33 protein-coding genes are annotated in these 42,490 nt (G+C 41.7%); 11 read left to right on the top strand and 22 right to left on the bottom strand.

Going from position 1 to position 42,490, the window contains the following annotated elements; translation table 11 throughout:
• The first annotated feature begins 602 nt into the window (after nucleotides 1–602).
• The 3 genes from AC5JL8_RS26760 (at nucleotide 603) to AC5JL8_RS26750 (ending at nucleotide 3,492) form a co-directional block, all read left to right on the top strand.
• Nucleotides 603–992, top strand: coding sequence for a VOC family protein (locus tag AC5JL8_RS26760; protein WP_495882717.1), 390 nt, complete (start codon nucleotides 603–605; stop codon nucleotides 990–992).
• An 83-nt stretch (nucleotides 993–1,075) separates the two neighbouring features.
• Nucleotides 1,076–2,272 carry a class I SAM-dependent methyltransferase gene (locus AC5JL8_RS26755; RefSeq protein ID WP_495882716.1) on the top strand — a complete coding sequence of 399 codons (1,197 nt, stop codon included), beginning with the start codon at nucleotides 1,076–1,078 and terminating at the stop codon, nucleotides 2,270–2,272.
• Between the two features lie 341 nt (nucleotides 2,273–2,613).
• Complete coding sequence (locus AC5JL8_RS26750) at nucleotides 2,614–3,492, top strand: NAD(P)-dependent oxidoreductase (RefSeq protein WP_495882715.1); 879 nt, start codon at nucleotides 2,614–2,616, stop codon at nucleotides 3,490–3,492.
• 23 nt (nucleotides 3,493–3,515) lie between these two features.
• On the opposite strand, the gene AC5JL8_RS26745 is transcribed toward AC5JL8_RS26750, so the two are convergent.
• Nucleotides 3,516–5,045, bottom strand: coding sequence for an NACHT domain-containing protein (locus AC5JL8_RS26745; RefSeq protein WP_495882714.1), 1,530 nt, complete (start codon nucleotides 5,043–5,045; stop codon nucleotides 3,516–3,518).
• Nucleotides 5,046–5,253: 208 nt separating this feature from the next.
• On the opposite strand from AC5JL8_RS26745, the gene AC5JL8_RS26740 reads away from it, so the two are divergent.
• The 3 genes from AC5JL8_RS26740 to AC5JL8_RS26730 all read left to right on the top strand — a co-directional run bounded on the left by AC5JL8_RS26740 (nucleotide 5,254) and on the right by AC5JL8_RS26730 (nucleotide 7,753).
• Nucleotides 5,254–5,871: a hypothetical protein gene (locus tag AC5JL8_RS26740; RefSeq protein ID WP_495882713.1), complete on the top strand. Its 618-nt coding sequence runs from the start codon at nucleotides 5,254–5,256 to the stop codon at nucleotides 5,869–5,871.
• 209 nt (nucleotides 5,872–6,080) lie between these two features.
• The gene (locus AC5JL8_RS26735) at nucleotides 6,081–6,743 is read left to right on the top strand and encodes an RES domain-containing protein (protein ID WP_495882712.1); all 663 of its coding nucleotides are present in this window, start codon (nucleotides 6,081–6,083) and stop codon (nucleotides 6,741–6,743) included.
• Nucleotides 6,744–6,835: 92 nt separating this feature from the next.
• Complete coding sequence (locus AC5JL8_RS26730; RefSeq protein ID WP_495882711.1) at nucleotides 6,836–7,753, top strand: hypothetical protein; 918 nt, start codon at nucleotides 6,836–6,838, stop codon at nucleotides 7,751–7,753.
• A gap of 44 nt (nucleotides 7,754–7,797) precedes the next feature.
• On the opposite strand, the gene AC5JL8_RS26725 is transcribed toward AC5JL8_RS26730, so the two are convergent.
• From AC5JL8_RS26725 to AC5JL8_RS26705, 5 genes are all read right to left on the bottom strand, one after another.
• The gene (locus AC5JL8_RS26725; RefSeq protein ID WP_495882710.1) at nucleotides 7,798–9,993 is read right to left on the bottom strand and encodes a tetratricopeptide repeat protein; all 2,196 of its coding nucleotides are present in this window, start codon (nucleotides 9,991–9,993) and stop codon (nucleotides 7,798–7,800) included.
• 266 nt (nucleotides 9,994–10,259) lie between these two features.
• Nucleotides 10,260–10,430 (bottom strand): photosystem II assembly protein Psb34, encoded by a 171-nt coding sequence (gene psb34 / locus AC5JL8_RS26720; protein ID WP_495882709.1) that lies wholly within the window; start codon nucleotides 10,428–10,430, stop codon nucleotides 10,260–10,262.
• 152 nt (nucleotides 10,431–10,582) lie between these two features.
• Complete coding sequence (thiO, locus tag AC5JL8_RS26715; protein ID WP_495882708.1) at nucleotides 10,583–12,586, bottom strand: glycine oxidase ThiO; 2,004 nt, start codon at nucleotides 12,584–12,586, stop codon at nucleotides 10,583–10,585.
• Between the two features lie 332 nt (nucleotides 12,587–12,918).
• On the bottom strand, nucleotides 12,919–13,284 hold the full coding sequence (locus AC5JL8_RS26710) for a hypothetical protein (RefSeq protein ID WP_495882707.1): 366 nt from the start codon (nucleotides 13,282–13,284) through the stop codon (nucleotides 12,919–12,921).
• A 91-nt stretch (nucleotides 13,285–13,375) separates the two neighbouring features.
• On the bottom strand, nucleotides 13,376–13,624 hold the full coding sequence (locus AC5JL8_RS26705) for a hypothetical protein (RefSeq protein ID WP_495882706.1): 249 nt from the start codon (nucleotides 13,622–13,624) through the stop codon (nucleotides 13,376–13,378).
• A gap of 199 nt (nucleotides 13,625–13,823) precedes the next feature.
• On the opposite strand from AC5JL8_RS26705, the gene cimA reads away from it, so the two are divergent.
• A complete protein-coding gene (cimA, locus tag AC5JL8_RS26700; RefSeq protein ID WP_495882705.1) occupies nucleotides 13,824–15,545 on the top strand; it encodes a citramalate synthase in 1,722 nt (573 codons plus the stop codon).
• A gap of 374 nt (nucleotides 15,546–15,919) precedes the next feature.
• Here the strand turns inward: cimA and AC5JL8_RS26695 are convergent, their stop codons facing one another.
• Complete coding sequence (locus AC5JL8_RS26695) at nucleotides 15,920–16,153, bottom strand: hypothetical protein (RefSeq protein WP_495882704.1); 234 nt, start codon at nucleotides 16,151–16,153, stop codon at nucleotides 15,920–15,922.
• Between the two features lie 160 nt (nucleotides 16,154–16,313).
• On the opposite strand from AC5JL8_RS26695, the gene AC5JL8_RS26690 reads away from it, so the two are divergent.
• Nucleotides 16,314–18,422, top strand: coding sequence for an NAD(P)/FAD-dependent oxidoreductase (locus AC5JL8_RS26690; protein ID WP_495882703.1), 2,109 nt, complete (start codon nucleotides 16,314–16,316; stop codon nucleotides 18,420–18,422).
• Between the two features lie 122 nt (nucleotides 18,423–18,544).
• On the opposite strand, the gene AC5JL8_RS26685 is transcribed toward AC5JL8_RS26690, so the two are convergent.
• From AC5JL8_RS26685 to AC5JL8_RS26670, 4 genes are all read right to left on the bottom strand, one after another.
• On the bottom strand, nucleotides 18,545–20,200 hold the full coding sequence (locus tag AC5JL8_RS26685; RefSeq protein ID WP_495882702.1) for a hypothetical protein: 1,656 nt from the start codon (nucleotides 20,198–20,200) through the stop codon (nucleotides 18,545–18,547).
• Between the two features lie 740 nt (nucleotides 20,201–20,940).
• A complete protein-coding gene (locus AC5JL8_RS26680) occupies nucleotides 20,941–22,440 on the bottom strand; it encodes an Ig-like domain-containing domain (RefSeq protein WP_495882701.1) in 1,500 nt (499 codons plus the stop codon).
• A gap of 46 nt (nucleotides 22,441–22,486) precedes the next feature.
• On the bottom strand, nucleotides 22,487–23,260 hold the full coding sequence (locus AC5JL8_RS26675; protein WP_495882700.1) for a TIGR03943 family putative permease subunit: 774 nt from the start codon (nucleotides 23,258–23,260) through the stop codon (nucleotides 22,487–22,489).
• A 70-nt stretch (nucleotides 23,261–23,330) separates the two neighbouring features.
• Nucleotides 23,331–24,386: a permease gene (locus tag AC5JL8_RS26670; protein ID WP_495882699.1), complete on the bottom strand. Its 1,056-nt coding sequence runs from the start codon at nucleotides 24,384–24,386 to the stop codon at nucleotides 23,331–23,333.
• Between the two features lie 709 nt (nucleotides 24,387–25,095).
• Here AC5JL8_RS26670 and AC5JL8_RS26665 point away from each other — a divergent pair.
• Nucleotides 25,096–26,454 carry a sensor histidine kinase gene (locus tag AC5JL8_RS26665; RefSeq protein ID WP_495882698.1) on the top strand — a complete coding sequence of 453 codons (1,359 nt, stop codon included), beginning with the start codon at nucleotides 25,096–25,098 and terminating at the stop codon, nucleotides 26,452–26,454.
• 372 nt (nucleotides 26,455–26,826) lie between these two features.
• Here the strand turns inward: AC5JL8_RS26665 and AC5JL8_RS26660 are convergent, their stop codons facing one another.
• The 6 genes from AC5JL8_RS26660 to AC5JL8_RS26635 all read right to left on the bottom strand — a co-directional run bounded on the left by AC5JL8_RS26660 (nucleotide 26,827) and on the right by AC5JL8_RS26635 (nucleotide 33,130).
• On the bottom strand, nucleotides 26,827–27,006 hold the full coding sequence (locus tag AC5JL8_RS26660) for a high light inducible protein (RefSeq protein ID WP_495882697.1): 180 nt from the start codon (nucleotides 27,004–27,006) through the stop codon (nucleotides 26,827–26,829).
• A gap of 100 nt (nucleotides 27,007–27,106) precedes the next feature.
• Nucleotides 27,107–27,592 carry an allophycocyanin subunit alpha gene (gene apcA / locus AC5JL8_RS26655; protein WP_495882696.1) on the bottom strand — a complete coding sequence of 162 codons (486 nt, stop codon included), beginning with the start codon at nucleotides 27,590–27,592 and terminating at the stop codon, nucleotides 27,107–27,109.
• 112 nt (nucleotides 27,593–27,704) lie between these two features.
• Nucleotides 27,705–27,890: a pentapeptide repeat-containing protein gene (locus AC5JL8_RS26650; protein ID WP_495882695.1), complete on the bottom strand. Its 186-nt coding sequence runs from the start codon at nucleotides 27,888–27,890 to the stop codon at nucleotides 27,705–27,707.
• Nucleotides 27,891–28,056: 166 nt separating this feature from the next.
• Nucleotides 28,057–29,568: a glycosyl hydrolase family 57 gene (locus AC5JL8_RS26645; RefSeq protein ID WP_495882694.1), complete on the bottom strand. Its 1,512-nt coding sequence runs from the start codon at nucleotides 29,566–29,568 to the stop codon at nucleotides 28,057–28,059.
• Nucleotides 29,569–29,843: 275 nt separating this feature from the next.
• Complete coding sequence (locus AC5JL8_RS26640; RefSeq protein WP_495882693.1) at nucleotides 29,844–30,746, bottom strand: SDR family NAD(P)-dependent oxidoreductase; 903 nt, start codon at nucleotides 30,744–30,746, stop codon at nucleotides 29,844–29,846.
• Between the two features lie 671 nt (nucleotides 30,747–31,417).
• Complete coding sequence (locus AC5JL8_RS26635; RefSeq protein WP_495882692.1) at nucleotides 31,418–33,130, bottom strand: alpha/beta hydrolase; 1,713 nt, start codon at nucleotides 33,128–33,130, stop codon at nucleotides 31,418–31,420.
• A 426-nt stretch (nucleotides 33,131–33,556) separates the two neighbouring features.
• On the opposite strand from AC5JL8_RS26635, the gene AC5JL8_RS26630 reads away from it, so the two are divergent.
• Nucleotides 33,557–33,748 (top strand): hypothetical protein, encoded by a 192-nt coding sequence (locus AC5JL8_RS26630; RefSeq protein WP_495882691.1) that lies wholly within the window; start codon nucleotides 33,557–33,559, stop codon nucleotides 33,746–33,748.
• Nucleotides 33,749–33,759: 11 nt separating this feature from the next.
• Here the strand turns inward: AC5JL8_RS26630 and AC5JL8_RS26625 are convergent, their stop codons facing one another.
• Nucleotides 33,760–34,683 carry an ion channel gene (locus AC5JL8_RS26625; protein ID WP_495882718.1) on the bottom strand — a complete coding sequence of 308 codons (924 nt, stop codon included), beginning with the start codon at nucleotides 34,681–34,683 and terminating at the stop codon, nucleotides 33,760–33,762.
• A gap of 98 nt (nucleotides 34,684–34,781) precedes the next feature.
• On the opposite strand from AC5JL8_RS26625, the gene AC5JL8_RS26620 reads away from it, so the two are divergent.
• A complete protein-coding gene (locus AC5JL8_RS26620) occupies nucleotides 34,782–35,978 on the top strand; it encodes an MFS transporter (RefSeq protein WP_495882690.1) in 1,197 nt (398 codons plus the stop codon).
• Nucleotides 35,979–36,106: 128 nt separating this feature from the next.
• Here AC5JL8_RS26620 and AC5JL8_RS26615 read toward each other — a convergent pair whose 3' ends face one another.
• The 4 genes from AC5JL8_RS26615 to AC5JL8_RS26600 all read right to left on the bottom strand — a co-directional run bounded on the left by AC5JL8_RS26615 (nucleotide 36,107) and on the right by AC5JL8_RS26600 (nucleotide 41,662).
• A complete protein-coding gene (locus AC5JL8_RS26615; RefSeq protein WP_495882689.1) occupies nucleotides 36,107–36,979 on the bottom strand; it encodes a YsnF/AvaK domain-containing protein in 873 nt (290 codons plus the stop codon).
• A 225-nt stretch (nucleotides 36,980–37,204) separates the two neighbouring features.
• Nucleotides 37,205–38,125 carry a DUF2382 domain-containing protein gene (locus AC5JL8_RS26610; protein ID WP_495882688.1) on the bottom strand — a complete coding sequence of 307 codons (921 nt, stop codon included), beginning with the start codon at nucleotides 38,123–38,125 and terminating at the stop codon, nucleotides 37,205–37,207.
• A 391-nt stretch (nucleotides 38,126–38,516) separates the two neighbouring features.
• A complete protein-coding gene (locus AC5JL8_RS26605) occupies nucleotides 38,517–39,359 on the bottom strand; it encodes a DUF2382 domain-containing protein (RefSeq protein WP_495882687.1) in 843 nt (280 codons plus the stop codon).
• 407 nt (nucleotides 39,360–39,766) lie between these two features.
• Complete coding sequence (locus tag AC5JL8_RS26600; protein ID WP_495882686.1) at nucleotides 39,767–41,662, bottom strand: transketolase; 1,896 nt, start codon at nucleotides 41,660–41,662, stop codon at nucleotides 39,767–39,769.
• Between the last annotated feature and the right edge of the window lie 828 nt (nucleotides 41,663–42,490).

Below are 42,490 nucleotides of genomic sequence, written 5' to 3'. Positions count from 1 at the left end.
ATACGTTGGCGCTAGCGCGCTGCTGTAAGGTTGCTGTCATTGTTTTATGATTGCTGGGTATTTTTTATGATGTTCCAGGTAAGTTGATTTACCTGTTAATTAAGATAGTAAACAGTTTGTTGCATTTTGTAAAGTATTTCATCAAAAATTTTGATAATCCTGAGAAACACTAGTTTTAATAGAGGATGTTTAAAAGCTTCAAACCAAACGCTAGAAGCGTTTATGGAGATTATGAGCTACTGGTTTACAATGCTTCATAGTGTTAATGCTCGTAGTAGTGCATACCAATTTTTGCGCCAATCAACAGTGCTGTAGCTGTTTGGAGAGTTTATGGGCGCGGCGCGCTTCCGCGCGCCCTGTTGCCCAACCGCACTCCGTGCAGTTCCCTCAAATCTCCGCTTTGAGGGAGCCTGTTCAGGAAGAACAGGCTTGGTAACATACGGGCGATCGCAAAATTAAACTTAAGCTGCTTTTTGTTGTGAACTATTCACTGAACGGTATTGAGATAGTCTGGAAGTAAGTGCAGTGTAGCAGCCCCGTAGGTATTCAAGCACTAGCACTGGCAAACGGATATCTGTTATGGGTGACAAGGAGCAACAGCTATGAAATTCGGTTACACGATCATCTGGGTGGATGATGTGATTAAAACTGTTGAGTTTTACGAAAAAGCGTTTGGGCTTGTTCGTCGGAATCTCCGAGAAACGGACAAATTTGTTTGGGCAGAAATGGAAACCGGAAACACCACCCTTGCTTTCTCCTCGATCAACGAAGCTCAGATGTTGTTTTCTGGAGGCTTCCATCCTAACGATCCTATACAGCCACCGTCATTAATTCAGATATCGTTTATCGCTGCTGATGTTGCTACCGCTTATATGAGAGCATTAGGAGCGGGAGCAAAATCATTAGAAGCCCCAAAGCGCCAGCCCTGGGGACAGATAATTGCTCGCGTCCGCGATCTAAATGGCGTGCTGGTGTCGTTGGTAAGTGGGTAGGCTAAATCAAAAAAATTAGGGTTGGCTTGAGAATGTTAATTACATTTTCCATGCCAAATATAAAAATTTAAGTCTGAAATTTTATGGATTCTAATCCAGCGCTGTGTACAGCCATAGCCCGTCGTATTAACACCAGCCCTCGACGGCGAATTACTTTTGCTGAATACATGGACATGGTGTTATATCATCCTGAACATGGTTACTATTCCAGCAATGCAGTCAAACTTGGGTTTCAAGGTGGTGATTTTTTTACCTCTGTTCACCTCGGTGCAGACTTTGGCGAGTTACTGGCAGAACAATTTGTCCAGATGTGGAATATTTTAGGGCGACCTGTAAGCTTTTCTCTAGTAGAAATGGGAGCAGGTCAAGGACTACTAGCCTCGCATATTCTTAAGTACTGTCAGCAGCAGTACCCTGGGTTTTTTGCCGTTTTGGAATATCTCATTGTTGAGAAGTCCCCAGTCTTTAGGCAAGAACAACAGCAACGTTTGCAAGAGTTCTCAGTGAATTGGTGCAATCTAGAGGAGATACCACCCAACTCAATTACTGGTTGCTTTTTTTCTAATGAATTAGTAGATGCCTTACCAGTGCATCAGTTGATCCTAGAGGCAGGGCAACTGCGAGAAATTTATGTGACAACACGGGAAGCTTGTACTGCTGTTCCCTTACCCTCTGGTTCTGTGCCATCATTTGTAGAAGTAATCGGCGAACTTTCTACCGATCATCTGGCTGAATATTTCGATTTAGTAGAAATTGAAATTAGTAAAAGTGTTTATGGGGATGGTTACCGCAGTGAAATTAATTTAGCAGCTCTAGACTGGTTGAGTATAGTAGCGAACCGCTTGCGGTGTGGCTATGTGTTAACTATTGATTATGGCTATCCTGCAAGTCGTTACTACAACCCCAGGCGATCGCAAGGAACTCTACAGTGCTACTCTCACCATCGCTACCATGATAATCCCTATATCAACATCGGGCAGCAGGATATTACAGCCCATGTTGACTTTACTGCTTTAGAAAGATGGGGCGATCGCTGCGGTTTAGATAAAGTTGGCTTTACGCAGCAGGGATTATTTTTGATGGCATTGGGATTAGGCGATCGCATTGCTGCTCTTTCTCATCAAGAACAACCTCTTTCTCAGTTATTACAGCGGCGAGAGTCACTACACGAACTGATGAACCCTTTGGGACTGGGCGGTTTTGGTGTCCTAGTTCAAAGCAAGGGATTAAAGCAAACAGAAATCTCTCAACCGCTCAAGGGATTAACTATACCAGAGTAAAGATAAAAGTGAAAAGTTAAAACTCTATTAATACGGCATTAGTCTAAATGGACTAGGATAACACTGATGACAATGACAACAAATACATTAGGAAACTAATAATTATGAGTACCCATGACTTGTTAATGCTAGTAACGCTACTGGCTCCAGGCCTGTTACTGTCAATTGTGATTATGGCAAGTTTTGCTGCAGGTGGCTAACTACAAAATATGGAAGTAATGGGTGAAAGGCTCAATATTCACTAGTCCTTACTCACTACTTCCTAGAGGCTGACAATCAAACGATAGAAACGCGATGTCTATGACGGGCTTCGCCTACGCTGTACCAAAGGAACATAAACAATGAAGGTGGCATTTCTGGGAACTGGACTGATGGGTCTACCGATGGCTCAAAGGTTATTAGCAGCCAATATACAGTTAGTTGCTTACAACCGCACCCCAGAAAAATTAGCACCATTACAAGCTGCTGGTGCAGAAATTGCGACACATCCCCGCCATGCAATTCACGCTGCTGATTGCATAATTCTCATGCTCACGAATGCTGCTGCCATATATAGTGTGTTGCTTTCTGATACTTCGTGGCGCACTCTCTCCGGGCGCACCGTCATCCAAATGGGGACTATTACTCCTACAGAAAGCCAAGAAATTAGAGATGCAGTAGTCGCAGCTGGTGGTGAGTATATAGAAGCGCCAGTATTAGGTAGTATCCCAGAAGCCAAAGCTGGCAAACTGATTGTCATGGTGGGCGCACAGGAAGAACAATTTCAGCGCTACCTAGAATTATTAAAACATTTTGGCCCAGAACCTAAATTGGTAGGGTCTGTAGGAGCTGCGGCATCCATCAAGTTAGCACTAAATCAATTAATTGCTTCTCTAACAACTAGCTTTGCTTTGAGTCTAGCATTTGTCCAACATCAGGGAATTGATGTGGAAACATTTATGCAAATTCTTAGAGAAAGTTCGCTTTACGCCCCTACCTTTGATAAAAAACTCCAAAGGATGTTGGAAGGTAATTATGCTAATCCTAATTTTCCAACTAAACATTTGTTGAAAGATACTGACTTATTTATCAATGAAGCTAAATCCGTTGATTTAGATATCAGCAGTATTAAAGGTGTTAAGCAAATTCTGCAAACAGCAATGAAAATGTCGTTTGCTAATGATGATTACTCATCAGTATTTTATGCAATTAAAGCGTGGGAAGAGGGCAGATGGGAATAGAAAGAACGGTGCTGTCTAAAAGCTCAATGCATAGATTGTTTTGTGTGTTTGCCAGCCAAGTATTCTTGAAAAGTAATATGAGAAAAAGAATAAATACCCCGTGCCCGCTCCACTAGCAAACCATATTGAGCTTCAATAGATTTTAGAATAGCTTTGCTATCTAATTGCAATAATTCTAAGGCGGTGTTGGCATGAGCCAAGTCGCAGATATAGCCGCTAATCTCCTGCTCAATAACTTCCTGCTTGAAGAAGTACTTGTTTTGCTCTTTGGTAGTATAAGCAATTTGGCTGAGTAATTCTTCTTGTTTTGGGGAAATTTGTTTGTAAATCTGAAATCGTTCAATATGGCGCTGGGCGTCCCATTTCTTAAGAAATATATGTAGTGCTTCTTGATAAATTTCTGATTGCTGCGCTGGAAAATCGCCTCTTTGCTCAAAAATTAAGCAAAGAAGGGTGAGTAGTAAAGGATTATTTGCAAGTTCTTGGAGTGGCTGATTTTCTTGCAGTTTGTGCAGAAAGCGTTCTGCCGTCATCAGTTCATTCACCTGAAACCACTTGGTTGCAAAGTCAGCAATCTGTTGGTAAGCAAAATCAGCAATTTCTACTTCGGTAAACTGCTCAAAAATATAATTGATTGCTGCAACTCGGCAGGTGATGACAATGAAACAAGAGTAAAATCGCGTTGCAACCTTGCGAATATCTTGCAAAACTCTATCAAATTCAGCTTCTTGAACTTCATCTAACCCATCTAATAAAATTATTGCTTGCCCCCGCATTAAAATAGTTTCTGCGGCATTGGGTACATCAAACCCACAATCTTCAAATTGCTGTGTGATGTACTCTAATAAACTTGGTTGTCCTCTAGTCTCTGCAAAATCCTTGAGACTAATAAAAATTGGAACGCGATTGCGCGGAGCGCAGCGCCAAAGGCGATCGCCTTGAAACTCGCTTAAGTTACACTCAATTGCTAGCCATTTTAAAAATGTAGTCTTGCCTGTTCCTGGCTTGCCTAAAATTATCAGTTTGTCGTAGCGTTCTACAATTTCTAATGCTGGTAAGCGCTTTTGTTGGAGAATACCCAAGTCAAAAGGGTTGGAGTGTTCTGCGTCAAAATTACGTGACATCTCCTCAATATCTAACCGCCTGTTTCTAGCCACTCGCTCTAGGAAGTTGACATCGGTGTAAATAGCATCCAGTCTCATCGGTTGTTCCATATCTAGCACTCGCATTACACCACAACGTCTTTGAATGCTTTCGTGGATTTTTTCGCGGGCAATTTGCACCAGACTCTTAATTTCGCAAACTTTTGCTGCCTCTTCTACATGAGGAAAGGATGACGCAGTGATAATTTCTTCCCAGTTGAGGTTAAGCTTTTCGCAAATTGTGACAAAGATATAACGATCAACGGGTTTACCTTGAAAAAACTTGGTAACTGGCTGACGGCTAATGCCTAGTTCTCCTGCTAAACCCTGCTGCGTTAAGGAATTCCGAATCAGTGCAGCTTCTGCTTTACTAACTCCCTCTGCCGATGCTTGGAGCGATCGCCTAGTCATTCCACTCCATCAAAAATTATTGTGTTGATTATATTTAGCTACTTTAAACATAATCTATACAAAAGTCATTCAAAAGTCATACATAAGTCAATCACACAGTTGACTGTAAATCACACAGAAAAGTGCGAATCTATAGATCTAGCTCATTTGACATCTCTTACAATAGTTGAGTTAATATTTATGTTACGTTGTCGCCCAAGGTGGGGTCATGATTATGATTAATGTCAATATAAATGCCCCTTCTGCACAGGCAGGAACCCAACAAGCGCTCGAAAGAATAGCAGAGGCAATGCAGGTAGTTCTAACTTCGCTTCAGCCTGATGAAATTAAAGATTTAGCCGACCAATTGGAAACGACTGATAGTAAGCCAAAATATTCCAAGGCTGAAATCAACTTTGCTGCCAAGCTTGGTGCTAATAAAATCAGTGATGAAGAGCGATGTAGGTTAGAATTGTCTGCTCTGACGAAACATTTTAAGTGGAGACAAGATTTACTTAAATCTTCATTAACTGCACCACAAGTGGCTGAACTGTTGAATACAACTCGTCAAACGCCACATGATCGCTTAAAAAAGAATAGCTTAATTGCTGTTCAAGATAACGGAGTCTGGAAGTTTCCCACGTGGCAATTCGATCCTGAGGGGCCAGATGGCGTGATTGCTGGGTTACCAGATGTTTTAAAAGCTCTCAATGTTCCTTCTTTATCTAAAATTAGTTGGCTGACTCGACCAAATAAAGCTTTGAATGGTCTAACTCCTGTAGAAGCCTTGAAGTTTGGTCAGATAGATGACGTGATTGCTGAAGCCAGGACTTTGGGAGTTTTCTAGTCACAAATTGTGTTAAACGATCAACTGATTGACTGACGATTGTATTGGGAATTACTCTTAGGAAGTAAAAATTTCCGGAAATACCTAGTTGACTTTTGAAGTGTGCATGTAGTTAGGGCTTTAAATTCCTAATTTAATAGAGACATTGCAAGAGCCTGAAAGGTTAAGTATTCCCATTTTGTCAGTCAACCAGATGAGGAGTGATAAAGGTGGTAAAACTAATTGCTCCACCACCTTGCTTCGGCAAGCCGAAACCGAAATTCTATAACTTAAAGAAGGGTACGGAACTTCTGAGAATTTTTCGTCCAGAATTTAGTCCTACTGCCCTAACTTTTCGTTTTTGGGGCCCACTTTATCGCTTTGATCATCATCGGGGAGACTGTCCCAGTTTTTACTATGAGCCAGGAGATTATCAACAATGCATTGATCAAGAACGTGGTATATATTACGTTGCGCCAAAGCTTTCTAGTTGTCTAGTAGAAATTTTTGGAGATGTAGGTTGTATAGAAATTACTGACCATCAGATTGCGATCGTCACTCCTATTAGGAATTTAAAGTTACTGGATGTACGCGGTTCTGGTGCGATGCGGGCTGGTGCTAATGAGGCTACCCTAGCAAAAACAGAAAAGCGTGGTCTTAGTCAAGCTTGGTCGCGCTACTTTTATGAGCAGCAAGTAATCTACTCGGAAATTCACGGTTTGATTTATTGCAATGCTCATAATAATGAAGAAGCGATCGCCATTTATGAACGTGCTGAATATCTTCTCGTCTGTCAAAAAGAAAATGTTTTGCCTCTGAAACATGAATTGTTACGCGGATCAATTTTAAAAGCAGCTGGTGAGAATAATTTAGGAGTAATTCCCTATTGGTAATTCTGAGTTAAAAACGCTGAATGCTGAGTAAGTTATTTACTTCTTTGTTCAGGATTCAGGGCTAATAATTCAGTACTAAATTTAGTGAAAGTATGGTTAGTAAATTAGATAAAGAGGCAGGTAAAAACCAGATTTCTAGGGAAACAGTAGATTGGTTGCTCAGACGAATTATCCACATCCCAAAAAATTGGTTAATTATTAGTAGTATTTTTATCCTTCTCAGCACCTTTCAAATTAACGGTGGTGAAAAATTAACTTTTAAATTTGAAGTTACCAACACAACAGCAATTTTTTTAGCCTTGCTCTGGTTACCATCAGTGCTGAAAATTTTTGTTTTGACTGGGGGAGCATTAAAAACACCAGTAGGGGAAATTAGTAGCTCTAATATGATGCCTATGCTACAGTCATTAACTGGCGATACGCTAGGATTTTTGATTGAGCAGACTAAGTTAGCAGAAGATGTTGCAGCACCACAACAGCAGATGGAAATGCGGCAAATTCGTCAGGAATGGCAAAAAGTCTACGCTTCAAGAATTCCTTTGTCGGAAGCTAGGCAACAAATTGAAAGTTTAAGTCAACGCTACAAAGAACTGAGAAGTTCTATGCCGTCAGGAGCAAAACGCACATTTGAGATGGAGTCTATTGCTGGACGGATGCGGGCGCTGGCTCCAGAAGTCAATTTTTCTGAAGAAGAAGTTAATCACCTTCTCAAATCCAAAGACCAAGGTAAGCGATTACTAGGACTTTCTGTAGCAGAATGGTCTGGCAATCCCAATTATTTTTATGCAATTTTATATATTATTAGTGATTCTGAAACGGCATTTGAGCAGACTTGTGCATTACGAGCTATGGAAAAAATGGTAACTCATCTTAATACTCAACAAAAGCAAGATTTGCTTTCTGTGCTGATACATCAACGTAATTTTAATGAATCAGAAAAGTGTTGGATTAGACCTAATTCTAATCGTTGGGCACTTAGCGATCGCTTATTAACAGCCTTAGAGGGATAGCGATCGCTATTCTTACATATTAGTTTTGTTTGATATGAACTAAACTATAATTTGGGCAAAATTTCCGGTAGCAATTGAGCAGGAACCTTCGATAAAGCCAGATTTTGTCCTTGTATGCCTAATTCATTGTGGAAAGCGCGAATTGTTTTGACTACATAAGTAAAGGTTGTTTGATAAGCCTCTGGTTGTTTGCTTAATCCATGTAAGGCTTGTAAATGATTATTTAATGCTGCTTCTAAGTGATGAGAACGAGTTTTTTTGTCATTATTTGAATAGTTTTCTGTCGCCAACTGATAATGAGCTAGTGCTAAATTATTATGAGTAGCAAGTAAATCAAAACTTAAAGAATTACTATTAAGTGAATGAGCAAGGCCAAGAGCTTCTTCATAAGCAGTAATACACAGTTGCAAATACTTGTACCTTGCTTCCTTACTTGTCTGAGATAGATTTGCTAAATGCCAATAGGCAGTACCAAGGTTATTTTGTGTAGCAGCACAGCCACTGGGAACAAGAGCAGGAGTACGATATTGGAGAGCTTCACGGTAAACTTCAATTGCTAATTGGAGATGTTGTGCTGGCTGTTCGTATTGAGCAAGATTCCAGTAAGCAGTGCCAATGTTGTTTTGAATCATGCCATATTTCAGCGGTTCCTGTTCAGGACTGTAGTAAGCAAGTGCTAGATTATAAGCTGCGATCGCTTTCTTCAAATGCACAACAGGTTGATTGTATTGCCCCAAATGCCAGTAAGCAGTACCTAAATTATTTTGACAAGCGGCATATCTTAATGAATCCATTTCAGCTGTACGATAGCGGAGTGCTTCGTTATAAGCTAAAACTGCTTGCTGCCAGCTATCAGCTGGATTAGAAAAACGAGCTAAATCACCATAAGCTGTCCCTAAATTATTTTGCACGCGAGCGTAAGTTTCTGGGTGCGTTTGTGGTGAAATCAGCTTTAAAGCCAACTGATAAAATTCAATACCTTGTTCTATATAAGTTTGCCCATCTTGAGAATTAGATGGAATGCGATGTAGCATCCAGTAGAGTGTGCCCAAGTCATTCAAGATGTCTGGCATTTGCGGTGAAGTTTCATCGTAAGAAATCGATTCCTGGTAGGCAATAATTGCCACCATCAAGTTTTCTAAAGTTGACTGTCCTTGTTCAATACGAAGGCGATATAAGTTTCCTAAGTGATGATAAGCAGCTGCTATTGCCTCCCCGGAAGCTTGCTGTGTATGCAATTGCTCAATTTCAAACAGAATTTGCTGTGGTTGCCAACCATCCTCTCCATCTTGAGTAATTTTGGTGTTTATTGTTGCTAGTACTAACTCGGTTAACTCTTGACTGATATGAGCCAGAGATGACAGTGATGGAGTATTATTTCCACTAGATCGAGTCGGGGATTGCTGTTGCGGTGGCTCAATTTTGATTAAATTCGATATTGGAGCAGAAGTTTCTTGGGGTTTCTGTTCATGATGTACTGGTGCATCTATCTGGAAATCGAAATCTTCTCCAAACTTCAATTCATCTGCGGTTGCGGCTTCGAGTTCTACTTGGGTAACTGATTCTTCTAAAATAGATGGCTCAAGATTACCTATATCCAAATTTCTAGAATTGGAAAAACGTTCTGAAGAGCCTGAATTCTGGGTTGTTGGTGTAGGTTCTCCTGCAAATACAAACACACCAGTACGGCAACGCCAAAACTGTGGTGCTGACTGCTGAATTGCAGATAACCAAGGACGCGATAACCATAACAGCAGGCTAGATTCTTCAATAGATAAATAATGCTCGCTTAAACGAAGATAATGTAAAAATAATCGCTGTATTGCTACTGGTTGTTTAGTTAGCAGTTCAACACCCACAATCTGAAATGCAGGTATCGGTAAAGGTCGCCCAGGAGCATCTTTTGATACCTCAACAATTGGCGGTGGATAATTCTTCAGCCATTGTTTGATCTGCGCTATAGGATTAGGATCACTTAAATTTAACCTTAAGGTGGCTAAACGCGGGTAGGCTGGTGTGCTGCTTTCTTGACTATCTTCTTGCTGATATAGCACTTGCCCAACTGGATAAGCCAAGGTAGAGTGCAAACGGGCTGCTACTTGATTTCTTAAGTTTAAATCGTCACATACTGCTAAAAATATTTGTCTGCGTAAGCCTAGACTAAGAGCAAGTTTCAGGCGTTGATACACTTGCCGATTCCAAGCAAAATTATCTGTATGTGCAGTATCATTCACGCTCATGGTGGCTACAGAGCCAAAACACAGTTTACATTGCCTTAAGAGGCTATCTAAACAGTCAAAAATCGAACCTTGATTATGGTTTTCTAGTAGATGTTTTGCTGCTCAGGATAAATCCAGGCTTTAACGACTGGAATAATAAAGTATATTATTATACTTTATCACTATTTTAATTGTAACAAAAAATAAAAAATCAGGTTCCTACTCGATCAGGAACCTGAAAGACGATAAAAATTAAATTTTATTAAAATAATTTCTGAACAGCCGATTTAAGAAACAGAGAAGGCAACTACTATTAAGCCACCAACCAAAACTGTAGCGGCTATCCCCAAGAAAATATAGTTTCGCTTTTGCCCTGCACTTGGGGGTTCTGCTGCGTAAATCTTTGGTTCACGGGCAAAATTATTCAGACGGCCGCCTTCTTCAGTTGTATAGGGCATGAATGAATTCCTTCTAATCGTTTGTTTAATGTTACATAAACGTTATATTCTGCTTTCCTGATAAGATAAAAATCGTTACATTAATTTAGGGGAACTGGGGATGAGCAAGAACCAGTGCCTGAATCCTCGGAGTTCCCAATTACCGTAAACCTTTAACTAGTAATCGTGCCAGTGACTGGTGAACTAGCGCTGGCGTAATCTTTGATAGGCATCCTGCCAGCAACGTACGCTAGACGGCCGGCGACTGTTGCTAAATTCATTGCACGAGCCATTGCTGCTGGGTTTTGAGCCAGGGCGATCGCACTATTAATTAATAAAGCATCTGCACCCAATTCCATCGCTTGCGCTGCTTCTGATGGCGATCCAATGCCGGCATCCACTACCACGGGTACACTAGCATTTTCGATGATGATCTGAATATTGGCAGTTGTTTTCAGCCCCTGCCCGGAACCAATAGGCGATGCCAAAGGCATGACTGTGGCACAACCGGCTTCTTCTAAGCGTTTGGCTAATATAGGGTCAGCATTGATGTAGGGTAATACAGCAAAACCTTCTTTCACCAATTGCTCTGCTGCTTGTAGTGTCCCAATTGGATCGGGAAGCAAATATTTAGAATCGGGTATTACTTCTAACTTAACGAAATTATTATCTTCCTGACCCAACAGTTTCGCCATTTCTCGCCCCAAACGAGCTACCCGAATTGCTTCTTCTGCGGTTTGACAACCTGCCGTATTGGGTAACATCCAAATTTTTTGCCAATCCAAGGCTTCAGCTAAACCTTCGTGTCCTGGTGCTTTGGTTTGTACCCGTCGGACTGCCACAGTCACAATTTGACACTCACTCGCGGCAATACTGTGCTGCATTTCTTCGATGCTGCGGTACTTACCAGTGCCTGTCATTAAGCGAGATTGAAAGGTTTTGCCAGCAATTGTCAGTCCTGAGTCCTGAATTGTGAGTGCTGAGTTCTCTAAGGATACAACAGGACGATGCCCGTTAGAGAAATTGGCAGAGTGAGTGAGCATGGGTGTGGAGATAGATGAATTGGCGAGGAAGCGCGAATAGTGAAAATGAGATAGCAAGGGATCTGACTTTTGTGCCCAGATCAAATCGGCAATTAATGCTGCGGTTACAGGGGCTAACAGAATGCCATTACGGTAATGACCAATAGCAAAAGTTAAATTTTGACAATGACTACTACCTAAAATCGGTAATTCATCGGGGGTAGCTGGACGAAAACCCCACCAAAATTCTTGGATCGGATAATGCTGTAATTGCGGATACAGGCGGATTGCTTGTTGAAGTAGAGTTTGAATGCCTGTGGGGGTGTTATGGGGTGTAAAACCGACATCTTCGCTAGTTGCCCCAATAATGATAGAACGATTCCGCCTGGGGACGATATAAATATCCTGCCCATACAAAACCCGCGTCAAAGGTAATTCTGGCGTTAATTCCGGCATCCGCACACTTAGCATTTGTCCTTTGCGAGGACGCACGGGTAGCGGTAATAATTCATTTGACCAAGCACCTGTGGCTAAAACATAATGGGCAGCGCTAATTACTCCAGCGCTGGTATGCACACCCACTACTTTTCCCTGCTGCTGTAAAAATGCTTCTACTGTGATGCCGTCTTTGAGTTCAACACCAACAGACTCAGCGGCTGTCCAAAGTACACGTACTAAGGCGCGATTGTCAACTTGTGCATCTTCTGGATACCACCAGCCACCAGCGACTTCTGCTCCTAATCCGGGCTGATATTGATGAATGGCTGCTTGATCTAACCAATAAGCAGGTGATTCACGGGCAGAGGGGCAAGGGGGCACAGACGCAGCGGCGAGATTAGATTTAGCTTTTCCCCTGCTATCTTCATAAACGGGTGCTAAGATACCACAGGGCCAGTAACCAGTGTTTAATCCAGTCAAATCTTCGAGTTTGTGCGTCCAGTCTGGATATAAAGAATGCGATCGCCTGCATAAAGAAAGCATTGCTTCATTTGGGATGTTTTCCGCATCTGGTGCTAACATCCCAGCAGCAGCGTGGCTAGCAGCAGACTGGAAATCACGGCAAAGCACGGTGACATTTGCCCCGCGCAGTTTGAGTTCAACGGCGATCGCCAAGCCAATAACGCCGCCGCCAATAATTAAAATGTCACTAGTCATTAGTTATTAGTCATTAATCATTAGCCATTTATCATTAGTACATAACTAATAACGCATAACTAATAACTCATCACTTTTAACTTATAACTTGTAACCTACGATTAGCAGAGCCTGGCGGAAGTACTATTCAATTGCAAAAGCTTAAAAAACTGTACCAGCAATACTCCTTCTGACTTGAGAGTAATGAAGTGCTGAGTGCTGAGGAGCCAGTGCGTTGCGCGGCGAACCGCTCTTGTTGCAACTGGGCAACGCCAGTTGCTACCTCCTCTGCTTCCCAGTCCCCAGTCCCTTTTTCATTGGGACTGCCTTCTGCCTTCTGCCTTCTGCCTTCATTACCACAATGCTCGGATAGGTTGATTATTTTGATTTACATCGCTTGATGGCGTGTCCGTGGATTGAGTATCTGTGGATTGAGCTTCTGTAGTAGTTGAATCTGGAATATTTTCTGTATCTGATGTTGAGTCATCAATCGGGGTGTTATTCTGAGCAACGTTGCTCCTGCTTTCGGTTGTAGAAGCATTATTTCTGCTAGCAGCTGTGCTATTAACATTAATATTAGCCGGAAGAACTTTTGACGTTCTACTGCCGACGGGAACACTGGCGTTTTGCCCACCCATAGGAAAGTTAATGCCAAGTAATGTACCTAGCAAAATCGCCAAGCCTCCAGCCATCAGAATTAGCGGTGTCCATCTACCCATATTGTTTTGCTCCTTAGTTAACCTTTAGGTGTCTACTCTATTTGAGAACGTTTAAAAATCAGTCAAATTTTGTCAATCTTACATTAATTCCTTAAAACCTCTGAACGCTTACGGCTAAATGCATGTTTGTTGTAGGAGAATGGGGAGGAAGCGAATACTGCGTTTTGTCCCGCCGATTCGCTGTTGATACTTCGCCTTCTACCTTAACTGTACAGCTACCATATCTGCCAAGTAATGGATAGTTTATTACCTTAACACCGCCATTGTAGAGGTCAATACCATTTTGCAGCAAAGTTTTTCGGAAGTTGGCTTTGCCATGTTTCGGATTTTGCCAGAGCATTTCTCAAACACATGCTTGTCTTGTTCCACAAAGACGATCTCACTGCACTCTGTGCCTTTGGGCAACAGGAACCACTCTTGTAATCACACTCAATTGTTTTATCTTGAGCTAGTAGTTTGGTCATTTTTAAATTACCAAGCTGGCTTTATGTTGTATATTGGCACATTGCCTTAAAAGTTGTCTCGAAGGTCTCAGTCTTATGACCACAAATCCCTCACCCCAACTTTGGCTTTATGACACTACGCTACGGGATGGCACTCAGCGTGAAGGGCTATCAGTATCTATAGAAGATAAGTTACGGATTGCTCACAGGCTCGATCAACTAGGGGTTCCTTTCATTGAAGGTGGTTGGCCTGGGGCCAATCCTAAGGATGTACAATTTTTCTGGCAACTACAAGAAAATCCGCTCAAACAAGCAGAAATTGTTGCTTTTTGCTCGACACGACGCCCCAACACCAATGCTGCCACTGAACCGATGCTACAGGCGATTCTGGCTGCGGGCACTCGTTGGGTGACAATTTTTGGTAAATCTTGGGATTTACACGTCACAGCAAGTCTGAAGACAACTTTAGAAGAAAATTTGGCGATGATCCGCGATACGATTGAGTATCTTTGTTCTCAAGGACGTCGCGTTATCTACGATGCAGAACATTGGTTTGATGGCTATAAGCAAAATTCAGTTTATGCTTTACAAACATTAGAGGTTGCGATCGCAGCTGGTGCAGAATGGCTTGTTTTATGTGACACCAATGGCGGCACTTTACCCCATGAAGTTAGCCAAATTGTTCAAGATGTGGTAAAGGTGGCCGGGGACTGGGGGCTGGGGGCTGGGAAATCGGGTGCTGAAGAAGAATCTACCCAATCACCAATCACCAATCCCTCTTACCCCTTATCCCCAGAGGGTGTCCCACCTTCCCTAATCCCCCAAATTGGAATCCATACTCATAATGACTCGGATATGGCGGTTGCCAATGCCTTAGCCGCTGTTATGGCAGGGGCTAGGATGGTACAAGGCACAATCAACGGTTACGGTGAACGCTGTGGTAATGCCAACCTCTGTTCGTTAATTCCTAATTTACAACTGAAGTTGGGTTATAGCTGTATCGGTGAAGACGAGCTCACGCAACTTACAGAAGCTAGCCGCTTTGTCAGCGAGGTCGTGAATCTCGCTCCTGATGAACACGCTCCTTTTGTGGGACGGTCTGCTTTTGCTCACAAAGGTGGTATTCATGTCTCAGCAGTAGAACGCAATCCTTTAACTTATGAACACATTCAGCCGGAACAAGTAGGAAACCGTCGTCGCATTGTGATTTCTGAACAGTCTGGACTCAGCAATGTGTTAGCCAAAGCGCGCACTTTTGGTATTGAATTAGATCAGCATCAACCAGAAGCACGACAAATTCTCCAGCGGATGAAAGACTTGGAGAGTGAGGGCTATCAATTTGAGGCAGCAGAGGCGAGTTTTGCACTGTTGATGCACGAAGCTTTGGGCGATCGCCAGCAGTTTTTTGAAGTTAAAGGGTTTCAAGTCCACTGTGACTTGATTGAGGGGAAAGAAACAAGCAACGCCCTAGCGACAATTAAAGTAGCTGTCAATGGTAAAAATATTTTGGAAGCAGCGGAAGGTAATGGCCCTGTAGCGGCTTTAGATGCTGCTTTACGTAAAGCTTTGGTAAACTTTTACCCCCAAATTGCGACTTTTGAGCTGACAGATTACAAAGTACGTATTCTCAACGGACATACGGGTACAGCAGCGAAAACTCGTGTGTTGGTAGAATCGGGCAACGGTTCTGAACGTTGGACGACTGTTGGGGTTTCACCTAATATTTTGGAGGCTTCCTATCAAGCAGTGGTTGAGGGGTTGGAATATGGTTTGTTATTGCACTCGCAAGCGGAAGCATCCTTGAGAGTGTCACGTTGACACCAACTACCAACATATTCAGGATTGACACAGTCAAACAAGAATCCCACTCTTTTTAGGGAGTGGGAGCGTCAATAACCCCAAGCCTTAATCTTTTAAAAGTGGTGGTTGCTCAGACTTAAATACCAATTTGAAAAAAGAATGTGACAGATACAAACCTAAAAACCCAGATTAAATCAGGCTTTCTGAATGAGTGAATTGGTATAACTCTCAAAACAATAGCCTGATTACGAATCTCAGACAGATAATAATTTTTACTTGCTCACTAGCAACAACAATTAGTAAATTGGGCAAAGACTTAGAGAACTATCCGCTAGCAGTAGTTAGACATTTACCTTCTGAAATATAAGGTAAAAATCACTGCTGGCACTTCTCTATGAAAAACTTTCCCAAGCTTGAGCAACCAATTTACTGAGCCAGCGTCGCTGCTGCTTATCTAGCATCGGATCATCAGCTAGCACCTGGGCAGTCAACTCTTCTAAAGATTGACCCTGAGCGCGCACGATTTTAACAACGCCGGCGATCGCAGATGCAACTAATTCTTCATCAACAGGCCTTTGTTGCAGGGCAACAATGTCTTGGGGGCTGTCAGGGATGGGATAATTCATGGCGTGGGTTTACAGAAATTTAGAATGAAAAATATATTAGACAAATTATTAAAATTTCTTCACCAAATCTTTATCGGAGTGATGAGGCGGAGTTTAGCGTACTTTATGCGTTCTTCAAATCTGTCTAAGTGAGTAGATTTATCGGAGATGTCAGGAAAAGATGAAAGAAATACTTTATTTAGAAGTTCCAACTCCAGATACGGCAACTGTACGCAGTTGGTTGCAAGTAGATTTTGATCCAGGATATGGAGAAAAACGGCTGACTCCTGAAGGCTTTCGCCTCAGAGTTTCTGCTGAGACTACAACTGCTGGGGCGGCGATTTCCGAAAATTTACCTACGGAACTTTCTGTATTTGTCTGGTCAGTACAGCGAACTACCTATTTGAAAGCGTTCCGATGGGCAGATCGGCCTTTTCCGCAAGAAGGGCAAATCCTACACCGCCTGACTATTGGAATTAAAAGCCGCTTTCCCCATCACTATCCAGAACCACCAGCGATTGATTTAACTCAACAAACGATATTTGAAGCTCTAGAGCCTTATTACCCTCTCACTGTCAAGTATTTTCAGAAAATGCCCAATGGGGAATACGACTTGAAACGTGCCTACTGGTGGGAACAGCGATGGCGTGAAGGAGTACGTAATCCGCAGCAGCCCAGACAGGTCGTTTTTGGGAAAGACATAAACGAAGAGAAAGCCTTAGCGCCCTCTTCTCCCACCTACGACATCATTTATCTTGGCGGCGCTTTAGGTGCGATCCATGCGGCAGTAATGGCGAAATTGGGATATAAAGTGCTGCTAGTAGAACGAATGCCCTTTGGACGGATGAATCGGGAATGGAATATTTCTCGTGATGAGCTTCAAAGCTTAGTCAATTTGGGTTTGGTGACTACTTCTGAGTTGGAAACTGTCATTGCGCGGGAGTATAAAGACGGGTTTAATAAATTTTTTGATGCGAATAATCCACCAAAATTGCGATCGCCTGTCTTGCACACACCCACAGTGCTGAATTTAGCCCTTGACTCCGATAAATGGCTAAAGATGTGTGGGCAAAAAGTGCGCGCCGCAGGTGGCGAAATTTGGGATGAAACAGAGTTTCTGCGTGCAGATATTGACGAATCACAAGTTGTAATTACAGTCAAGCATTTACCCAGTCAAAATGAAAAGCAAGTAACCGGAAGATTGCTGGTGGATGCGATGGGAACTGCGTCGCCAATTGCTTGGCAATTAAATGGTGGTCGGGCTTTTGATAGTGTTTGCCCAACGGTAGGAGCAGTTATTGATCGGGGATTTGAGCCAGAAGTTTGGGATTCCCAGTATGGAGACGTTCTTTATAGCCACGGGGATATTTCCCGCGGCAGACAATTGATTTGGGAATTATTTCCCGGAGCCGGAGAAGAACTGACAATTTATTTATTTCATTACCACGAAGTCAACCCCGAAAATCCTGGTTCTTTATTGGAGATGTACGAGGACTTTTTCACGATTTTGCCAGAGTATCGGCGGTGCGACGTGGACAAGCTGGTATGGAAAAAACCGACTTTTGGTTATATACCAGGGCATTTTAGTGTTGGGAGTAGCGATCGCAAAGTTGCTTTTGACCGCTTGATTGCGATCGGTGACGCTGCATCACTCCAATCTCCTTTGGTGTTTACTGGCTTTGGTTCTTTAGTTCGCAACCTAGAACGCTTAACAAAGCTGTTGGATACTGCTCTCAAACATGACTTACTAAGTTTCCGTCACCTGAACAAAATTCGTGCTTACCAAAGTAATGTTTCTGTGACTTGGCTATTTTCCAAAGGCATGATGGTTCCAACGGGTAAATTCTTACCACCCCAACGAATTAACGCCATGCTGAATACCTTCTTTGGTTTGTTGGCAGACGAACCGCCAGAGGTGGCAGATAATTTCATCAAAGATAGGTGCGATTGGTTAACCTTTAATCGGTTAGCAATTAAGGCAGCACGCAAAAACCCTGCCTTGCTATTGTGGATTTGGGAACTTGCCGGGCCAAGAGATTTGGGGCGTTGGCTGGGTAATTATGTGAACTTTGGCCGTCATGCCCTAGTCAGTGCTGTGCTGAGTGGATGGTTTCCCCACTTTCTCAGAAAAACAGCTCCTTGGTTGGAAACCCGGTATCCGGCATTGTGGTTGCGTTTGCTGACGATTAGTTACGCTATCACCATCGGCAAACCGCGATCGCCTAATCAGGTAGCAAATGTTAATCCAGAAGCAATCATTCAGAAGTCAAAAGCGAGGATTCTGAATTAGTTCAGTAATTAAGAGTGCTGAGTTCCCAGTAACGAGTAATGAAGTGAAAGATTCATCACTCTATTCACTTCATTACTCACAACTCAGCACTCAGCATTAAGTTGGGTCAACTGAACACTTGACTATTGACTATTCGGGCGGAAATTAGGTAATTCCACAGATGCTAATGATTTGCGCCCCTTAGGTGGACGCTGGGGATAAACTACGGGTGAGGGTGATTTAGTATCGATAGTGCCGTCCTCGGAGGATTCTTTGGTTATATTCTTTAAAGGCAATTCTGATGGAGTTAATTGTGAGATTTCTAACCAATAGTCCTCATTTTCTGCTGTCGCAGTAGTTTCATTCATAGGTGAAGTTGAGGGCACTGGCAAGTTGCTAGTTAAAGAAAATGTATAGTCTTCTACAATCTCAACAGAAGTATTCTCGGTGGGTTTGATTTCTCCTTCCAACTGCCGTTCTGGTAGAGTGTCTGACTCCTCATCATCAGCGATGGTGGTTGCCAAAGTTTCCCAGAAAGGTAGACCATTAGCTTGATTAATGCCTACATCATCTTTTTCAAGATTAGGTGCTGGTGATGTAGATGCAGGTTGGGAGGCAAAAAACATCTGAATGAGATTCTCTATTTGCTCATCAATGTTGGATGACCCTGAAGGTAAAACTGCTTCCGATGTAGTGGAGAAAGCGTCACTAATATTTGATGATTCTATAGGTGAAACTGCTTCGGGCGTAGTGACAGGATCATCAATTTCTGATGAGACAGCTGGTTGTGCTGGAGCTGGTGTCTGTTGCTTAATTGACCAGTCCCAAGGAGAGGATAAAGATGAAGTAGGAATAGGGTCAGTTCTGTTAGCAGATGTATACGAGGGTGGTGTTGCAGATTGCTGCCAGGAATTGTCTAAACTATTAGTTAAAGATTCTGGCTCCGCAGACCAAGGCTTAATTGGCTGTGCATTGGGAAACAAAGAGCGAGCTTTTTTAGCAAATCTTGATTGCCTAGTAACTGTGTTGTGCGAATGATTGACAGTATCGTCTTGAGAATCATCACCTGGAACTGGTGTCTCTAAACACTTTTCTAACGCCGCTTTAAACTGTAAGGTCTGGCGTTGTTGCCGCATCAACCTAGTACGTAACTCTCGACATGAAGTTTCAGATTGCGATAGCTGCTGAGACTGTTCAGTATAGTTAGTTTGCAGCAGCGAGCATTCCCGCTCTAACTGGGCAAGGCGTTGTTGGCTAATTTGTAACTGGGCTTTATATGTTTCGATGAAAACTTCTTGGCGTTGAACTGTTTGGACAGCAGTTTCTAATTGTTGGAACAAGGATTTTATTTGTTCTTGGGCAGCAGTAAGTTCCTGAGCTTGTTGATTGAGCATCGACTCAGTGACGCTAAAGCGTTTTTTCTGCCACTGTAAAGCCTTTTCCGACTCAGATAAGTCAACTTGATACTGCTCTACTTGCTTATATAAATCATTGTTAGCAGCACGCAATTCTTCATTTAATGTCAGCAGTTTCTGAAATTCAGAATTGATACTTGCTTGTTTTTCAATATCCGGTTCGGCAATCCAGTCCTGCTTGGTTGCATCTGTTGATAACTCTTCAACTTTCGTCTCGTGCCGTTCGTCTTTTGCTGGCTGAAGGAGAGGCAATTTTGTAATTGCCATATTTTCAGAAGGCACAACTGAGTAAAATGGACAACTCGCCTGCTCCAGTTGTGGCAAATTAGCAGAATTTAGGGATTCAATAAAAGCCCCATTCTTTGATGTGTCAGCTTCATTCATCACTCTTGACCCACCCGCTTAAAAGTGTTCAGCAGTGCTGGCATTAGCATTGCTTATCGATTGTGCCCGATCAGGGTTGACGCAAGTAGCTCAGGAAAACCTGAGAAGCCCCTGACGGTAGCTGTAGGGAGTTTTACTTTAGAAGCCAAGCGTAACTCTCCTCCAGCATGAGTAATTAATCATTAAATTTAGTGTTCCCCATTTTGCATCTAGAACTGATGAAGTTATAACATTACGAAGTTCCTCCCCGCCAATCTTGAGAATAACGGGAGATTCTAGTTTAGATGCTGATTACAGGTTTGCTTGCGCTTGATTGGAATCAACAGTTATTTGGGAATAAATTGTCGGCAAGAATTTATGCACTTAGAAAAGTCGTAGCACTGGATCTAATTTACCAAACAGCTTTGCCTTAATAGCAACTAATCTGAGATTCTGGGGAATGGGGCATGGGGAATGGGGAATGGGGAATAGAGACTAGGGGCTGGGGGCAAGAGGGCAAGGGGACAAGGGGACAAGGTGAGACAGCGCTGCGGGAGGGTTTCCCTCCGCAGGCGACTGCGAACCCGAAGGGGGACAAAGAGAAAGAACCATGATTAACTCTTGCTCCTTGTCCCCCATCCCCCATGCTCCTTGTCTTCTTTATCCAATGCCCAATGCCCAATGCCCAAAGTCGGCGCGGTTCATCCCATCCCCAGAAGGAGTGGGCTTTTCTTGCGCCGACTTTGTGTAATTTTGAGTTGTTATGGTAGCCAATAAGGGTCAAATCCGGCTAGAGGAAGCTTCTCTGGTTTGATTTCAGCAGTAGTAGTGTCGGCAATAGGTAATAAGGGCATTAACCACAGACTACTGGTAGCGATCGCCTCTCCATCATCGGTTTTTAAAGTGTTTGTCGATAATGGAGCTTGAGAATTTGTCTGTGATACTACTTGGTCAAATAATAAGCCTAAACCATCAGGTGATAGGCTCATACGGACATTTCGTTGCTCGATGGGTAGCACCAGCAGTGGTTTCTGTTCTCCTGTTTTGATATCAATTGCTACTAAATAAGGCTGTTCTATGTATTCTTCTTTCGATACTAACTGAGTCAGTAAGCAATAGAGGGTGGGCGAAGCAGGATCAAATTGGCAATTAAGAATTGAGCCTGTTGTTTTTAACAAAGGTTTCTGTGTACCTTGGTTGGTGACTAAAAATAAATCTCGTGTGTAATCTGTATTAAACTTGACCATCGCTGCTTGCGACCCGTCTTTAGAAAAAGCCTGGACTAACCCAAATTGCGGTAGAAAATCTAGAGGTTTGCTGGCATCGCCTTGTAGGGATATAATCGCTGCTCCCTGTCCTTGAGCAACTGCCACGGCTTTACTATCTGGTGTAATCATAAAGTCACCCCCTGGTTGGCTTTGCAGGCGTTTAGCAGTGGGTTTTTCTCCAGATTTATCGCTGGTTGTAGGCAGAAACCACAAGCCAAAGTCTCCGGGATTAGATTTGTTTCCTCGCTGGATAACAATTGTTTGTCCATCTGGCGATAAGTCAAATTTGAGGTTTTGATAATCTTTATTATCTAAAATGAGGTCAACTTTACCTGATGCTTCGGTTCGGTTGCCAGTCTTGCTAAAAATACCTGTTGTTACTGTATACAACTGAGCCGAAAGTAAGTCTGGGTTGTTTGCGGTGTGAGCAGAAAATAAAACTTTTCCTCCGTCTGGAAATGGCTCGAAGTCCATTACCACTAAGTCTTTGGGGGTAAGTACCTTTTTTTGCTCTTGAGTCAAGTTATAGAAAATTAATTGCCCTTGTTCTTCTGGATTAACTCCTATATAAAGAATGGCGCGATCACGTGTGCGAAAGCTACCTGTAAAGGGCTGAAGCACTCTATTTTGACCTTGTTTTTGAGAAAACTTATCTTTAGCTTGCTGCAACTGCACTTGATAATTTGTGCCATAGGGTGCTGGTGTCAAAAGCGTATAAACCATTCGCCGTCCAGCCCAACTGATCTTACCTGCTAGCGGCGGATCTATTTTCAAGTTCTCTTCTACGCTTTTCGTGTCCATGGGGCGGCTAAAGGTAAGGCTAAAGGAGATGTCGTCTGCCCCTATTTGTTGGTTCTGCCAAGTGAAATTCCGCACGCTGGGCTTTACTGCATCACCTTGCCAGATTACCAACCCAATCAGCAGACTTAACAGGAGCATCAATGCGATCGCCACGCGATCCAGTGGTTGGATAAATGCTTTAGATTTAGTCATTAGTTCAGTTGTCAGTTGTTTTCAGCCAATGACGATTAACTACTGATTAATAAATGTAAGGATTCTTAGGTTGGGGAATCTTTTTCAAGGAAGTAGCAGCGATGGTGAGTTGGCGTTTGTCTGAGATAGTTTCTGTCACCATTTGCCCTTCGATTTCTAACCAGGTATCAGGTGGATACTGATCGCGAGTATCTGTCAATTTTACGGGTAATCCTGCTGGATAGGCATCTGCGGCACAGCAGGTGATCACAAATCTTGCCAAGAACAAATATTCTTTACTAAATTCTGGCGGGTGAATGGCAAATCCCTGTACCTTAACTTTTTGCCCTGTATAGGCATCTGGTTCTGGATAAACGTTGAGGGTGCGTACCCAGTCTATGAGCGATCGCTCTTCTGGGCGAATGGTAGCGCGAAATGCTTGCGGTTGAGCACGTGTTGCTGCCACTGAATCGGTTACACCGCGATCCAACGCGGTTTGGCTAGCAAAGACGCGGGGTGTAATCATTAAACCTAAAATCGCTGCTGTTAACAGCAAACCGCTACCCCAACCAGGGGGAAATAACGTTAAATGCTGGGCGTTCGGTACATTCTCTCGACGCCGCCACCGCCAAAGTTGCCCTGCTTTGAAAAAACCGATAATTAGCAAACCAATAGCACCCGCAATTGCTAACCAAAAGTAATCGGGGTGAATCAACAAATTCAGTTTGCCAGTGAACCAGTATTTCAAGATTAAAATTCCCCAAGCTGTAATTGCCAGCACATCCAGCCAAGGCATTAACAGATTACGGATTTTAGATTTGGGACTTGGAATTGAAGCCATAAGTTAAAAAGTCATTAGTCAGTAATCAGTAGCAATCAAAAAACAACTGAAATCTTACATCTGACAAAAATTACATGACGTGCAAATTTAAAGTTACAGTGAACAGAAATGTCAATAATCCTGCTAAAGCAAATAGATAAAATAACGCCTTAGCTTTAAAAATGGATAACATCAAACCTATGCCTTTGATGTCAACCATCGGGCCAAATACCAGAAAAGCTAACAAAGAACCGCTGGTAAAGGTTGAGGCAAAAGAGAGGGCAAAGAATGAATCGACAGTTGAACAAATTGACACTGCTGCTGCTAATATTAGCATCGCCACAATTGAGCTAATAGGGCCAGCACCGAGTCCGAGTATCAGTTCACGCGGTGCTAGCACTTGAATAGCAGCGGCGATCGCACTGCCTAAAACCATCACTCCCCCTAATTCTCGCAATTCTTGAACGATATTATCTACTAATAAACGCAGTTTATCTGGCAGGGGTTTACTGAGGCTAGGTGATGATGTATTTCCCTCTATTAAACTATTATCTATTCGCGTAGTTAAGCCTGCTTTTCCTCCTAGCAAATAACTTCCAGACTTCAACAAGCTAGAACCTGTTGTTTCCTGTTGTGTTTGGTAACGTCTCCCCCGACGTTTCAGTTCTGGCTGCGTGGAGGGATTAAACTTGAGATAACGAGCGAGTTCTGGTTGAACAACAGGACTCAAGTCTTTTTGAAAGCTGAAAACAACAGCGATAGTTGTAGCGATCGCTAAGGAAAACACGACGCGTAAAACTACTATTTCTGGCTGATCTCGAAACGCTGTCCAAGTTGCCCAAATTACTATGGGATTAATAGTCGGTGCTGCTAGTAAAAAACCAATTGCTACTGGTGTGGGTACTCCCTGCATCAGCAACCGCCGCGCCACTGGCACATTACCGCACTCACATACCGGGAACAAAAAGCCTATCGTGCTGCCGAATAAAGCACCCAACACTGGATTTCGAGGCATTTTTTCTACCAATTTGCGCTCATCTACAAAAAACAGCAGCAAGCTGGAGAATACAACTCCCAGTAGCAAAAAGGGTATCGCCTCGACTAGCAAACTTAAAAATAGGGTGAAACCATTGTTCAGTTGATTCATGGGCGTCGCAGTCAAAAGCGGTTTGGAGTTTTTAGAGTATGCCTAGTCATTCTATCGAAATGGGGATCAAATGCAGGACGGGACAATAATAGATCATTTGAGCCAAAAAATTGGTATGCGATTTATACTACTTCTTCAGCGTTATTCAGCGATTGCTACTTGTAGATGTTTACATATATCTGAGTGTATTTACTAAGGATGACTATTCTTAAGAATATCTGACTCTAGAAATGGTTCCAATTATCTGGGGTAAACACTTAGCTGCACTATGTTTAATACCTATGTTTATACTTACTCTAATTTGGTTGGGAAATGTCTGCTCTTCCGCGCATTTTCATCAAGAGTTCACAGTTTTTAAACATTTGAGCTTTGCTGTTGGTAGTTAACCATCCTCGATTTTGGTTATTGCTGGTAAACCTTTATCCTAGCTTTGGTTGAATTTTTACTATAAAAACTCTCAAACTGCAAGACTAAGGTTGAAGATTTGCGGTAAATACTGACATGGTATCGTGCAACTTTGTGTTGAAAGTGCTGAGTTCTGAGTTTTGAGTTTTAAGTAATAATTTCTTCCCGTGCCCCCGTGCCCCCTTCTCCCTGTGTTCTCTTTGTCGCTTCTATCGCTTAATTCTTCCGCTAATGTGGTAGAGGCTGGCAGAGGCTAGAATGTTAGCTTATTGTATGTTTGTCTTTATACAAATTAGAGTTTACAGTGTCACAAGAATTCAGTTCCCTAATATCACCACCATTTTTATCGCAAGGTAGCGATCGCGATCTCGGTTTAGACTCAACACTCCAGGAACTCTCAATGTACAACTTCCAAGTGGAAGTTAGCTGTAGTGCAATAGAAGTTGCGCGATTTTTTGAACGATATCCTTTGCTACCAGGAGCAATCTTACTAGAACAGGGAAAGTTCATCGGTATGATTTCCCGGCGGCGACTCCTAGAATTTTGGATTCGTCCCTACGGACAAGAGTTGTTTTTACATCAACCGTTGACTATTCTCTACAGCTATGCGCGTACAGAGATTTTGCAGCTTGCCGATACAACACCAGTTTTGACAGCGATGCAACTGAGTTTGAGGCGATCGCCTGAACTTTCGTCAGAACCTCTGGTGGTGCAAACGGCATCTGATAGTTACAGTTTATTAGATATGCATGAATTAAATCTTGCTTCTTGGCAAATTCGAGGCATAGAAACTCAGGTGCGCTATGAACGTAGCCAAGCCCAAATGATTCAAAATGATAAAATGGCGAGTTTGGGACGTTTGGTGGACGGGGTAGCACACGAAATTTTAGACCCCGTAGGTTTTATCTGGGGTAACTTAACTTATGTCTCTAACTATAGTCAGGATTTACTCAAGCTTATAGGAGCTTACGAACAAGAATTATCTCCTGCTTCTGAGAACATTACCTATCTTAAAGATGAAATCGAATTTGATTTTTTAGAACAAGATTTATCAAAGGCAATGTCTAGTATCCGTACCGGGGCGGAAAGGCTAAAAAAACTTGTCACTAGCTTGCAAAATTTCTGTCATATCGACGAAGTATATCCAAGACCTACTGATTTGCACGCTTGTATCGATAGTATTGTATTGTTAATTAATAGTCGTATTAAAGGAGAAATTGAAATAGTCAAACATTATGGTCACTTGCCACCAGTGTATTGCTTTATGGGGCAACTGAGCCAAGTATTTATGAATATTTTAAGCGAGGCTATAGATACATTGCTTAATGAAACAGTGCGGCAGCAATTTCATCCAGAGACTACTAATAATAGTGACAAACCACAAATTGAAATTACTACAAAAATTATTTCTAAGCCAGCAACTAAACAAGATGCACCAGATTCACGTTGGGTTTCAATTTGTATAGCTGACAACGGCCCTGGCATGTCTGAGGAATTAAAACAGCAAATTATTGAGTCCTTGTCTGTGGAAAAACGATCTGATAAAACAACTAGTTTATCTGTCAGCTATCGAATTATCACGGCAAGGCATGGAGGCAAATTAAATTTGCGTTCACAACTTGGTACAGGTACTGAATACGAAATATTATTACCTTTGCTTTAATACAATTGATATAAAATACTCGTGAATCAAGGTAGGATTTAGCGATCGCTTCCTAGAATTGCTATGAATTAATCATCTCACACTTGGTTATACACTATCTGCGATCGCTTGAGTCTAATCTACTCACCTTTTTTCCAACCGTTGATGCAAGATGCTAAAAGTCGCTATAGTTAACGGCTTAAACCATCATATCTATTTGGGTCTTTTTTCTCCTTTTTTTTCTGGGGATCTTTTTTGGGCTTTTTGGTTTCTCTGTTACCCTTCTTTTCCTTAGACATTATTTCTTTCCGATATAGTGACCATTAAAGTGGCGACAACGCCCATCAAATTTTACCAAGGTAATGTTTCGTTGGTAAAAAACTCGTCTTCAACCTATAAAATCTCCCAAAAGTGAAGAAAGCCATTACCGGAAAACACTTCAATCAAAATTACGGTTACAAAGCCTATCATTGCTAGGCGACCATTCCAATTTTCAGACTGAGGAGTAAAGCCCCAAAACCAAGCATTGCGTTTATTTGAAATCGACTGTTTAACTTTTGTAGCGTCTGACATAAATAGTACTCCAAATTTTTCTTTCAATTTTTTGTAGGCTATAGCTTGCAAAATCGTTGATTTATCGAAGATTGGCAACACAAAGCTATAGCCTATTACCCTACTGCATAGCAGTGATTACAAAGTTGAAGTAAGAATTAACTTCACTAGCATCTTCACTAGACAGCATTGAGGTAACAACATTCTTCATCGCACGGATACTTTCAGCAACGGCTTCAATCGGAGTACCAAGGGATCTGTACATTTCGCGGACACCAACAACTCCAATTTCTTGAATCGGTGTGGAATCACCAGCTACGATACTGTAAGTGATCAAGCGTAGGTAGTAATCCATGTCTCGCAGACAAGTTGCAGTCATCTCCTGACCGTAGGCGTTACCACCAGGCGAGACAATATCTGGGCGCTTTTGAAATAACTGGTTTCCAGATTGCTTAATAATGCGCTCCCGGTTCTCTGTTAAAAGCTGAACCAGGCGCAGGCGACGCGCACCATTCATACTAAAACTTTTAATCTGGTCTATCTCCCCAGGGCTAAGATAGCGAGCTTCAGCATCTGCGTTTAAAATCGACTTCATGATCAGACTCATCAACAGACTCCTTCAAAAAATCAAATTATGTTGGCACTATAAAATAGCGCTTGTGGTCGTCAAGAAAATGATCCGCATCTCAACCGACAAGCGCATTTTTTAACTAAAGTAATTAACAGAATTTCCGAAAGTAACTTGCAGAATTTAAATTATCATTTTGCATATTACTGCCAGGCATTTTTGCCACTTTTAAATTCGCTCTGGTTATATTTATTCCTCTCAGGTTGATCCAATTTAGATTGGCACTTTTTGGTTCTGAGTTGTTTAAATTTGGCTCAATTGAGTTGATTACTCTCAAATCTGCCCGCCTAAAATTTCTTTTTGCGATCGCATATAGGTTCAAAAATTTATTGCCATCGATATTGGCTGCCTCGCAAGTGTAGCGTTATCGCTTTTTCTCCACCTTAATTGTAGAGCATAATCTTCAGTTGTGCCCAAATTGCAAATCAGTAGAATCTGACTGCTTATAGTGTCGTTAGCAGCAAATGTTCACCTCGCTGGTAAATTTCGCGTGCATAGTCAGTCCAATTTCCTTGCCCCCAATAACGAAAACAGCTAGTTTGTAACAATAAGTTATATAAAAGAATATTTCGATAACTAGATTGTTTAGTAATAGGTTCTGCTGATTGATCTGCTAATAATCCATCCACTTTTTGATGAAATGAACTGCTTAATTGGTACATGGGAGATATAACATTTTCATATCCCTTTACCCAACTAATATGATTAGTCCATGAGGCTCCATCCATATGGAAATTAGAGTTAGTTTGCTTTAATTCTTGAATAGCATTTTCTACAGCCTCAGGTTGACAATTATCAGGTGAAACTCGTTGCCAAATATGATGTTGTCCCACTGGCTGACAATTGGGAAAATCCTCAGATTTACAACCAGCATCTGCGAGTAATTCTAAGTATTCTGTACCACACATCCCGACAACGCCTGATTTTCCTCCACCATGATTCACCATATCCCACCACGCTTGTTTAAAAGCACTGGGAAATTCATTCATCATGACGCCGCCATTTTCGCCATCTCCTATTTGTGTGACAATTGGTGGTACAAGCACACTCCCCAATTGTTGTTTAGATAAAGTTTTAGCTTCATAGTATGGCTGCATTTGACCAACCAATTTAGTATCTGAACCTTGGGTTTTAATTAAGGCTGTAATACTAATTGTTTCGCCTTGAGAATTGCGGGCAATCAAATTGTGTGGTAGATGTTTGTGGATAATCGAATGACCACTAATTGTTTCTACAGAATCTTCTTGGACAAGTAACCAACGATATCCACATTCTTTGAGTGCTTTGACAAATTCAAATAAAGTATCAGGATGATTTGGCAGGTGCATTTCTGGAGGTGAAAAACCTTTGACTCGCGCTAGTGCTTCCCAGCCAAAAATTGCCGCAAAATAATGTTGCCACGCTAAGATGTGCAGCTTAATATCTGCAATTGGTGTGGAAGGAATGACAGCATGGCTCCACATCGTACCCAACCACTCTACATAGGGTTGATAGGTGGGAGCAGCTTCGCTAACGCAAGTGATGCGCTTGAGGTTGTCTAGGATATCGTTGCGTCCCATTTGCCTGAGTCCCCATAAAAGATTTCCAGAATAATCCAACATTACACGGGGATTACAGCCTTGATTGACGAGTTCGGGGATAAAGTCTCCCATGCGGCTGTAACAATATGCAAAAGGCCCGGCGTTGTGGTTATCCCCTTCATTGGGATGTTCAAACATATATTGCAGATTGCTGATCAGCGAACCGTTATGTCCAGCTGGAATAGTAGGCTGGTGCATATGTAAGGCGATCGCAAACCCAGCATTAATATCTTCTAAACGGAGATTCGTTTTCGGCAAGAATACTGGCGCATCATGGTTTACTACCGAGAGAACCTCTGTTTCCCAACCAGAAATATTCGGTAAGCCATCAATGATTTCGGGCAAGGTGGGGAGAGTATGAGGCAATGTCAGCATTTCTGGTTGCTCCGAAACAAGGTATATCTTATTATCTAGCCGCAGTACCTATTTAGTTGAGATCTTTGGGAAACTCACAATCCCACCATGCTTTTGAAATTAGGCAAGAACACGGTGGGGTGTTTACAAAACTTTGTACTGAGAACTAAGTGCTGAGTTCTGAGTGCTGAGTACTTATGTACTTGGTAAAAGCAATGCAAATTGTGGGTGGTCTTTTAACTCAGCACTCTTCATGCTATGAGCAACGAGACAGACTTGATATCAAAGGCTAGCGATCAAGTCTTGCGCGCAGATACCAAAGAAACGGTGTTTCTGGATAAAAACAAATCACTGACACGATGAAATTTTGTTAACCAACTCAGTTTTTGAGTAAGTTCTCTGAGTAGTTCGTGAGGCTGTTGTTTTGTTGGTGCTGATGGAGTTGCAATGTTTAAAACCTGCTCTAGCAACCAAGGAGCAAAGCGTTGACACCAAACAGCTAGATGACTTTGCCATCCAACTAAAATTTCTGGTGAATCTCTTTGCAGCCCAGCGACGAAAGTTTGAGCTACTTTTTCAGGAGTCGTAGGTATTACCCAGCGAAATAATTTGAAGTCCCGCACCATGTCCGTATCTGTGAGGGAAGGCAGTAATGCTTTCACCTGAATATTGTATTCGGCTAGTTCACGGCGCAAGGCTTGGGTAAACCCTAAGATTGCAAACTTGGTAGCTGAATAAGTCGCCATCGTCGGTGCTGCTACTTTCCCCATCAAGCTAGACACATTGACAATTGTGCCTTGCCTTTGGCTAGCCATACGTCGAGCTATTAGGCTAGTTAGGTTGTACATTCCCAATAAATTCACGGAGATTTCCTCTTGAACCTGGGGAAGTTTAGATTCCAAAAACGAATTTTGGTATGCCACGCCAGCACAATTAACCAGTAGATGAATCGGGCCATAATTACGCCAAAGTTGGGCTACGGCAATATTCACCTCAATTGTCTGAGTCAAATCTACTGCCAAAATCGAGACTTCTGTTCCCATCGCCTCGATTTCTGTGGCTACCTCGGCTAACTTTTGGCGATCGCGCGCCATCAAAATTATCCGCTTAATACCTTGTTGCGCCAATTCTAGGGCGATCGCACGTCCAATACCACGAGAAGCCCCAGTAATTAGGGCTACCTTACCTTGAATCTTCATGAGTTTTTATCTCCAAAATCTCGGTCTTACTGCGTTCTTAATCGCATCCGCAGGTAAGACAAATCTGCAATTGTAAGAAATCAAAATTGAAGTAAGCCTTTAAGAAGGAGATATTTCTGGGTTAATCTGCAATTGCTCATCTTTAGCCTCTACACAGCAGAAATTTCTCGCTTTCTATCTAAAAATCATCACTTTGCACAATTGGTTGCATGGATATAGCTCATAGATTTTGATATTTCCTCAATCCAAGCCTTCACCAGAACGTTGTCATACACACGTTAACAATTAAATCAAGTTGTGGCAACAATTTTTAATAAGTATTTCTTAATACTTGTTTACAAGCAGTATATATATAGGAAATAATTTTGGGAATAAGTTTTTATGAATACTAGCGGACAAATATGAAAATCTTCTGACAATCAAGCCAAGTTGCTAGTATTAATTCAACAAAAACAGTACTCTGGTTAAATTGTGACAACTTTGGTTATCACTGAGATAGCAGGACAACATATATTTTTGGAAACATTGCAGCAGGGTTTGTCGTCAGCATTTTCACTAGTTTGAGTGCTGAGTCGTGAGTGATGAGTACTGAGTCGTGAGTGCTGAGTTGCTACCTCCCCTGCCCTGCTCCCTGTCCCTCTGCTTCCCAGTCCCCAGTCCCTACTCTTTTTTCATGGTGAAGCAGGGGTTGGTTGTGGTGATGGTGGTGGTACGGTTGGCTGGGGTACAGTTGGCTGGGGATTTAAACCATCCAAAGCTTGATTTAATTGCTCTGTTGTCAACGACTGTAAGAAACTGAGATTGAGGGGAGCTTGACTGATGTATTGGGCATAGGATGGCTGCAAATAAGAGCGGTATTCAGGACGGTTTAAAAGATGGGTTTGCAAGAAAGCCAGACTCAAGGCTTTGATGTAAGAATAAGCAGGCGCACGGTTCGGCCCTAGTAAAGCTTCTGGCACAGGTAAGACATTATTCTCAGCAGTGGGTTCAGCGATCGCACTGAAGTGAGTAGCATTTTCGATTAAGGCTAAGTATTTATTGGGGTTGGTAAGCCAAGTGAAGGGGTAGATCTGCTCAGGGACTGGTGGAGCAAAAATATCTTGACTACCTGCCATTAGCATTGCCGGAATTTGAATTTGGCTCACCCCAGCTTGACCAAATACGGAACTATCAATAGGATTAATCGCAATCACAGCCTTAATGCGATCGTCTTGGAGCGAATAATTTGTTGGCGGTAACTCAGCTGCACGACACTGCAAAAGGGTCGACACATTCAAGGATCTATTGGGAAAACAATCTTCACGGAGTTGTTCAAAGTTAATTTTACCTCCAGCCAAAGCCAAGGCTGTATAGCCTCCGAATGAATGACCGATCGCTCCGACTTGCTGGAAATTTAGTTTACCTTGGAGGCTGGGATCGGACTTTTCCAACCGCTGGAGTGCATCAAGTACATATTTGACATCCAATGGTCGGTTAATAAATTCTTGTGCTTCTGGCGGCCCAGCCAAGCCCGAAAAGTATAGCTGAAAGCGTTCGGCATTACTACCAGGGTGTTCTAGCACAGCAACTGCGAAACCGTGGGATGCTAAATGTTGAGCTAGATAGACAAAGGCATAGCGGTCTGAAGCGAGTCCATGAGAAATCACAACTAGAGGAAAGGGAGGAGTGGGGGCATTTGCTGTGGTTTGAGGTGATGCTTCAGGTACATAAACATCCACTGGTAAACTGCGATTACGAGAATCGTCGTTGAGTTTTAGGCTGGTTATTTGCCAACGAAATTTTCCAGGCGATCGCAAATCTGGCTGTTGGGAAAAGTTAACGGTTGCATTGGCAGTTTGGGCGAGTGTCTGTTGTTGGATGAAAGCTACTATTTGATCCCTGGCTGCGAGTAACTCTGACAAGCTATTAACTATCTGTAGTCCCTCGGAAAAATTCAATCTTAAACTTGTGCTGGGGAACCTACGCAACACGTTCACAACTGTTAAGCCTTCCGGATCAGCAGCAGATAAAATCAAAGCAGCACGTATGGCATAGAAGCCGTTCTGTCGAGAGTCGGTGAGCACCAATTCTCCTAGACGTTGCACCACCGCTTCGCCTATAGGTGAGTAGGTAAACTGAGAAACCAAAGTAGGAGTCAAATTAAAACGCTGCTGCAACAGTTCCCGCAATTGAGCGAGTTGTTCGGGAGTAACACGTCTGGCATAAAATGCCAACTCACTGTTAATTTTGCCTTCTTTGGCAAAAATTTCTAGGGAATCAGCGGATAAAGAAAATTCTCCAAAGGGAGGGTAAAAAAAACTGATGCGCTCAGCCCCTAGTCCAGGCGTTGCAGTCACAATTGTAGATAGCAGCCCTAAACTTAGGTATTTCAGAAACTTTTTCATCAGAAAAACCCGCTGTCTAACCCGTCCACACAAGTTTGGCCGGTGAGAAAAGCGGGGCGGGATCTATGCCGCTTTCCTGTTTACTTACTTTACATATATCAAATAGGTTAGTAACCCTGCGCGAAATTTAAAATAAAGTGGTGCGATCGCACCAGGGGCAGTGCAAAGGCGATCGCAGCAAGTATTGTGCCTATAAGGTATAGAAAAAATAAATACCTTAACGCCCAATACAATTTAGTTAAGGCTTGATCCCCCTAAGGTTTATTAACATTACTAACTGAACTGTATTACGTTAAAACTATCAACTCATAATTTGTATTCTTCTATTTACGCAATCCTGTAGCCAAAGAATGTGTAACAATAGCAAACTTTTAGCCGAAAGCTCTCAGTAGCGTCATAATTAATATAGATATCAAATTCTTTCTTATGTCTTCAATTTCCTGTCCCTGTTGTGTCGTTGTCTTCAATCGTCAACAGGAACAAAACATTAACCACCAAAAGCACTGCCAAGATGCCCCAGAGCCAAATAAAAAAAGTGTAGTAAAATGTACTGTGGTTGAAAATGGTCGAGTTGTGGTTAAACCATTACAACCATTGCCTAGTGAAGCTGTTGATTAAGTTGTAGGCAATTAACTTATTTCATCTAAAGATAAGACATCGTGAAAATGCTGGTAATCAATGTAGCGATGTCCATCCGCAGTACGGTGTATGATGTCAACAAATCGATAGTTCCATAGAATATTAGCAGCACTGTAAGTATGACGTGCATGGACAACCTGTGCAACTGTTTCATCAATCCCGCTCAAGGAAATCACAAGCGTAGTATTTGTCTGCATCAGTGATTCCGCTGTCATTCCATAGAGAGGACTAAACTCATCAATGGTATGCAAGGCTACCCAAGTTAAAGTGAAACTGGGCGACTGATTTCGCATCAACTTGAGATCGTATATCCGACGTATGTGCTGCCCCTCTAAGGTTACTTCATCCCGCATTAAGTACACCCGCATCTGCGCTTCCAGAATCAGGTTGCGGCGCTGGTTAGCAGTACGAAACATGAGAGTTGGCATTCCCTCATACGGTGTAATCACAGCAACACGACTAAAAATTACACGCGCAGTCGGACGAGAGAACCGGGCAAACGCTAACCCTGTCATCACAGCAATTCCCATCAGACCTGCCATCGCTTCAATAGTGACAATGATATTAGCGTAAGTTGTTTTAGGATACATCGCACCGTAGCCGATGGATGCCAGCGTTTGCACACTAAAAAAGAAGACGTCTGAAAAAGAGCCAGGTCGGGCATTTGCAACGCAGTCTCCTCCTGCCAAATAAGCGAAGGCAAACAAGGCGTTAATAGCCAGATAAAAGACAGCAATTAGCAGTAAAAAGCCATGCCAGGGAATTGTTAACAGAAGATGGTAAGGATCACGCCAGTAGGAATGCCAAGCACCCAAACCTTCAATATGGAACTGTCCATCCTGGATTTTGATATGAATCCGCGCAAGCCAATGCTGCTGTTTCTTTTTAGATAGTTCCTTGAGTCGAAATTTCATTGGGAGTAGCCAAAAGAACTGCTGTTCGATAATATGACTAGGTTTGAAGGTTGCTGCCGGAACTGCAAAGGTAGCGACAAGTAACAACCGAGTCTCTTATGAATCGACATTTCTGGATTACTGCTTTAATTGCTTTTATTAATTCCCTTAGTTTTACGATTTTAATTCCTATTATCTATCTTTATGGCAAACAATTTGGACTGAATGATTTCCAGACGAGTTTATTATTTTCGATTTACTCTATATCTCAGTTTTTCGCAACTCCAGTCATCGGTAAACTCTCCGATCGCTTCGGTAGAAAGCCTTTACTGATTATAAGTTTAGCTGGGACTGTCACCGCTAACTTAATTGCTGGAACAGCAACAACAGCAATTGTTCTCTTTTTCGCGCGGCTTCTGGATGGCATTACTGGAGGCAATGCTTCTGTTGCTCAGGCGATTATTTCAGATATCACGACTCCAGAAAATCGTGCTAAGGGTTTTGGCTTTTATGGTGCAGCATTAGGGTTAGGTTTTGTATTAGGGCCAGCCATAAGTTTATTCGCACAGCAGATTTCCTTGGGTGCTGCTTTTTTAGTTTCGGGTGCGGTAGCCTTCTTCGCCCTCTTAATTACAATTTTTTTATTACCAGAAACTATCAAAAATCGGGCTAATAAAGCACATAACATTTTTGATATAGGTTTAGGGAATTTAATTAAAGGTCTGGCTATTCCTAAAATAGGAATTCTTCTAATTATCAATTTTTTTATTGGAACGACTTTTACTATATTTACCTATGCCTTTCAACCATACTTTCTGAATGTGTTGGGGCAAAATAGCCAAACTTTGACACTGATGTTTCTATTATTTGGGGTACTAGGCGTCATTATGCAGACTTGGGGAGTCTCAATTCTCAGCCGAAAATTTAATTTAGTTAAAATACTATTTTTAGCATTATTTATCCGCAGTTTATCATTCGTATTAATGCCCATTTGGCCAAGTATTGTTTATTTTGTGGTAGTCAGCATTCTTTTTTCACTGTTTAACTCTCTAGTTCAGCCGATGATCAATGCGCTAATTTCTCTTAATGCTGAAGTTCAAGACCAAGGGACTGCAATGGGGCTTAATGCATCTTATTTAAGCATTGCCAATGGTATTGGCCCTATAATTGCAGCAATGCTAATTAATCAATCGCATCCTATAACTTATGGCTATCCTTTATATTTAGCTGGAGCGCTGACGTTTTTAGTTTTATTTTTGGCAATAATTACTCGAACGAGATATACGCCAACAGTTATACAAATTACTAATTCGTAATTTAAAAAGTCAAATTTTATAATAGACTTTAGAAAAAGTTTATATTTATAACCTAATTTTATTTTAAAAATTACTATAAAAGTAGGGTAAGCAATGCCTACCCTACTACTAATTAATTTGATAAAATTTCATTTTTCTGAATTTGGTCTTTTGTCTAGAGAACAACGGTCAAACCATTCTTGGTATTTTTGTTGTTGTTCTTCATTTTCCACAACAATTGACACTCGTACCTGCTTACATCCATGATTTCGCTCTAGGGCGATCGCATTCAAAACTAGACTAGCAATTTTAGGAGAGCTAAAAGATCCACTGACAGTTGAACCGTTGTCAAAAGTTGTAACTTCAGGTATCTCTCCTTCACTTAACACAATACCAGAAATTTCCCCTTGTCCTAAATCAATTTCTGCTAGTTGCTTGTGTTCTGGACTAACTTGCTCCACAATCAGTTTCTCACGTCGGACGGGAACTTGTACCATCCGGGTTTCGATTTCTTTGCGAACAATCACATCACCAACTTTACGTTGGCTACTATTAATGATTAATCTTTCTTCCAGTAACCTAACAATACTTTCTTCTTCAACCTCTGGCAAATTTGCAGTTGCTAGGTCGCCATTTATATTTTGACCATTAGCGATTTGTCCGTCTGGTCTATTTGCTTCTAAATTTTCATGCATATTCTCTATTTCTGATTTTTCTATATCTATGAAAATAGATTTAGTAGGGTTGTCAATTTTTTGTATTCTTTGGCTCCGCAAGAGAAATGAGCCATACCTATCTTCAAGCTTTCTATTTTTTTGATTTTTTTGTTTAGATATAACTAAGTTTAACCGATGGTTAGCATCCAAAACTAAATCTTGGACTTCGCCTAACAGTTGACCTTGCCTATCTATCACAGAAAACTTTCTCACTTTGCTGCCTAAATTATCCAGCAAAGTACTAATGCGTTTATTAATGTTTACTTTGGTTGCTTGTTCACAGTTTAGTGCAACGTGTCCATTCATAACGCAAATTTCTTAACTGCTTTTTGACAAGTCAACTATTCTACAGCATTTCTAATTTAAGATAGGAACAAGTTTTAGATTGAAAAGCTTGTTCACTAGTTTAATGAGACTGCTGTATTGATGATTTTTAGTGATTCGCAATACAGGCAAAGCTAGAAAATAGCTCTACCTGTGATATATTTAATTAGCTATTAGTTATGAACTAATAACTAATAGCCATGTTGATTAACGTTCCTCAATTGGAAGACCTGAAGCATCTATATCTAACTCTTCACGACGCACAGTAGCTTGAGCTTCAGCTGTTTCTTGTTCCACAACTTTTGTGACTCTGACTTCTTCGCGCAACACTGCTTCTTTGCGGATGTCAGGAGTTTCTTCATAAATTTCCACACGCGCAACTTCGCCTTCACGGAAATTAGCTTCGCCACTAGAAACAGCTTGACCAGCATCGGTTGGCGTTACACGTTCAATAACGACTCGTTCTCTTTCTACTGGTACTGCTACTCTTGCGGTGTCAGTTTCTACGTGCTTACCAATTGCTACTTCGCCAGTTTTTTGGCGCTTTTTATTTGCAATTAGCCTTTCTTCATACAATCTCAGGGTTTGATGATCTTGCTCATTTGTCCCAAACAAATCAGGTTCGCGCTCGTAATTATAGGTATCACGCTCGTAAGTGGGGTAACTTGGCGTAGTTGCTGGCTGGTAGCCTGTATCAATTGGTGCTGAAGCTTCTAGAGGTGTTGGTGTTTCTAGCGCTGTTGATGTTTCTACAGGTCGGGTGTACTCCCCAGGACGGCGATAAACTCCACGCACCCGCTCTTCATAGTCGTAATCAAGCGCTAACCCTTCATCAAATTCAGGTAATTGTTCTGCTTGCTCCCTAGTCATGCCAATGGCATAGACACGATCAACATTATAATCAACACGAGAACGCCCAACGGGTAATAATACTTTTTTACCAAAAATCCAGAAGCCTAAGTCAACGATTAGATAACGGAAACGTCCTTCATCATCTACTAGAACATCGCTGACATTGCCAATCTTGTCATCACTTCCTTCTGCGTAGACACCAAGCCCCTTCAGGTCATTACCTTGAAAACTATCCCGATAGTTAGGATCAAAATCTTCTAATTTGTAAAGAGCCATTATGTGTTTACCTCAATTTTTTCTTTCTATTTGCTAATAACTAACCTAGAAGATATAATGATTATTTTTCATCTTTCTAATGGCTGAATTAGCTAATGAAATTTTTATCATAGTAAATGTAAATTTTAATAAATCTTAGTTTTTGCAAAATTAAAAGTTGATTATTTAATTAATCATAGTTTCACTTAACTATTGTAGTTTTTTTTTAAATTGTCTATATTGCAGGCAGAAACATAAATTATCTGTCTGCAATATCTGTGGTTGTATTTAAACTGATATACAGTGCATTAACCTAACTTTGAACTTTCTTCCTAACCTGGAAAAGGACAAATTGCTAGATTCTTTGAAGACAATGCTCTAGGCAGATTTATTTATTGGCAATTTAGTTAAATTAAATGCCTTCTTGTCTATTTGCATTAGTTTCATTCACATCTAAGTTACCTGAAGTATCAATATCTAACTCTTCACGACGAATTGTTTCTTGTGCTTCAACAGTACTTTGATCAACTACTTTTGTGACTCGCACTTCTTCACGTACAAAAGTTTCCTTCCGAATTTCAGGAGTTTCTTCATACACTTCTATGCGTGCTACTTCCCCTTCTTGGAACTGTAAATCTTGGGAACCTACTACAGTTTCTGTTGTAGTGGGAGTCACTCGCTCAATCACAACACGCTCTTTTTGAATAGGTACTGCAATTTGTGCAGTTTCAGTTTCGATGTGCTTACCAACTGTTACTTCTCCCGCTTTCACACGGCTCTTACCAGCAATCAATCGTTCTTCATACAGTTTGAAAGTTTGATTGTTTTGCTCATTCAATTGGTATAAATTAGGTTCTTGTTGGTAATTATATGTCTCCCTATCGTAAGTTACATTACTATTTGGCGAACGATAGATATTACGCACATTCTCTTCATAATCCTCATCAACGATTCTACTTTCTTGATATTCGGGTAAACTTTCTACTTGCTGTTTACTCAATCCATCAACGTAAACTCGTTTTTCTTGGTAATTAATATGAGCTAGACCGATTGGTAGTAATATTTTTTTACTACTAGAATCTAAGCTTGAGTCAATAACTAAATACCGAAAACGGCCTTCTTGGTCAACTAAAGCATCAGCAACTGAGCCAACTCTCACTCCTCCTTGGGTATATAGATCCAAGGATTTAACGTCATCACCACCAAACACTTCGCGGTAGTTGGGTTCAAAATCTTCGAGTTTGTAGAGAGGCATAAGCTATTCCAAAGTTCTTTAAAATATCTATCCAGCTTAAAAAATTTTTAATTTATTTTCATCCTGCTGGCGACTGAATTCACTTAATATAATTGTTGCGTGAGCAATCATACTTAAGCATTGAAGCTTGAATAGCTATGAGCTATGAGCCTACCAATTTGTATATAACTTAAGCTATATATCACGATATTTAATTTAATAAAATTATTACTTAAGTATGAATTTTGCTATCTTGTGGCTATTCGCCTGATGGATTTTTAAGCTATCATCTAAATTTAAAATTGGTTAATTGCAAAATATAGCCAATCATCTCAAGTTGCTCGCAGTAGACACTTCACCACTTAGCAATTTTGTTGTATTAAGAAGTACTAAAGTGCTTACTACGAGATATTTTTATTATCTGGGGATTACACTGATCCCCTAACTGGCTGCCTGATTTGCAATTTCACCGCCTCAACAATGGCATCGGCATCAATTTTGGCAGCATGGAGAAGTTCTTCTGGTGTACCCGAACTTGGCATATTACGCACTGCGAGCTTAATTAACCGTAGTTGAGGGCCATTATAGGTTTGAGCGCTGCTATAACCTGTAAAGGCATCAAGTACAGCAGCACCTAACCCGCCTTCAATCCAGTGGTCTTCAACGACTACTAAATTACCGTTGGTATCGCAGGCGGCTTGATGCAGCGTCTGCACATCAATGGGTTTAACAGAATAGGCGTCAATGACGCGCACTGTAATGCCTTCATTTTTCAGGCGCTTGTAAGCCTTGAGTGCCTCATGTAGAGTTATACCCGCACCAATGACAGTAGCTTGATCTCCGTCAGAACTACGAATTACTTTGCTACTACCAATAGGAAACTCTTCATCAGATTCATAGAGTACGGGTGTGCTTTCCCTGGTGGTGCGAAGGTAGATAATTCCATTACGATCGCTCATCTGAGCTACTAGTTTAGCAGTCTGGTTAGCATCGCTGGGATATAGTACGGTACTACTCCACACTGCTCGAAAGATGGCTAAGTCTTCTAACGCCATCTGCGAAGCACCATCTTGACCAATAGATACACCGGCATGGGAACCCACTAGTTTAATATTGGCGCGAGAAATCGCAGCCATCCTTACAAAGTCGTAGGCACGAGTTAAGAAAGCAGCAAAGCTAGAAGCAAAAGGTTTGTATTGCCGCACCTGTAAACCCACTGCCGCTGCTACCATTTGCTGCTCCGCAATGTACATCTCAAAGTAGCGCTCAGGATAAGCTTCCGCAAAATCTTCAGCGTAAGTAGAATTGCTTACTTCAGCATCAAGGGCAATAACATCAAGTCGAGCTGCTCCCAAAGCTTTTAAGGCATCACCATAGGCTCGACGTGTTGCTACATTTGTGCCTTTTTCATAGGTGGGAAGTTGTAGTGGTTGAGCTTCACCTGTGAAGGCAGGTTGACCTTGGTATTCAGGTTTATCTACTTGAATGGTAATATGACGCTCACCACCTAGCTCGGCGATCGCTTGTTTTTCCTGCTCAGGTTTGAGTGCTTTACCATGCCAACCACCTAAATCTTCTAAAGCTGCCACACCTTTGCCTTTCTTAGTTCGGGCGATAATTACTGTAGGGCGATCGTTGATGCTCAAAGCTGCGCTATAAGCTTGATCAATCTCTATCAAGTTGTGACCATCAATCTCAATCGCTTGCCAGCCAAAGGCTCTGGCACGGTTAGCATAAGCTTTTGTATTCCAGCCTAATTCCGTTTGACCTCGTTGACCTAGCCGATTGACATCGATAATGGCGATTAAATTATCTAGACTGTAGTGTGAAGCATGATCAAAGGCCTCCCAAACCGATCCTTCGGCGATTTCACTATCACCTAGTAGCACCCAAACGTTATAGGGTAGTTGATCCAAATACTTGCCTGCCAAAGCCACCCCTACACCAATAGGTAAACCTTGGCCTAAAGAACCTGTTGCTACATCGACCCAAGGTAAAATTGGTGTAGGATGTCCTTCTAAACGGCTGCCAAACTTTCGCAGTGATAGTAACTCTTCATCAGTTATTACCCCCGCAACTTTATACATGGCGTAGAGAAGTGGTGCAGCGTGTCCTTTTGAAAGGATAAAGCGATCGTTATTTGGGTTATCTGGATTTTCAAAGTCGTATTGAAGATATTTAGATAGTAAAACCGCCATCAAATCGGCAGGGGACATCGACGAGGTGGGATGACCCGATCCGGCGGCAGTTGTGGCGCGAATACTATCGACGCGGAATTGTTGTGCTAACTCATTCCATTGCTGTAGTTGCTCCTGTGTATTCATAATGTTTTTCCTCAATTAAAACCTACGAATTTTATAAAAATTAAATATTAAAATTATTTTTTGCTTTTTATGCTCTTAATTAAATATGTCTTGTTTAATTTTTAATATTCTGAATTATTTTTTATAAATAAATTAATGTTACTAATTAACTCGATATAATTACATTTTAGTTTCCAATCAGCATCACGAATTCAACAGCCATTTAAATTAGAAATTAGTCAATGATTGTACAAGCTGTACAAGCGATCGCTCACAATCATTAATTAGATTGTGCTTTGCTTTATGAAACTAGATATACATTTAAGTATGAGCGGAGTAATTTTACCCTTGCCTTAGCTAGAGTTTAAATATTTGTTAAATTTACTTCTTCTTTCTAATGGAATAATTAAACTTTATTTCTTAAGGAGGAGAAATATTTATAAATATTTATTAATTTACAACTTATATATTTATTTTATTGTTTGTATTTTATTTATTAGGTTAACTATCAAAATTTTAATAGGCAACACAATATACAGCAGATTGCAGAGGAGCGAGGTACAGATATCGTAAAGGCACAACGAACGTTGTGCAACGCCACTTCCTACCCTGCCTTAAGCCCTTTGGGTGACGCTCCTTCTCCTGACGGAGACGCTATGCCGGAGGCTTTAGGCTGACGCTAATGCAGTCGCCCACGGGGAAACCCCCAAGACCACGCTGACTCACCTGCGGAGGGAAAATGCCACTGAGGGAGCCGGGAAACCCGCAGTTTTGTAAGGTGACCACTAGCCCCACTTTGGGAGCATCCACTTTTGGCAGAAACACTCAAATAGCAAGTAAACCGTTAAG

It is taken from the genome of Mojavia sp., assembly GCF_059505145.1.
This window is presented reverse-complemented; position numbering and strand designations above follow the sequence as displayed.

Coding starts and splice junctions, on each gene's coding strand:
- AC5JL8_RS26760 (WP_495882717.1), top strand. CDS start 603: ATGAAATTCGGTTACACGATCATCTGGGTGGATGATGTGATTAAAACT.
- AC5JL8_RS26755 (WP_495882716.1), top strand. CDS start 1,076: ATGGATTCTAATCCAGCGCTGTGTACAGCCATAGCCCGTCGTATTAAC.
- AC5JL8_RS26750 (WP_495882715.1), top strand. CDS start 2,614: ATGAAGGTGGCATTTCTGGGAACTGGACTGATGGGTCTACCGATGGCT.
- AC5JL8_RS26745 (WP_495882714.1), bottom strand. CDS start 5,045: ATGACTAGGCGATCGCTCCAAGCATCGGCAGAGGGAGTTAGTAAAGCA.
- AC5JL8_RS26740 (WP_495882713.1), top strand. CDS start 5,254: ATGATTATGATTAATGTCAATATAAATGCCCCTTCTGCACAGGCAGGA.
- AC5JL8_RS26730 (WP_495882711.1), top strand. CDS start 6,836: ATGGTTAGTAAATTAGATAAAGAGGCAGGTAAAAACCAGATTTCTAGG.
- AC5JL8_RS26725 (WP_495882710.1), bottom strand. CDS start 9,993: ATGAGCGTGAATGATACTGCACATACAGATAATTTTGCTTGGAATCGG.
- psb34 (WP_495882709.1), bottom strand. CDS start 10,430: ATGCCCTATACAACTGAAGAAGGCGGCCGTCTGAATAATTTTGCCCGT.
- thiO (WP_495882708.1), bottom strand. CDS start 12,586: ATGACTAGTGACATTTTAATTATTGGCGGCGGCGTTATTGGCTTGGCG.
- AC5JL8_RS26710 (WP_495882707.1), bottom strand. CDS start 13,284: ATGGGTAGATGGACACCGCTAATTCTGATGGCTGGAGGCTTGGCGATT.
- AC5JL8_RS26705 (WP_495882706.1), bottom strand. CDS start 13,624: ATGCTCTGGCAAAATCCGAAACATGGCAAAGCCAACTTCCGAAAAACT.
- cimA (WP_495882705.1), top strand. CDS start 13,824: ATGACCACAAATCCCTCACCCCAACTTTGGCTTTATGACACTACGCTA.
- AC5JL8_RS26695 (WP_495882704.1), bottom strand. CDS start 16,153: ATGAATTATCCCATCCCTGACAGCCCCCAAGACATTGTTGCCCTGCAA.
- AC5JL8_RS26690 (WP_495882703.1), top strand. CDS start 16,314: ATGAAAGAAATACTTTATTTAGAAGTTCCAACTCCAGATACGGCAACT.
- AC5JL8_RS26685 (WP_495882702.1), bottom strand. CDS start 20,200: ATGAATGAAGCTGACACATCAAAGAATGGGGCTTTTATTGAATCCCTA.
- AC5JL8_RS26680 (WP_495882701.1), bottom strand. CDS start 22,440: ATGACTAAATCTAAAGCATTTATCCAACCACTGGATCGCGTGGCGATC.
- AC5JL8_RS26675 (WP_495882700.1), bottom strand. CDS start 23,260: ATGGCTTCAATTCCAAGTCCCAAATCTAAAATCCGTAATCTGTTAATG.
- AC5JL8_RS26670 (WP_495882699.1), bottom strand. CDS start 24,386: ATGAATCAACTGAACAATGGTTTCACCCTATTTTTAAGTTTGCTAGTC.
- AC5JL8_RS26660 (WP_495882697.1), bottom strand. CDS start 27,006: ATGTCAGACGCTACAAAAGTTAAACAGTCGATTTCAAATAAACGCAAT.
- apcA (WP_495882696.1), bottom strand. CDS start 27,592: ATGAGTCTGATCATGAAGTCGATTTTAAACGCAGATGCTGAAGCTCGC.
- AC5JL8_RS26645 (WP_495882694.1), bottom strand. CDS start 29,568: ATGCTGACATTGCCTCATACTCTCCCCACCTTGCCCGAAATCATTGAT.
- AC5JL8_RS26640 (WP_495882693.1), bottom strand. CDS start 30,746: ATGAAGATTCAAGGTAAGGTAGCCCTAATTACTGGGGCTTCTCGTGGT.
- AC5JL8_RS26635 (WP_495882692.1), bottom strand. CDS start 33,130: ATGAAAAAGTTTCTGAAATACCTAAGTTTAGGGCTGCTATCTACAATT.
- AC5JL8_RS26630 (WP_495882691.1), top strand. CDS start 33,557: ATGTCTTCAATTTCCTGTCCCTGTTGTGTCGTTGTCTTCAATCGTCAA.
- AC5JL8_RS26625 (WP_495882718.1), bottom strand. CDS start 34,683: ATGAAATTTCGACTCAAGGAACTATCTAAAAAGAAACAGCAGCATTGG.
- AC5JL8_RS26620 (WP_495882690.1), top strand. CDS start 34,782: ATGAATCGACATTTCTGGATTACTGCTTTAATTGCTTTTATTAATTCC.
- AC5JL8_RS26615 (WP_495882689.1), bottom strand. CDS start 36,979: ATGAATGGACACGTTGCACTAAACTGTGAACAAGCAACCAAAGTAAAC.
- AC5JL8_RS26610 (WP_495882688.1), bottom strand. CDS start 38,125: ATGGCTCTTTACAAATTAGAAGATTTTGATCCTAACTATCGGGATAGT.
- AC5JL8_RS26605 (WP_495882687.1), bottom strand. CDS start 39,359: ATGCCTCTCTACAAACTCGAAGATTTTGAACCCAACTACCGCGAAGTG.
- AC5JL8_RS26600 (WP_495882686.1), bottom strand. CDS start 41,662: ATGAATACACAGGAGCAACTACAGCAATGGAATGAGTTAGCACAACAA.